44 protein-coding genes, 1 tRNA gene, 1 rRNA gene and 1 pseudogene (1 of these 47 running past the window's edge) are annotated in these 57,671 nt (G+C 50.9%); 41 read left to right on the top strand and 6 right to left on the bottom strand.

The genetic code is table 11. The features are described 5' to 3' along the window. The 8 genes from NSB25_RS07200 to NSB25_RS07165 all read left to right on the top strand — a co-directional run. Positions 1-52: the final stretch of a sensor histidine kinase gene (locus NSB25_RS07200; RefSeq protein ID WP_103238764.1), read on the top strand. Its footprint begins 1,742 nt before the window's first position; 52 of the gene's 1,794 nt are visible here — the last part of the coding sequence; the start codon falls outside the window, past its left edge; the stop codon is at positions 50-52. Positions 53-233: 181 nt separating this feature from the next. Then, positions 234-1,169, top strand: a complete 936-nt coding sequence (locus tag NSB25_RS07195; RefSeq protein ID WP_103238763.1) for an ABC transporter permease — start codon at positions 234-236, stop codon at positions 1,167-1,169. A gap of 9 nt (positions 1,170-1,178) precedes the next feature. Then, a complete protein-coding gene (locus tag NSB25_RS07190; protein ID WP_103238762.1) occupies positions 1,179-2,045 on the top strand; it encodes a carbohydrate ABC transporter permease in 867 nt (288 codons plus the stop codon). Positions 2,046-2,072: 27 nt separating this feature from the next. Next, positions 2,073-3,686 (top strand): extracellular solute-binding protein, encoded by a 1,614-nt coding sequence (locus NSB25_RS07185; RefSeq protein ID WP_103238761.1) that lies wholly within the window; start codon positions 2,073-2,075, stop codon positions 3,684-3,686. Then, a complete protein-coding gene (locus NSB25_RS07180; protein WP_103238760.1) occupies positions 3,637-5,463 on the top strand; it encodes an alpha-galactosidase in 1,827 nt (608 codons plus the stop codon). The genes NSB25_RS07185 and NSB25_RS07180 overlap by 50 nt, the downstream gene beginning before the upstream one ends. A 13-nt stretch (positions 5,464-5,476) precedes the next feature. Beyond that, on the top strand, positions 5,477-6,571 hold the full coding sequence (locus NSB25_RS07175) for a glycoside hydrolase family 88 protein (protein ID WP_103238759.1): 1,095 nt from the start codon (positions 5,477-5,479) through the stop codon (positions 6,569-6,571). Positions 6,572-6,601: 30 nt separating this feature from the next. Continuing rightward, positions 6,602-7,609 carry an aldo/keto reductase gene (locus NSB25_RS07170; protein ID WP_172454995.1) on the top strand — a complete coding sequence of 336 codons (1,008 nt, stop codon included), beginning with the start codon at positions 6,602-6,604 and terminating at the stop codon, positions 7,607-7,609. Positions 7,610-7,631: 22 nt separating this feature from the next. Then, the gene (locus tag NSB25_RS07165; protein WP_172454994.1) at positions 7,632-8,702 is read left to right on the top strand and encodes a glycoside hydrolase family 88/105 protein; all 1,071 of its coding nucleotides are present in this window, start codon (positions 7,632-7,634) and stop codon (positions 8,700-8,702) included. Between the two features lie 39 nt (positions 8,703-8,741). Here the strand turns inward: NSB25_RS07165 and NSB25_RS07160 are convergent, their stop codons facing one another. Continuing rightward, complete coding sequence (locus NSB25_RS07160) at positions 8,742-10,010, bottom strand: alpha-L-fucosidase (protein WP_172454993.1); 1,269 nt, start codon at positions 10,008-10,010, stop codon at positions 8,742-8,744. A gap of 262 nt (positions 10,011-10,272) precedes the next feature. On the opposite strand from NSB25_RS07160, the gene NSB25_RS07155 reads away from it, so the two are divergent. Together NSB25_RS07155 and NSB25_RS07150 are read left to right on the top strand one after the other, a co-directional pair. Beyond that, positions 10,273-13,332 carry a glycosyl hydrolase 2 galactose-binding domain-containing protein gene (locus NSB25_RS07155; protein ID WP_103238755.1) on the top strand — a complete coding sequence of 1,020 codons (3,060 nt, stop codon included), beginning with the start codon at positions 10,273-10,275 and terminating at the stop codon, positions 13,330-13,332. 79 nt (positions 13,333-13,411) lie between these two features. Further along, complete coding sequence (locus NSB25_RS07150) at positions 13,412-16,144, top strand: beta-N-acetylhexosaminidase family protein (RefSeq protein WP_146039989.1); 2,733 nt, start codon at positions 13,412-13,414, stop codon at positions 16,142-16,144. A 110-nt stretch (positions 16,145-16,254) separates the two neighbouring features. Here the strand turns inward: NSB25_RS07150 and NSB25_RS07145 are convergent, their stop codons facing one another. Beyond that, a complete protein-coding gene (locus NSB25_RS07145; protein ID WP_172454992.1) occupies positions 16,255-17,754 on the bottom strand; it encodes a response regulator in 1,500 nt (499 codons plus the stop codon). 201 nt (positions 17,755-17,955) lie between these two features. Here NSB25_RS07145 and NSB25_RS07140 point away from each other — a divergent pair, with 201 nt between their 5' ends. The 5 genes from NSB25_RS07140 to NSB25_RS07120 all read left to right on the top strand — a co-directional run bounded on the left by NSB25_RS07140 (position 17,956) and on the right by NSB25_RS07120 (position 24,250). Next, on the top strand, positions 17,956-19,404 hold the full coding sequence (locus tag NSB25_RS07140; RefSeq protein WP_103238752.1) for an alpha-L-fucosidase: 1,449 nt from the start codon (positions 17,956-17,958) through the stop codon (positions 19,402-19,404). A gap of 12 nt (positions 19,405-19,416) precedes the next feature. Beyond that, complete coding sequence (locus NSB25_RS07135; RefSeq protein WP_172454991.1) at positions 19,417-20,490, top strand: glucuronyl esterase domain-containing protein; 1,074 nt, start codon at positions 19,417-19,419, stop codon at positions 20,488-20,490. A gap of 118 nt (positions 20,491-20,608) precedes the next feature. Then, complete coding sequence (locus tag NSB25_RS07130; protein WP_172454990.1) at positions 20,609-21,547, top strand: ABC transporter permease; 939 nt, start codon at positions 20,609-20,611, stop codon at positions 21,545-21,547. Between the two features lie 16 nt (positions 21,548-21,563). After that, positions 21,564-22,475 (top strand): carbohydrate ABC transporter permease, encoded by a 912-nt coding sequence (locus NSB25_RS07125; protein ID WP_172454989.1) that lies wholly within the window; start codon positions 21,564-21,566, stop codon positions 22,473-22,475. Positions 22,476-22,564: 89 nt separating this feature from the next. Beyond that, entirely contained in the window at positions 22,565-24,250 is a 1,686-nt protein-coding gene (locus NSB25_RS07120; protein WP_103238749.1) for an extracellular solute-binding protein, read from the top strand. A 43-nt stretch (positions 24,251-24,293) separates the two neighbouring features. On the opposite strand, the gene NSB25_RS07115 is transcribed toward NSB25_RS07120, so the two are convergent. Continuing rightward, complete coding sequence (locus NSB25_RS07115; protein WP_172454988.1) at positions 24,294-26,105, bottom strand: sensor histidine kinase; 1,812 nt, start codon at positions 26,103-26,105, stop codon at positions 24,294-24,296. A 152-nt stretch (positions 26,106-26,257) separates the two neighbouring features. On the opposite strand from NSB25_RS07115, the gene NSB25_RS07110 reads away from it, so the two are divergent. The 12 genes from NSB25_RS07110 to NSB25_RS07055 all read left to right on the top strand — a co-directional run bounded on the left by NSB25_RS07110 (position 26,258) and on the right by NSB25_RS07055 (position 43,692). After that, a complete protein-coding gene (locus NSB25_RS07110) occupies positions 26,258-27,931 on the top strand; it encodes a type 2 periplasmic-binding domain-containing protein (protein ID WP_103238747.1) in 1,674 nt (557 codons plus the stop codon). 156 nt (positions 27,932-28,087) lie between these two features. Next, positions 28,088-29,455, top strand: a complete 1,368-nt coding sequence (locus NSB25_RS07105; RefSeq protein ID WP_103238746.1) for a hypothetical protein — start codon at positions 28,088-28,090, stop codon at positions 29,453-29,455. A 9-nt stretch (positions 29,456-29,464) separates the two neighbouring features. Then, the gene (locus tag NSB25_RS07100; protein ID WP_103238745.1) at positions 29,465-30,604 is read left to right on the top strand and encodes an aminotransferase class V-fold PLP-dependent enzyme; all 1,140 of its coding nucleotides are present in this window, start codon (positions 29,465-29,467) and stop codon (positions 30,602-30,604) included. 25 nt (positions 30,605-30,629) lie between these two features. After that, on the top strand, positions 30,630-30,905 hold the full coding sequence (locus tag NSB25_RS07095) for a hypothetical protein (RefSeq protein WP_103238744.1): 276 nt from the start codon (positions 30,630-30,632) through the stop codon (positions 30,903-30,905). A 131-nt stretch (positions 30,906-31,036) separates the two neighbouring features. Beyond that, positions 31,037-32,473, top strand: a complete 1,437-nt coding sequence (locus NSB25_RS07090; RefSeq protein ID WP_242982336.1) for an alpha-L-fucosidase — start codon at positions 31,037-31,039, stop codon at positions 32,471-32,473. 44 nt (positions 32,474-32,517) lie between these two features. Further along, positions 32,518-34,578 carry a beta-galactosidase gene (locus tag NSB25_RS07085; protein ID WP_103238743.1) on the top strand — a complete coding sequence of 687 codons (2,061 nt, stop codon included), beginning with the start codon at positions 32,518-32,520 and terminating at the stop codon, positions 34,576-34,578. Positions 34,579-34,582: 4 nt separating this feature from the next. Continuing rightward, complete coding sequence (locus NSB25_RS07080; protein WP_103238742.1) at positions 34,583-37,087, top strand: glycoside hydrolase family 31 protein; 2,505 nt, start codon at positions 34,583-34,585, stop codon at positions 37,085-37,087. Between the two features lie 168 nt (positions 37,088-37,255). Beyond that, the gene (locus NSB25_RS07075; protein WP_103238741.1) at positions 37,256-38,590 is read left to right on the top strand and encodes an MATE family efflux transporter; all 1,335 of its coding nucleotides are present in this window, start codon (positions 37,256-37,258) and stop codon (positions 38,588-38,590) included. Positions 38,591-38,711: 121 nt separating this feature from the next. Continuing rightward, complete coding sequence (locus NSB25_RS07070) at positions 38,712-40,343, top strand: glycoside hydrolase family 13 protein (RefSeq protein WP_103238894.1); 1,632 nt, start codon at positions 38,712-38,714, stop codon at positions 40,341-40,343. A 473-nt stretch (positions 40,344-40,816) separates the two neighbouring features. Continuing rightward, a complete protein-coding gene (locus NSB25_RS07065) occupies positions 40,817-41,422 on the top strand; it encodes a MerR family transcriptional regulator (protein WP_103238740.1) in 606 nt (201 codons plus the stop codon). Positions 41,423-41,671: 249 nt separating this feature from the next. Continuing rightward, positions 41,672-42,697, top strand: a complete 1,026-nt coding sequence (locus NSB25_RS07060) for a PDDEXK nuclease domain-containing protein (RefSeq protein WP_103238739.1) — start codon at positions 41,672-41,674, stop codon at positions 42,695-42,697. A gap of 653 nt (positions 42,698-43,350) precedes the next feature. Then, positions 43,351-43,692: a hypothetical protein gene (locus tag NSB25_RS07055; RefSeq protein ID WP_330406068.1), complete on the top strand. Its 342-nt coding sequence runs from the start codon at positions 43,351-43,353 to the stop codon at positions 43,690-43,692. A 45-nt stretch (positions 43,693-43,737) separates the two neighbouring features. Here NSB25_RS07055 and NSB25_RS29645 read toward each other — a convergent pair. Both NSB25_RS29645 and NSB25_RS07045 read right to left on the bottom strand, forming a co-directional pair. Continuing rightward, positions 43,738-43,881: pseudogene (locus NSB25_RS29645) on the bottom strand (IS3 family transposase); the annotation flags it as partial. Positions 43,882-43,965: 84 nt separating this feature from the next. After that, positions 43,966-44,056 (bottom strand) — tRNA-Ser (locus NSB25_RS07045). Between the two features lie 55 nt (positions 44,057-44,111). Here NSB25_RS07045 and NSB25_RS07040 point away from each other — a divergent pair. From NSB25_RS07040 to NSB25_RS06995, 10 genes are all read left to right on the top strand, one after another. Then, a complete protein-coding gene (locus tag NSB25_RS07040) occupies positions 44,112-44,294 on the top strand; it encodes a hypothetical protein (RefSeq protein WP_103238737.1) in 183 nt (60 codons plus the stop codon). A 151-nt stretch (positions 44,295-44,445) separates the two neighbouring features. Then, positions 44,446-45,519 carry a 6-phosphofructokinase gene (locus NSB25_RS07035; protein WP_103238736.1) on the top strand — a complete coding sequence of 358 codons (1,074 nt, stop codon included), beginning with the start codon at positions 44,446-44,448 and terminating at the stop codon, positions 45,517-45,519. Positions 45,520-45,549: 30 nt separating this feature from the next. Then, the gene (gene dnaX, locus NSB25_RS07030; protein WP_103238735.1) at positions 45,550-47,130 is read left to right on the top strand and encodes a DNA polymerase III subunit gamma/tau; all 1,581 of its coding nucleotides are present in this window, start codon (positions 45,550-45,552) and stop codon (positions 47,128-47,130) included. A 5-nt stretch (positions 47,131-47,135) separates the two neighbouring features. Continuing rightward, on the top strand, positions 47,136-47,357 hold the full coding sequence (locus NSB25_RS07025; protein WP_103238734.1) for a hypothetical protein: 222 nt from the start codon (positions 47,136-47,138) through the stop codon (positions 47,355-47,357). Between the two features lie 16 nt (positions 47,358-47,373). Then, a complete protein-coding gene (locus NSB25_RS07020; protein ID WP_103238893.1) occupies positions 47,374-47,718 on the top strand; it encodes a YbaB/EbfC family nucleoid-associated protein in 345 nt (114 codons plus the stop codon). Continuing rightward, on the top strand, positions 47,718-48,314 hold the full coding sequence (recR, locus tag NSB25_RS07015) for a recombination mediator RecR (protein ID WP_103238733.1): 597 nt from the start codon (positions 47,718-47,720) through the stop codon (positions 48,312-48,314). The genes NSB25_RS07020 and recR overlap by 1 nt, the downstream gene beginning before the upstream one ends. A 243-nt stretch (positions 48,315-48,557) precedes the next feature. After that, the gene (locus tag NSB25_RS07010; protein ID WP_103238732.1) at positions 48,558-49,604 is read left to right on the top strand and encodes an aldose epimerase family protein; all 1,047 of its coding nucleotides are present in this window, start codon (positions 48,558-48,560) and stop codon (positions 49,602-49,604) included. A 143-nt stretch (positions 49,605-49,747) separates the two neighbouring features. Continuing rightward, the gene (locus tag NSB25_RS07005; protein ID WP_103238731.1) at positions 49,748-50,938 is read left to right on the top strand and encodes a LysM peptidoglycan-binding domain-containing protein; all 1,191 of its coding nucleotides are present in this window, start codon (positions 49,748-49,750) and stop codon (positions 50,936-50,938) included. Positions 50,939-50,986: 48 nt separating this feature from the next. Continuing rightward, entirely contained in the window at positions 50,987-52,189 is a 1,203-nt protein-coding gene (locus tag NSB25_RS07000) for a DUF5711 family protein (RefSeq protein ID WP_103238730.1), read from the top strand. A gap of 34 nt (positions 52,190-52,223) precedes the next feature. Continuing rightward, entirely contained in the window at positions 52,224-52,751 is a 528-nt protein-coding gene (locus NSB25_RS06995) for a CvpA family protein (protein ID WP_103238729.1), read from the top strand. Here NSB25_RS06995 and NSB25_RS06990 read toward each other — a convergent pair. Further along, positions 52,720-53,565: an AraC family transcriptional regulator gene (locus NSB25_RS06990; RefSeq protein ID WP_103238728.1), complete on the bottom strand. Its 846-nt coding sequence runs from the start codon at positions 53,563-53,565 to the stop codon at positions 52,720-52,722. The two genes, NSB25_RS06995 and NSB25_RS06990, sit on opposite strands and share 32 nt — an antisense overlap. 138 nt (positions 53,566-53,703) lie before the next feature. On the opposite strand from NSB25_RS06990, the gene NSB25_RS06985 reads away from it, so the two are divergent. The 4 genes from NSB25_RS06985 to NSB25_RS06970 all read left to right on the top strand — a co-directional run. Continuing rightward, a complete protein-coding gene (locus NSB25_RS06985; RefSeq protein WP_103238727.1) occupies positions 53,704-54,528 on the top strand; it encodes a sugar phosphate isomerase/epimerase family protein in 825 nt (274 codons plus the stop codon). Positions 54,529-54,586: 58 nt separating this feature from the next. Continuing rightward, a complete protein-coding gene (locus NSB25_RS06980; RefSeq protein ID WP_103238726.1) occupies positions 54,587-55,753 on the top strand; it encodes a Gfo/Idh/MocA family protein in 1,167 nt (388 codons plus the stop codon). A 136-nt stretch (positions 55,754-55,889) separates the two neighbouring features. Beyond that, positions 55,890-56,924 carry an immunoglobulin-like domain-containing protein gene (locus tag NSB25_RS06975; protein ID WP_103238725.1) on the top strand — a complete coding sequence of 345 codons (1,035 nt, stop codon included), beginning with the start codon at positions 55,890-55,892 and terminating at the stop codon, positions 56,922-56,924. 405 nt (positions 56,925-57,329) lie between these two features. Then, positions 57,330-57,671 (top strand): 16S ribosomal RNA (locus NSB25_RS06970); the annotation flags it as partial.

Here is a 57,671-nt window from a genome sequence, read left to right as displayed (position 1 = left end):
CCGCAACGGGACAGGTGGGACGACAATACGGCTGGTACTGCCAAATATATGACAAAAAGACCAAAAAGAGAGTGCGTTGCACTCTTTTTTTGACTTTTTAACAAGAATAATATTGAAGAAATCGTAAAAAAATACAATTTCAGAGTAAAATAGTCAAGGTTTTTAGGGCGGAATTTTTATATAATTTTTTTAACAGTTATGGGAAAACAAAAAAGAAAAAAGAGGTGAAGGGTATGGCGGATGTGCAAAAAAATATGGCACGCAGAAGAAAAAAAGGGAAGCGGAAAAAATATCGAATGCTGTACATAATGGTGGTCCCAGGGATTCTGTATTTTATCCTGTTCAAGTACATTCCCCTGCTTGGCAATGTAATTGCTTTCCAGGATTACAACATCTTCAAGGGAATCTTCCATTCAGCCTGGGTGGGGTTGGAGAACTTTAAAATCCTGTTTCAGTACGGCGACTTCCTCCCGATACTGAAAAACACCATTATTATTAACCTTTATGATCTGCTTTTCGGATTCACGGCGCCTTTGATTCTGGCATTGGTGATCAACGACATTTCCAGCAGCTGGTTCCGGAAGGGGGTGCAGCAGGTCGTATACCTTCCCCACTTCCTTTCCTGGACGATTCTGGGGGGAATCGTGATCACCCAGCTTTTATCCCCATCACAGGGACTGGTAAACCTGTTGCTGAAGGGGGTGGGACTGGAGCCGATCTATTTTATGACGGAGGCATCCATGGCAAGGGCCATTGTGGTATTGGCCGGAATCTGGAAGGACATGGGATGGGGTACGGTGGTATACCTGGCCGCCATGACAGCCATAAGTCCCAGCCTCTATGAATCGGCAAGTCTGGACGGCGCGGGAAAGTTCAAGCAATTGATTTATATTACGCTGCCGGGGATTGTGCCTGTTATCATCACTCTGTTCCTGCTGCGCATCGGACATTTCCTGGACTTCGGGTTTGAGAGAATCTGGGTATTCCAGAACGCGTCCAATGTCTCTGTCCTGGAGATATTTGATACCTATATCTATAAGGCAGGATTACAGCAGGGGCGTTACAGTTACACCACGGCGGTAGGACTTTTCAAATCTGTGGTAGGGTTCCTGCTCTTATACGGCGGGAATATGCTGAGCCGGAAAACCACAGGGGAAAGTCTGTATTAGGAGGTGCGTATGAAGATCAAAGTCAATCCTGCACGGAAAACCTATATCTATATCAGTACCGCGTTATTGATCCTGCTTTCTCTTGCCATGGTGCTCCCACTGCTTAAGGTGGTGGCGGAGAGCTTCAGCGGAAAGACCTATATCGAGCAGAATAAGGTATTGTTCTGGCCAAGAGGATTTAATGTGGAAGCATATAAGAGGGTATTCAGTAATCCCAATATCTTCGTGGCATTGAAAAATTCTGTTGTGATCACGGTGCTGGGAACGCTGATCAACCTGTTTATGACTGCCATGATGGCGTATCCTTTGTCCAGGCCGGAATTTAAACACAAAAAGCCCATCCTGATGATGGTGACGCTGACCATGATATTTACTTCTCCCATGATCCCCTCTTACCTGGTCATCAAGGGTCTGGGGCTGGACAACAGCATGTGGGCGATTATCCTTCCGGGAATGATCAGCGGTTACAACTTTTTCATTATGCGATCCTTTTTTGCCGGGATTCCGGGGGAGCTGATCGACGCGGCGCGCATTGACGGCTGCGGGGAATTCAGGGTCCTCTGTCAGATTGTCATTCCGCTGTCCAAGGCGGTGATGGCCACCATGACCTTATTTTACGGGGTAAGCCATTGGAACGCCCTGCAGCAGCCGCTGATTTATCTGCGGGATCCGAAGAAGCATACGCTTCAGATCAAGCTGTATCAGATATTAATGGAGGATAACATCCCCATGGTGGATGTGGGGCAGGTGGAACTTGCGCCGGCCACTGTAAAAATGGCAACAATTGTAATTGCGACAGTTCCGATCCTGATCGTATATCCTTTTTTGCAGAAGCATTTTGCTGCGGGAGCTACATTGGGTTCGGTAAAAGAATAAAAATAAATTCATTGAAGGAGGCTATCTATGAAAAGGAAGAAATTAATGGCAATGCTGATGGCAGTGTCGGTGTTTGCAGGAGTGCTTACAGGCTGCGGGAATACTTCGGGGTCAAACAGCGGTACCAGTGAGCAGGGACAAAGTGAAGCGGCACCACAGACGGAAGAGTCTGCGGAAGAAGCCGACGCACCACAGGAAGAGACGAAAGAGCCGCTGAAATTTACCATGTCCATTTCCAACGGGCTGAATGAGTATATTGCCCAGTCACCCGACATCAATCAGGACAAATGGGTGAAAGTATTTAACGAGCGTTATAATCTGGATCTGACTTTAAAGCTTTTGGACCATAAGAGATTCGCGGAAGAAATGCAGATGATGTTCGCATCGGGGGAAATTGCGGATGTGGTGAAATGTTATGACAACTATACATCCCCCAGCATGTGCCAGTCTGTGGAAAACGGGGTATTTATGCCATTGGATGATATCCTTGCCACCGCGGAGGAGAAGTATCCCAATCTGATGAAGACCATACCGGAAAATGCATGGGACTATAATAAATATAACGGCCATATTTACGGGATTCCGGTAAGCTACTTATCCAGGGCTACCAGAAGGGCTACTTATATCAGAAAGGATCTGCTGGATCAGACAGGGCTGGGGATTCCCACCACATTGGATGAGTTTGTGGAAGTGCTGAAGGCATTCCGGGATATGGGCGTGGAATATCCGTTTGCGGGAAGAGAAAACTGGACTTACACGGACATCTTCTTCGGGGCCTATGGCGTGAACCCGCTTACCTGGAACTTAAATGAAGATGGGCAGCTGGTGCCGGATATGATCCGTCCGGAAATGAAGGAGGCGCTGGCTTTCCATAAAATGTTAAAGGATGAGGGCCTCATGGACCCGGAATCTCTGACCACCAACAGCAGCGACTGGCTGAATAAGATTTACACCGGTAAGGTGGGACTGTTTGACCACAACGGGGGCCAGTTATACGGATTTAACAGCAGCCTGCAGCAAAACGTGCCGGAAGGGGAGTTTATCCTGATTCCCAGCCCGGTGGGACCTTATGGGGACCAGGGTACCTACAAGTATTCGCCTGTGTTTGAAAGTATTTTTATCAATAAGGACTTCCCGGAGCCGGAACGCATTTTTGAGTATCTTGACCGGATGAGTACAGATGAGGAACAGGATTTCATGGCCTATGGCATCAAAGGGGAAGACTGGACGGAAGAGAACGGCCAGGTGCAGTATGAATATCCCACTGACCAGGTGGGCATTGCCGAAATCAGCTTCCGCAAGACCATGGGGCTGGTAAGGGATGATTCCTATGATTCCAGGCTGCTTCCCTTCACTCCCGGCGGAGATGATTTTATGGACTGGGTGGAAAATGTCAGCAGCAAAGAGGGAATCGACAATATTGATCCCGGTAAGCTGGAAAGTCTGACGCTTCATCCGGAATTACAGCCCGGCAATGGCTGCGACCTGTTCCACCAGATGGCCGCAAATATCTTTTACGGAAAAGAGCCCATCGATTCCTTTGATGCCTTTGTGGAAGAATATCTGAGCAGAGGCGGCCAGGAGGTGATTGATGAGGCAACCAAAGCTTACCAGGAAGGAAGAACCTTTGACAGAAAATAAGGAGTATCTTATGAGTAAGGATACGATTTTTCAGGCAGATCCCGCAGTGCGCTTAAGTAATCAAAGCCTCTGCGGGAAGGCTTTATACAGAATTGAGAAGAAAACGGACAAGAACAGGATGCAGGTCAGCATTTTGAACTGTTCTGACAGGGACTTAAAGATAAAGGAAGTGGTCCTGTATGGGGGAACGCTTCCGGTGTCCAAAGATACGCCCTTTTACGGGGAGGGGTTCCACATGCTGAGCCAGTATCGGGGAACCCTGGAGCATCCTGTGACAGTGGGGGCATACGGCGATGACGAAACGTTTTTCCGTTTTCCGGGAGAGCCGTACAGACAGGGGATGACGAGAGTCAGCAATCTGATGCTGCTGATGCCGGAGGATGGTTTCAAGCAGCTGATTGCCTTTACCTCCTGTCGTCGTTTTCATGGGTTGTTCTATTTCCGGGAGAATGAGCTGGAGATTGTTCAGGATACGGAAGACAAGGTATTGAGGCCGGGAGAGAGATGGGAGCTGGAGGAGCTGGCTGTCTATTCAGGCACGGACAGGGAGGGGCTGTTTGATGCTTTAAGCCGGGATATTGAAAGGAACCACCCCAGGAAGCTCTGGGAGGAAATCATGACCGGATGGTGTTCCTATTATGCGCTCCGCCCCATGACCGCCGGGGGGCTATACGAGAATGCCAGGGCCATGAAGGAACGGATTCCGGAGCTGAAGCGGCTTCAGATTGACGGCGGATATGAGAAGCACAACGGGGACTGGCTGGAGGCCAATCCGGAGCTGGGGGCGGATATGGAGGAGATCTGTCGGATTATCAGACAGATTGGCGTGGAACCTGTGGGGTATCTTTCCCCGTTTATTGTGGATGAAGATTCGGATTTATATCATGAGCATCCAGACTGGCTGTTGCATGATGAGAATGGCAAACCGGATAATCATACCGGCCATGTGAAGAGATGGTATTATCTGGATGTCACCCATCCGGAGGCCCTTTCCTATCTGAAGCATGTGGTGGCGGTAATGCATGACAAATGGGGAATGAGGTATTTTAAGCTGGACTTTCTCGCCTATGGCGCACTGCCGGGATATTGCCGCTATCAGAATGAAGTCACGTCCGTGGAGGCGTTCCGAAGAGGGATGGAAGCCATTGTGGGCCTGGTGGAAAAGGACAGCTTTATCCTGGGGTGCAACGCGCCGTTTTGGCCGCAGCTGGGGCTGGTGCATGCAAACCGGGCGTCCAATGACATCTATCGTTCCTGGAAGGTGGTAAAGGGCAATGGGGAGGAAGAATTTCTGCGCAACTGGCAGCATGACCGCCTCTGGATCAACGATCCGGACTGTGTGCTGTTGGAGCCCCTTGATTTCCACTATCAGGTAAAAGGGGAGCAGGTGATTAAGAAATCTACACTCACGCCGGACGAATTCCTTTTTCACCGGGCCGTTATTGTCGCCAGCGGCGGCATGGTGCTCAGCGGGGATCTGCTGTATGAGATTTCGGAGGAGAGCATCCGTGTGCTGAAGAAACTCATGGAAACCGCAGGCGAGGCGGCTGTGTTTGAGGATGATTCCCTTACGGTGGGAAGAATAGCGGGAAAGGGTCTGGTCTGTCTGTTCAACTGGCAGGAGCAGGAAAAGTGTATTGATTTCCGGGTGGAAGGCCGGGCGGAGGTCCATGACTTCTGGAGCGGGGAAAATCTGGGAGAGTTTGACGGCGTGGTCACCAGGCGTCTGCGGGCCCATTCCGCGGAGGTACTGAAGGTTACGGCGGCAGAGAAGTAGAAGAGGGAAAAAGATGAGAAATCAGGACTGGATGGGCAATGTTCAAGACAAAATGGTCTATCTGCAGGATCATTTAAACGGACGGGTTCCGTGGTATGCGGAGAAGGGGAAATATATCGGCTGCAGGGAGGATTTCTGGGTAAGCGGTTTCTGGCCGGGGATGCTCTGGATCATGTACGGGATGACGGGCCGGGAATATTTCAGGGACGCGGCCTGGGAATGGGATGCCAGACTGGAGGCCTGTTTTGTAAAGGAGAACAATCTGCACCATGATGTGGGTTTTCAGTTTCTTCCTACGGCGGTGATCAAGTATAAGCTCACGGGAGATGAGCAGGCCCGGAGAAGGGGGCTTCTGGCAGCAGGTTTTCTGGCGGGGCGGTTTAACCCGGCAGGCAATTTTATCAGGGCCTGGAATCAGGATAAGACAGGGTGGGCGATTATCGATTCCGCCATGAATCTGTCGCTGCTGTTCTGGGCGGCGGAAGAGACAGGGGATCCCAGGTTTGCCCATATTGCCGCGGCCCATGCCGGGACGGTTCTGACAGAGTTTATCCGTCCGGACGGTTCTGTCTGTCATGTGGTGTCTTTTGATCCGTTTACCGGGAAGAAGATAGAATCCCTTGGCGGACAGGGGTATGACGGAAAATCGGCGTGGAGCAGGGGGCAGGCCTGGGCGGTTTACGGCATGGCAAACACCTGGCGCTATACGAAGGACGGGAAGTTTCTGGAGGCCGCCGAAAGGGTTGCGGGATATTTTCTTGCCCATCTGGAAAAGTCCGGGCTGCCCTGTTGGGATTTCAGGGCGCCGGACAGGGAGGCGGAACCGTTGGATTCCTCTGCGGCAGCCATTGCAGTCTGCGGGCTTTTGGAACTGGCGGAGGCGGGTACGGAAAAGGCGGATTTTTACAGGGAAGCTGCCGGAAAGCTTCTGGGCAATCTGGAGCTGCGCTGCGGGGCGCCCGGGGAGGCGTCCTGGGAGGGGCTTCTGCTGCACGGCACAGGGCATAGGCCCGCAGGGGAGCAGGTGGATGTATCCCTGATTTACGGAGATTATTTTTATCTGGAGGCTCTGGCCAGACTGGAAGGCTGGGGGGTTAAGATATTTTAGGCGGATGGAAATGGGAAGGGAAGGGTGGAAATGTATATAGCCAATGAAGCGAGATATGAGGATATGGTGTACAGAAGGTGCGGGAAGAGCGGTGTGATGCTGCCGTTTTTGTCTCTGGGATTGTGGCATAATTTCGGGGAGGGGTCTTCCTATTCCAATGCCCGGGAAATGGTTCTGGGGGCCTTTGACAGGGGGATTACCTGTTTTGACATTGCCAATAACTATGGTCCGCCTCCGGGAAGCGCGGAGGAATGCTTCGGAAAGATTGTCCGGAAAGATTTGGCCGCGTACAGGGATGAGCTGTTTATCGCCACAAAGGCAGGATACCGTCACTGGCCCGGACCCTATGGGGAATGGGGGTCAAAGAAGAATCTGGTGGCTTCCTGCGATAACAGTCTGCGGAGACTGGGACTGGATTATGTGGATTTATTTTATCACCACAGACCGGACAGGAATACGCCCATTGAGGAAACCATTGAGGCCCTGGAGTATATTGTAAGGTCAGGGAAGGCGCTGTACGTGGGGATTTCCAATTATGATTCCGAGCTTACGGAGAACATATTGAAGGCCATGGAGGACAGGGGGATCCACTGTCTGGTGCATCAGGTCAATTACAGTATGTTTGACCGCAGACCGGAGGGAAAGCTGATGCCGCTGTTGGAAAAGCACGGGGTAGGAGCGGCGGCTTACATGTGTCTGGCCCAGGGTATTTTGACGGACCGGTATTTTGACGGGGTCAAAGAGGGTTCCAGGGCAGCGGGAAACAGTGTATTTTTAAAGGAGGAGCAGGTGACGGCGGAAAAGGTGGCCACGGCAAAGGAACTCAATGCGATTGCCGGGGAGCGGGGACAGACCCTGGCCCAGATGGCCCTTGCCTGGTGCTTCCGGACTGCCCCTGTGGCCACCTTGATTATCGGGGCCAGCAGGCTTTCCCAGATTGACGATAATCTAAAAGCCATGGAAAATACGGCGTTTTCCGAGGAGGAAATCCGCAGAATTGACCGGATCCTTTCTCCTTATGCAAGGGAAGCGTATTGAGGAGAGCAGGGAGGAAAAGGGCATGGACACTGGGTATGCAGTAAGGCTTGCGGATACGGTGATGAGAAGATTTCCCCGGGCGGGCGGGTACCCTTACAAGGACTGGTCCTATCCCCAGGGATATCTGCTGATGGGCTTCGCAAAGCTGTGGGAAGCCGTGAGAGATCAGCGGTATCTGGCGTACATAGAGGAATACTGCCGGTCACATGTGACGGCGGACGGGGAGGTCATCGGGTTTAAGGGGAACAGCATGGATGATATGATGGCGGGCGCCGTCCTGGTCTGGATGTACGGGCAGACCGGGGAGGCTCGTTATGGGAAAGCCTGCCGCCGTATCTATGAGGCTTTCCGGGACTATCCAAGGACCCGGGAGGGCGGCTTCCTCCATGTCAGGAATGGGCTGCCCGGGCAGATGTGGGTGGACGGCGTCTTTATGGGGCAGATGTTTTACTGCCGCTACGGAAGAATGTTCCGGGAACCGGCCTGTTTTGACGAGACAAAGCGGCAGCTTGAACTGATCTATCGGTATTGTCATGTTCATGACGGTCTGCTGGTTCATGCCTACAGTGAGGACAGTCTGGCGGCCTGGGCGGGGGAGGACGGGAAATCGCCCTGCGTCTGGAGCGAGGGCCTTGGCTGGTATGCCTTGATCCTGTCGGAGGTGCTGGATATGGTGCCAGAGGGGCATCCGGCTTTTGAGACAGCTAAAAAGCAGCTGTCGGAGCTTCTGGCAGGTCTGGTCAGGGTGCAGGACGCGTGCGGGCTGTGGTATCAGGTGGTGGACCGTCCGGGCAGACCGGACAACTGGTGTGATGTGTCGGGCAGCGCCATGTTTACCTATGCTTTCCGCCGTGCTCTCCGGCTGGGGCTGGTGCAGGGGGAAGTCTATGAAAATGCGGTGAAAAGAGGCTATGAGGGGATGAAAAGCCGGATCGTTGAAAATTCGGAAGGACTTTTGGACGTCCATGGGGCCTGTGAGGGGCTTTGTGTGCAGAAAAGCTATGAGGATTATGTGCATTATCCCCGGAAAGTCAACGGTCAGGAGGCCCTGTGCGGTTGCTTATGGGCGGCAGGAGCCATGGAACAGCAGTGACAGACAGCCGCAGGCTGTCTGTCATTGTCTGTCAGAGATTCAGAATCCATACTCATTTTTGGTGTAAAAGAATTTGACTTCCTTCAGACAATCCGGCTTTTTCTCCGCATCAAAGACAAGGATAAAACGTTTCGAGGCCACCGCCGGGAAGGTGCATACCGCCTTATGTCCTACATGATATCCTTCATGGAAAAGCAGTCGTCTTCCGGCCAGTACAGGCTGGGAATAAATCTGAAAGCTGCGGATATATTCTCCCTCTTCCAGATGCTCCGAGAGAACAATGCAGTTGATGGTGGTTTCTTCCGGCAGATCAATGATCAGTTCCTGATTTTCCGTATCCAGAAGAGGATTTTCCAGGGTAAGGACAGGCTTGCTGAAACGGGCCTTCAGCGCCTGCGCAAATTCCAGCAGTCGGTTTGTATCAACTTCGGGCAGCAGCCCGGAAGCATCGGGACCGATATTCAGCAGCAGATTACATCCCCTTCCTATTGTATAATCATAGATGCCCATCAGCTGATCCAGCGTCTTCACTGTATCCTGATCCTGCTCGCTGGCAAACCAGGTATCTCGGCGCATTCTGATATCACATTCCGCCGGAAGAAAACTGCGGTTATCCAAAATGTCTTTCCTGTCTGTGCGCACGGAAAAATCCAATGCATCCACTTCGTTGTAACTTCGAATGGGCGCAATCCCTTCTTCATTTCCAATCCATCTGGTATCGGGATCCCACATATTGAATATCAAAATCTCAGGCTGCAGGGAACGGATGACACCTATGATTCTCTCCTGGTCGTATTCATGCCCTTCTGAGCCGCAGCCGTCAAACCACAGATAGTCAATCTTGCCGTAATTGGTCAGAAGCTCCGAGATCTGGTCGATAAAGTTCTGATCATATTCCGCGGCTGTCAGATTTTTCCCGATGATATTGGCATCTGCCGGAGAAAAGTACAAGCCCACTTTCAGCCCGTATTCTCTGCAGGCTGCCACATAATCTGCCACCACATCACCTTTGCCGTCCTTCCAGGGAGTCTGAGAGATATTATAGGAGGTGTATTTGGACGGCCAGTTTGCAAAGCCGTCGTGATGCTTGCAGGTCATAATCGCGTAAGCGGCCCCCGCTTCCTTTGCGGTCCGAATCCACTGTCTGCAGTCCAGGTTCGGCGGGTTGAAGCCCTCCGGCAGCATTGCCGCCTCGTTGCCGTCCCAGTCCTTATGGCCGGGATAAAAGGTGCGGATTCCAAAATGAAAGAACAGTCCGAACTCCCATTCCATGAATTCCAGTTGCCTTTGGGTTGGTTTTGCTTTCATAACAACGCCTCCTTGTTTTGTATTAGCATAAAGCTGAAGGTGCTCTCTTATCCAGGTTCCATTATAGCAATTCATTATCTGCGTTACAATGAAACAAAACACTTATTTCGATTGGACTTTTATAATGTGTAATGGCTCAAGTGAAAGCTTTTTGCTTGCATTAAGTCAACTTTTTGAAATTATTATGATTTTGGCTCCTCCGCTGCCGTGTTACAATGGAGAAAATGCAGATTTTCTGACTGCGTAAAGGAAGGGAGGTCATATGGCTCAGAAGGATATTTTTCAGGATATAGCAGACAATCGGATTCATGTGACAGAAAAGCATTGTGAAATTCCGCCGGTGGAGAAAAACGGCAGGCTGTTTGAAAAAAGCGACAGGCCATTTCCCCGCAAGGCAGTGTGCTTCAGACAGGAGATTCCCCATGAGGAGCGGCTGAAGGCATTTGAAAAGGAGCTTGCGGCGATGCGGGAGAAGTATCGTCCGTTTATGGAAAATCATCTTCCCGTACAGGAAACAGGGACAGAAATCACGGAGCTTGCACAGTTTGAGTTCCGGTACCTGGAAAAGGGGGAAGTCTTCACGGACAGAGACAGGGCGGACGCAGCCTGGGAGAAAGTGACACTGCCGGATTACAGAGGCCCTGCGGGAGAGAAGGGCAAGTGGAGAGGATATTACAGAACCTTCTTTTCCGCAAGGGAGTCAGGGCCCCAAGAGAGAGTGGTTCTGCAGTTTCAGAGTGTGGATTATATCGCGGAAGTGTACGTGAACGGATGCTTTGTGGGAAGCCATGAAGGGCTGTTCGCTCCTTTTTCCTTTGACGTGTCGGATTATGTACATGCCGGCGGGGACAACGAACTTGTGGTAGAATGCCGGAATGACATTCCCATGATGGGCGTGGGAGACCTGCTGGATGGCGACAAGCTGTATGCTGCCACGGGACCGGGATGGGATGACCCGGAAATTGGCTGGCATCACTGCCCTGCAGGTGCTGGCATCACGGGAAGGGTGACACTGGAATATCGTCCTGTCATCTATGTGGAGGATGTCTTTGTCTGTCCGGATATTGATACACATACGGCACAGGTGAGAGTCGGGGTGAGGAATTATACAGAGGAGCTGCAGATGGGATATGAGCTGCAGCTGCGGATTCTTCCCAGAAATTTCAGGGGAGAGGCCCTGGCGGAACACACGCATCCGGTGCCATATATCGGTGTGGGGCAGAATGAGTATCGCTTTGTGGTCGAGATGAAAGACTACAGACTGTGGGAGCCGGAGACTCCCTGGCTGTATGGCGCGCTGCTGGAGCTGGCACCGGCGAAAGCGGGAGAGATCGGGGCAGAGGCAGAGAGAAATGCCAACCGAGGGCGGCAGGAAGCGCAGGTTTCCTGTGTAAGCCGTCTGACAGAGACTGTGGGAATCCGCAAGTTTGTCAGCGATGAGAACAGTGTGCCGAAGGGGAAATTCTACCTGAACAATCGGCCTGTGGTGCTGCGGGGGGCCAATGAGATGGGACATCTGCAGCAGTGTGTGATGCGGAAGGACTGGGACACACTGACAGATGATATCTTGATTGCAAAGCTCTGCAATATGAACTATTACCGCGTGACCCAAAGGCCGGTGCAGCGTGAGATTTACGATTATTTTGATATGCTGGGCATGATGCACCAGTGTGACCTGCCGCTGTTCAGCTTTATGCGCAGGCCCCAGTTTGCGGAAGGGGTCCGTCAGTGTGTGGAGCTGGAGCATCTGATCCGCAATCATCCCTCTTCCGTGATGGTGACGCTGATCAATGAGCCCATGTCCATCAGAAAGACAGAGGACCCGAAATCAAAAGGCTCTGTCAGGAGTGTGACCAAGGGACACAGGCATTTGATGAGAGATGAGCTGGAAGCCTTTTTTGTGGCGGCCAGGCAGGCTATCTACACGGAAAATCCGGGACGCGTGGTGAAGAATGTAGAGGGGGATTACGAGCCGCCCACAGTGGAAGGAATGCCGGATTTTCATTGTTATACCATGTGGTATTCCCATCATGCCATGCCCATCGGCAAGCTGCTGGCCGGGTATCTGCCCGCAGTAAAGGCGGGCTGGATGACGGGCTGCGGAGAGTACGGAGCGGAGGGGCTGGACAATCTGCATGTGATGAAGACCAGATACCCGGAGGCGTGGCTGAAAACGGATGAAAAGGGACACTGGTACCCGGATAAAATCCTGCGTTCCCAGACACATTCTCTTCAGGGAGACTGGTATCAGGAGCAGGAGACCATGGAAGACTGGGTCAGGGAGAGCCAGATTTTCCAGGCTAAGGCTACGACTCTGATGACGGATGCCTTCCGCAGAAGAGCGGATATCATCAGCCATACGGCCATTCATCTGCTGATTGATGCCTGGCCGGCCGGCTGGATGAAGACGCTGGTGGATTGCGAGCGCGTGCCGAAGAGAGCCTATTTTGCTTATCGGGACAGTCTGATTCCCGTGAGAATGAATTTCTACTGTCCCAGGACATATGTCTATGGCGGGGAGAAGATTCCCGTGGAGGTATGGCTGCTGAACGACAGCGGGGAGGACAGGTGCCTGGAAGTCCAGGCTGTCTCGGGACAGGAGAATTTCCTGCTGACAGGGTCGGTGGAGGCGGCGTCCTCAGCGTTCCTGGGTACCGTGGAAGTGACCGTTCCTTTTGTGGAGAGAGTGACCGAAGTGACGGTGGAGGGCTGTGTCAGGGACGTGACAGAGGAGGCTGCTTTCGGCGGCGACCGGCTGTACGGGGAAAAGTTAACGCTGACGGTATACCCTGCGGCGTGGAGGATTTTGCCGGAGGAACTTGAGAAGAGCGGTTCTGTGGAGGATTCCTGTACAGGTCATGTGATTCTGCCGCCGCTTGTGGAAGAGAACAGGGCAAAGCTGGAGAGGACTGCGGAGAAGCTTACAGAAGAGGGCAGGACTGTGGTGCTTCTCTGGGGAGATGACAAAAGTGTCATTTTCAGAATGCAGGGAGAAGACATTGGGCTGAAGAAATGTCAGGAAGTATTTTTCGCAGCCGCGGATGAAACATACCGCAGTTACTCCATGAACATGCTGTACAATGACAGGGAGGGGTATATCGATGTGCTGGGCGGGTATTTTGTGGACACCGCATCAGAGGGAAAGTGCAGGGTATATACCTATGCCAGAGACGGTTTCCGTGCAGACAGCGGCGCCAAGGGAAAGCTCCCCTTTGTGCTGGAGATTCCGGCAGGAAAAGGGAAGCTTCTGGCGGTGAGCCTGGAGACCACAGGACGCATGGGAGTAAACGCCAATCTGGATGCGCTGCTGCGAGGCAGATAAGGAAGGCGGCACCGCCTTGCATGGAAAGGAAAGCAATAAAGGCAAATTCGAAGATGTATACAGTAAAACGGAGGAAAGTATGGAAACAGGAAAAAAAGTAAAAATTATCAGGGAAGCGGCGGAGAACAAAAGGATTGAGACGGGGCTTGCCAGAATTGAAGAAGCACTGAACAACCGGAGATTTGACATTGAGTATGTGACAGAAGCAGCATGGGAGGCCGGAGAGCAGCGGACCGGCGTCAGCAGTATCTATGTGGGAACCAGACGGGAAGGCGGTCTGATTCGGAGGCTGGAAGAGGAGAAGCTTTTGCTGTACCATACAGAAGCGCCGGAAGGAGAAGGATTTTATCTGGCATTCCTGTCGGGGCTGAATCTGTTCGTGGCTGTGGGAGGGACGGAGACAGGCGCACTTTACGGCGCCATGGCACTGGCGGATCGGATTCGCGCAGAGGAGACGGAAGCGGTGGCGGACCATGATCTGGCATTTGCGGATGCCCCTGCATTTCGCCTGAGAGGCCCGGCGGTGGGACTGCAGCTTACAAAGGTGGAGCCTCCCAGGCTGACCTATGAGTATCCCATCACACCGGCCAGATTCCCCTGGTTTTACGACAAAGCACTGTGGGAGAAATTCCTGGAGCAGCTGCTGGAGGAACGGTGTAATGTACTGTATCTCTGGACAGGTCAGCCATTCTCCTCTCTGGTGAAGCTGGAGGACTATCCGGAAGCTCTGGAGGTGACAGAGGAAGAATATGAGAAGAACAGGGAGATGTTCGGCTGGCTTACGGAGGAATGTGACCGCAGAGGTATCTGGCTGGTGCTGAAATTTTACAGTATTCACATTCCGCTGCCGCTGGCGGAAAAGCATCATATAGATTTGCTGCAGACTTCGATCACGGAGCTGAACAGAGACTATACCTACAAATCTATTGTGAAGTTTATCACCTCGTTTCCCCATATCGGTCTCATGGTATGTCTGGGAGAAGCGCTTCGGGGCAAACAGAATAAGACGGACTGGTTCATCCAGACAATCATCCCGGCTGTGAAGGAAGGCGTCAGAGAAGCGGGATTAAAGGAGCTGCCGCCTCTGATTCTGCGCGGACATGACTGCGATCCCAACGCGGTTATGGAGCAGGCGGTACCGCTCTATGATCATCTCTATACCATGTGGAAATATAATGGAGAAGGTCTGACAACTTATCTGCCTGCGGGGAAATGGCAGGACATTCATGAGCGGCTGGCTTCTCACGGACAGACTCATATTATGAATGTGCATGTGCTGGCGGATCTGGAGCCTTTCCGCTATGGGGCTACCGAATTCATTCGGAAATGTATGCAGGCAGGAAGAAGCAGGCTGAACTGCAACGGGCTGCATCTGTATCCGCTGTTCTTCTGGGACTGGCCCTATGCGCCGGACAGAGAGCAGGAGAGGCTGCTGCAGATGGAGAGAGACTGGCTGTGGTATCGGGCATGGTTTCGATATGCGTGGAATCCGGACAGAGACCCGGATACAGAGCGGCTTTACTGGCGGGATGTATTTGCCGGACATTTTGCAGTGGATACAGATGGGGCTGACAGAATTTACCGGGCGGTAAATGCGCTGGGACAGTGCGCGCCGCGAATTCTGCGTCGCGTGGGAATCACAGAGGGGAACAGGCAGACCATGAGCCTGGGGATGACCATGAGCCAGTTTACAAATGTAAAGCGTTACAGGCCCAATTATGAACTGTGGAGATCCGTTTCCACGCCGGGAGAGCAGCCGGATGATGAAATCCGCAGAATGCTGGCAGGAGAACCTTTTTATGGGGAGACCACAGCAGATATGTGCGCAGAAGCAGTAAATTATGCCCGGACAGCCGCAGCGCTTTTCCGATCAGTCCAGGAAAATGCGGGGAAGAACCGGCAGGAGCTGGCACACTGGCTTACAGACGCGGAAGCTATGGAGGAACTTACGCTGAGTTATGCGAAGAAGCTGGAAGCGGCATTCTGCATTCTCCATTATAAATATACCATGGACGAAAATCTGCGGGGGGATCTGACGCTGCTGGAAGACGCTGTGGCCCCCTGGGAGGAGAGTCTGGAGCATTACCGCAGACTGGCAAAGCTCACAGAGCGGACGTATCTCTATGCCTGCAGTATGCAGACCAGACAGCGGAAAATTCCATTCACAGACGGTTCGGCCTATGGACACTGGACCCAGTGCCTGCCGGAGTATGAGAAGGAATTTGCCTGCTTTAAGGCGCATCTGGAGGAAATGAAGAACGGCATTTTCCCCGGGGAAGGGGAAGAAGAGCAGGAGGCGGAAGCCCTGAGCGGAGTGCCTTTTGCGCTTGAAGAATGCGCCTGCGAAACCTATACAGTGCAAAAGGGCGAGAGTATTTTTACGGATATGGCGGCTCCCATTACCATGCTGGCGCCGGAATTGAACGGGCTCACGGGGATTCGCTTTGGCCTTGGCAGTGCCATGTCCGAAGGCGCAAGAATCGTCCTGAAGGTTTCACAGGATGTAAAAGTGCTGATTGCCTATATGAATGCCGGAGGCGTGGAATGGCTGAAGCTTCCGGATCTGGAGACCAATACCCACGCGGATGACAGAGGGGGCTTAAGCGTGGTGTATGCCAATGCGCTGCAGGCGGAGAATTGCCCCAACTGCAATATCCATGCCTACTTTTATGAGAAGGGAACCCATGAGATTTATATGGGAACAGGCGGCTTTACCATTGTGGGAGTGGTGCCTGCGAATGCGGAACTTCAGGCGAGAAATGCCGGGCTTTCCGGGGAGACGCCGGAGAAGCTGGACTGGCTGTATGAGTAACGGATGCATGACTGTTCAGGCTGAGAAATGAGTGGTTGTAAATAGTCATGAGTGAAAAACGGGGCTGTCAGATGACGGCCCTGGTTTTTTCGGTGGTTTTTGATTTTCTGTCACTCAATCTGCCGCATTTTCAGATTCTTGCGGTAGGTATTGGGGGACTGATTGAAATACTTCTTGAACTGCCGGTTGAAATAGGTCTGGCTGGAGAAGCCTGCCATATCGGAGATGTCCTTCAGTCGGACGGAATTGTCTTCCATAAGTTTTGCCGCATATTTTAACCGTTCTTCGTTCAGATAGTCGTTGAAATAGTATCCCGTCTGCTGGTGGAAGATGGAACCCAGATAGGAAGGATGCATATCCAGCTGAGCCGCCAGCGTCTTCAGGGAGATATCCTTGTTGGAAAAATCATGGATGATCTCAATGATGCGGTTTACATACTGATGTGTAATCCCGGCACCGGCATTTTCCAGCATTTCCTGCACAGTGATTATCAGCTCCTTCAGATAGGAGAGAATTCCTTCCGGATTTTCTCTGTCACAGATGACTCTGCTCACAAGAGATGCGATCAGCTCTTCGTCGGAGCCCGCAGGCATCAGACTGATGCATCGATTTACCACGGCCAGCTCCAGGGAGATGCGCTTTTCCGGAGAGACCCGATTCAGGATACTCTCAATGTCGGTCAGATAGGCGTCTGTGGTAACATCGGACAAATCCTGTTCGATCAGAAGCTGATCCTTCATGGGGAAAACGAAATTGCGGCAGACGATGAAATCCACAGGCGTGTAGCGCAGACAGGCATATTTTCTGACTTCATGGTAGCTGCCGCTCACATCCGCGTAATTGTCCACAGTATTTCCCACAGATACGAAGAAAGGAAAACCAATCATGGGGCGCAGGCGGTTAATCTCGTTCTGGAACCGGAAGATATTGAAGCTTCCGGAGGAACTGCTGAGTATGCACACAAAACGGGAAGGAGTCTCGAAATAAAAGTGAGCGCTGTAATTACCCACGAACATGGAAAGCAGAGCATCGAGGAGCTCCGGCATCCGTCCGGCCGCGGAACCTGTGGCGGCAAAAAGGATGACGGTATAGTTGTCCAGATGCAGATTCACTCCCAGCATGGAAGCTCTGGTGAGAAATTCCTCCTCACTTAAATTCCCCTTACACCAGCTTTCCACAAAGTTGCTGCGGAAGGTCAGCATGGCGGGACCGAAATTCTCCGATATTTTGCTGCGGTTGTCAAGATGGCTGACAATGGTGCTCAGAGATTCCGACAGTTCTTCCGGGTCCAGAGGCTTCAGCAGATAATTTTCCGCACCCTCCTGCATGGCGGAACGCACATAGGCAAAAGTATCATAGGCGGACAGCACCAGAATGGAGATGGAGGGATTAATCCGCTTTACTTCTTTGATTAAGTCCACTCCTGACATCTGCGGCATGGAGATGTCTGTCAGCAGAAGATGGGCGGGGTGACTTTTTATATAGGAGAGCGCTTCAGAGGGGTAAGTTGTGGCCAGAGCAATCTCCATATTGAAACCAAACCAGTCAATTGCTTTCTGCAAATCATCCAGCACAAATTCTTCATCATCCACACAGATTACCTGATACATATGCTTCCTCCCGTTTGAATCCCCTTCCCTTTTCCACAATAGTTCAGACGGGGAATAACTGTTCCCTTTTTTCATCATAGCCAACAGGAAACGGAAAGTCAAGACAGGAATTCAGGTTGAATTAGTGAAAAAAAGTGGGATGTTTTCAAAAGTTTCCTGTAAAGAGGGGCTGTATAATGGACAAAAAGGAGGACGATATCCATGGATTATTATTATGAAACAGCGAAAGGAAGCTTTCAGCCAAGTTTTGAGTCTTTGTATCATTTTTCATGTCCCGAGTGGTTCCGCAACGCGAAATTCGGCATCTGGTCCCACTGGGGCCCTCAGTCTGTGCCCATGTACGGAGACTGGTATGCGCGGAATATGTATGTGGAGGGTTCGCCCCAATATCTGTACCATCTGAGGACTTACGGACACCCCTCCAAATTCGGCTACAAGGACATTGTGCAGCTTTGGAAGGCGGAAAATTTCAACCCCGGAGAGCTGATGAGCCGGTATAAAAAAGCAGGAGCCAGATATTTTGTGGCGCAGGCCATGCACCACGACCACTTTTTTAACTATCCATCCGCCAGAAACCGGTTCAACAGCGTCAATTACGGTCCCCACAGGGATATTGTGGGACTCTGGAAGGAGGCGGCCGGGAAGGAGGGGCTGGTATTCGGTCTGAGCGAGCATCATGGGGCGAGCTTTGAATGGTTCAACACCAATAAGCTCTGTGACAAAAAGGGGCCCATGGCGGGCGTTCCCTATGACGGTTATGACCCGGAATGGCGGGACTTTTACCATGACAATGCCTTTACCGTGGAACCGGGGTATGTGCGCCATCACTACACCTGGGATGAGAGATGGTATCCGGTATGGTACGAGGACATCAGAGAGGTGGTGGACCGGTATGAGCCGGAACTGCTGTACTCGGACGGGGCATTGCCCTTTTACAGAAATTACGCGGATGTCACGGATCCCACATGGCTTCCGGGGCTTTCCATGGCAGCGCATCTGTATAATTCCAGCGAGACAAAATACGGGGAGAACAAAGCGGTTTACCTGCACAAGGATAAAAGGGAAGAATATCATCGCATCGGTCTGCTGGACTTTGAACGCAGTATGGGAGACGAAATCAGAGAGAATCCCTGGCAGACGGATACCTGTCTGGGGCATTGGTTCTATGACGTGCGGGAAACCTACAAAACTGCCGTGCAGGTGACAGATCTGCTGGTGGACATCGTGTCAAAGAACGGAAATCTGCTGCTGAACCTTCCTCAGAGGCCGGACGGCACCCTGGATGAGGAATGCAGCTTTATTCTGGATGGCATTACAAAATGGATGAGTGTAAACGGGGAAGGCATCTATGATACCCGGCCTTATCAGGTAAGCGGCGAAGGCGTCACATCGGCGGAGGCAGAGAAGGAAACCGTATGGACACCTTATGATGTGCGCTACACCCAGAAAGGAAATACAGTCTATGCATTCCTGATGGGAAGACCCCGCACGGCGGCTTTGCACTGCCTGAGGGATGCATCTTCCGTGAAGTCAGTATCACTGCTGGGATACGGGGAGCTGGCATTTTCATCGGACATGGGGATTCTGACTGCGGCGCTGCCGGAAGGGTACTCGCCGGACGGGGCATGGTGCCTGAAGATTTCGTTTTGAAAGGAGCAGAATATGGAAAATCAATGGAACATGCTGCAGGCGGAACTGGAGAGACGCGGTGTGCCGAAAATCGCCCTTCCCCGGGAGTCGGAAGCCAGGGAGAAGAGGCTGGAAGAAATCAGGAATCTGCTGTGCAGGGAACTGTACGGTTATGCCCCCGGTTTCCCGCTGAAGGTGGAGGGAGCGGAGACGAAGCGGGATGATAACGGTTATGGCGGGAAAGCCGTTATTTTGCAGCTGGAGATACGGGTGACTTCTCCTTTTGCCTATACATCCTTTCCGGCCTGCGTGGCGCTGCCCAAAGGGAAGGCAAAGCCGCCGCTGTTCCTGCACTATACGTTTACCAACGCGGCAGGAGACGGTATGGGGGAGGAAATCATCGACAGAGGGTATGGCCTGGCATCTGTGTATTATGAAGCCGTGACACCGGACAAGGATGACAGTTTCCTGAACGGAGCGGGGGCGTTCTGCAGGCGGAATCCCTATGACTCCTGGGGGAAAATCGCCATATGGGCCTGGGCCGGCTCAAGGCTTCTGGATGTGTGTCTGGAAAAAGAGCTGGCGGATCCGAAACGAATCGCTGTGGTGGGACATTCCAGGCTGGGGAAGACTGCGCTGCTGGCAGGGGCCCTGGACCGGCGTTTCAGCATGGTTGTCAGCAATGACTCCGGCTGCGGCGGCATTGCGCTGTACCGGGGGAAAAAGGGAGAGCAGCTGGCGGATCTGAAGAAGAATGCGGGTTACTGGTTCTGCGGAAATATGGCAGACCTTGCGGGACAGGAAGAGGAAATGCCTTTTGACGCCCATTATCTGGCAGCACTGACAGCGCCCGGGCATCTCTATGTGGCAAGCGCGTCGGAGGATGCCTGGGCAGATCCGAAGTCGGAATTCCTGGCCTGTGTGGCTGGTTCGGAGGCATATGAAACTCTGGGATTGCGGGGACTTGTGTGTCCGGACAGATATCCGGAGCCCGGAGAAGCATTCCCGGAGGGACATATCGGTTATCACCTCAGAAAGGGGACCCATTACCTGGCCAGAGAGGACTGGCACCACTTTATGGAATATCGGGAGAAACACAACATCTGAAAAAAGTGAAAGTTTTCCGGCGATTCTTGAATTTATGAAAAAAAGTGAAATGTTTTCAATTCAAGGGATATCAGGTGAAAGCTATAATGAAGAAAAGAAAACAGGAGGGGCTGACGATATGTCGAAAAATGCTGTGTATAAGCCTGCGAAGAAACAGTTAAGCAAGAGACTGTATGAATATCGCTGGGTATATTTCCTGGGGCTTCCGGGACTGATTCTGTTGTTTACGTTTCATTATCTGCCCATGCGCGGTCTGCTCATGGCCTTTGAAGATTACAATCCTCATATGGGTATTCTGGGGAGTCCATGGGTGGGATTCAAACATTTTGCAACTTTGTTCCAGGATGCGAAATTCTACAATATGCTGCGCAATACGCTGGTCATCAGCGGTCTGAATCTCCTTACTTTTCCGGCGCCTATTATACTGGCGCTGATTCTGAACGAGGTGCGCAACAGCAAATTTAAAAAGTTTATACAGACTTCCGTGTACCTGCCGCATTTCCTGTCCTGGGCCATTGTGGTCAGTCTGACCTTCTTCCTGTTGTCCACGGAACAGGGCGTTGTGAACAAAATCGCGGCATCCTTTGGAAAGGAGCCCACTGCTTATCTGTTCAGCACCACGGCTATTTATCAGATTATCGTCATACAGTCCCTGTGGAAGGGCATTGGCTGGGGATCCATCGTCTATCTGGCGGCCATAGCCGGGGTGGACCAGTCTCTGTACGAGGCGGCGAAAATGGACGGCGCAAGCCGGCTTCAGTGTATCATGAAGATTACACTTCCCAGCATTATGCCCACGGTAGTGGTCATGCTGATTCTGAAGATGGGCTCTATCATTTCGGTAGATTTTGAGCAGGTATTCCTGATGAACAATGCCATGGTGAAGAAACAGCTGGAAGTATTTGAAATCTACATATATAACAACGGTATTGCAGGAGGAAGCACCCAGTATTCCTACACCACGGCGATTGGTATGTTCAAATCGGTAGTGAATACCTCCCTGGTGTTATTGACGAACTGGATAACCAGCCGCAAGGGCTATGAAGGAATCATGTAGAAAGGAGGGGAGAAAAATGGCACAGGCAACAACAGATATGAAAATCAAGAATAAAAAACTGGGCATGAAAGCCAAGGAGAATCTCTATCAGTCCGTTCTGTGGATTATATTGCTTCTGCTGGCGGCCACTATGCTGCTTCCCTTCTTTTACGTGATTGTGGTGTCCTTTACGGACGCTTCCGTATACAGCGCCGGGAGCTTTTATCTCTGGCCGAAGAAATGGTCCACAGAGGCCTACAAGCTGATTCTCAGTGGTTCGGGTTTCCTGAATGCGCTGAAGACCACTCTGTTCGTGACATTGGTGGGAACGCCCTTAAGCGTTATTGCCAATGCAGGAGTGGCATATATGCTCTCCAAACCAATTCCCGGAAAAGGCTTTCTGAATAAATATGTGACATTCACCATGCTGTTTGGCGCAGGCATGATGCCTTCCTTCATGAACATTCGTGACCTTGGCCTGATTAACAATTACTTTGCCATGATTCTGCCGGGTCTGTGCGGCGCCTGGAATATCATGGTAATGCGCTCCTTCTTCCAGTCCCTGCCCTATGAGCTGGAGGAGGCGGCCAAAATAGACGGCTGCGGCCAGCTGCGGACTTTCGGTGTCATCGTCCTGCCGCTGTCGAAGGCCATGCTGGCCACTATGACACTGTTCTCCTTTGTAAGCTACTGGAACACTTATTTCAGTTCCGTTATGTATATGACATCGGCGGCGAAGTCCACATTGCAGGTATATGTGCAGAAGGTGGTACTGTCCTCCAATGTGTCCGAGATGGTGGATCTGACCAATGAACTGGCCAACACGGTGCCGCAGGAAGTCATGCGTATGGCAGCTGTGGTGGTGGTCGTACTTCCTGTGCTGATTGTCTATCCTTTCCTGCAGAAGTATTTTGCAACGGGAATGATGGTAGGCGCGGTGAAGGGATAACTGACAGAGCAGTTAACGGCTGCGGTTCGGAGAGGACCACGGCGTTAGCATAAAAAGGAACAAATTATGATGAACGAGGAGGAAAAGGAATGAAAAAGAAGAAAGTACTTGCACTTGTTCTGGCAGCTGCCATGACGGCAGGCGTGCTGAGCGGCTGTGGAAATTCCGACGGGGAAACCCGGGGGGGCAGCGGTGAATCTCAGCAGGCTTCCGCACCCGCGGAGAGCAGTGCGGAATCTTCAGAAGAAAAAAGTTCGGAGGCGGAAAGCTCCGACGGAGAGAGGATGACCATCAGCGTGCTGGGCATTGACTGGGGATATGGCCCTCTGGCAGACAGTGAGATGGAGCAGTACTGGGAAGAAATGTTCGACGTAAATCTGGAAATTGAGTGGGTTAACTACAGTGATTATACCCAGAAGCTGAACACCCTGCTTGCGGCGGGAAGCCAGCCGGATGTAGTGCAGATTTACGCGGTAAACGAAAGCTTCTATTATCCCATTTTCACCCAGGCTATCGACGCGGGGAACTTCGTGGATCTGACTCCCTATATCTTTGAGGGGGACAATGCGCTGGCGAAAACCAATGCGGTAATGAAGAACTGGAGTGATGATTTCTGGGACCAGACCAGATACGGCGAGGGTATCTACATTCTGCCCAGAAGCAAAGCTGAGACAGCGAAGGGATCCGGCATCGAGGTCAGAAAAGACCTGATGGAGAAGTATGGTTTCGAGGAAGAGCCCACTACCATGGACGAGCTGAAGGACTGGCTGATTGGTCTGTCGAATGCGGCTAGCGAAGGGGAAGGACAGAAGATTTATGCGCTGGATTTCTATGGCGACAATTTCATGACAAACCGGACCAAGGCTCTGGCAGTTGCCTTTACAGGCCAGGTGGACTGGGGAATTGACGAGAACGGTGAATTCCAGTATATACAGTTCAATCCGAAGTATATTGATTTCCTGAACTGGATGAAGGATTTGTATGATGCGGGTGTGCTGGATTCTGAATTTGCTCTGGGCAATGCGGATACTTCCAAGTTCAAGGCAGGTAATTCCGTGGCCTATGTGAATGAGTGGTACAGCTGGAACCAGTCCGCAGACAAGACCAGCAACAAGATCTTCGACAAGAATACGCCGGATACCTATACCGCATGGGCATTGATGCCTGTCCAGGGACCGGAAGGGATGACAGTTGTTCCCAACACTTCGGATGTGGATTCCTGTATCGCAATCAGCGCAAACTGCTCCCAGGAGAAGATTGATAAGATTATGCAGGTGTTCAATGCTACCGAGGAAGCATATCCCGGCTATGACTTACTGATGAAGGACGGTGTGGAAGGTGTGCATTACACATTGCTGGAGGACGGCACCAGGGATACTTCGGACGAGACAATAGGTCAGAAACGTAAGGAAGGCTATGTGGGCGCATGGAACCAGATTTTCCTGAAGACGGATGCGGATCAGATTACCGATAAATTCATGAGGGACGGCGCTAAAAGAGCCAGCGATGAGGCTATCCAGAGAGTCCAGGATATGAAAGATGCCATTGTGAAATATCTGGACGAGAGCAAGCTGAAAAATGAGATTGCCAATCTGCAGTCGGCTACTTACGACAGCCAGTGGACGAATCTGACCACAGATGTAAATTCCATGTGTACACAGTATGTAATGGGACAGATTACGGAAGCGCAGTGGAAAGAATTTGTGCAGGGTATTGTGGACTCTGCGGACTATAAGGCCATTCAGGCAGAATTAAAAGAATCTGCAGGAAAATAAGATTCAGTACGGAAGGGGGAGGAACGAACGGGGTTCCTCCCTTTTAATTACTGTAAGAAGCGGCCAGATCTTCGGGAAGGACAGGGGGAATGGAGAAGGAGACAAGGAAACCTGTCCCGTCCTGTCCCAGGGAGAGGTTCAGGCAGGCGCTCTCGCCAAAGACCAGTTTCAGGCGATTGTTCACATTGGACAGAGCAAACCCATTCTCTTCATCCCGGTTCAGGACGGGCTGGAGAAGCTTCTCCCGGAGAAGCTTCAGCTCTTCGGGAGTGACGGAGCGGCCGTTGTCTTCCACTGTAAAGCAGATGGCATCTGCAGTGTCTGAAAAGGTGACAGTGATGGTGATCAGACCGTTATCCTGTTCCGGAGTAAAGCCGTGGACGAAGCTGTTCTCTACCAGCGGCTGGAGAATATTTTTGGGAATGCCGTATTTTTTGACCCCATTGTCCACATGAATATCATACTCACACTCGCTGATGCGGAAGGAGTAGAGATTGATAAGATTTTCCATCTGGGCGCATTCCTCTGCAATGGAGATAAACAGATTCCGTTTGGTCTGAAAACGATACATTTTTGATAAAAGCAGCAGCATTCGGGAGGCTTTTTCCCTGTTGCCATGTAAAATCTGGACGCGGATCTGTTCCAGAGCGTTGTATAGAAAATGAGGATTGATGCTGGTCTGCATGGCATAGAGCTCCGACTTGCGCTGGGAGATCTCAAACAGATATACATTTTCCACATTCTTCTGCAGCTCGTCGCACATGTGGTTGAAGCTGTGAGCGATATTGGCGAATTCATCGTTTCCCTTCGGGAGAGCCATGCGGTAGGAAAGGTTGTTGCGGCCGACAATCTCCATGGAGGTCAGAATATTTCTGACTTTTCTGCCCGAGGTGCGGAATACTGTGCTGTACAGAAGGATGCACACCAGAGGCAGCAGCAGACTCAGAAGCAGCAGCGTAATCTGAGCGGTGGAGACGGGGATATTCTCCGCGGGAAGACGGTAAACTGTAAAATAATTGTAATTATTCTGGGGAAGGGAAGAAAAGTAGCATTTCCCTTCCGGGGAGGAGAGCAGACGCACATTGCCCCCCACATTTTTGTAAGGCCGGGCCAGCAGCGCTTCCATGTCAGTGGATGCGTAATCCCCGGCGGAAGAATAGATGACGGAAAAGGAATCATTCATAATGGTGAATTCAGCGGTATCCTCCAGGCCGGAGGAGGCCAGGATATTGCTGAATTCTTCCGTGGAATACAGGGCGATCATGTAGCCCAGATTTTCCAGCATATTACCTTTGTATCGGAACAGGGTACCGCTTAAACCATAGACATGGGAGGCAGGCAATTCCATGTCAAGGCTCATCTCGGAAATTTTGGAATCCGGGATGAGCTGGAGCTGATAAGGGGTAAAACGGAAGGTGGTTCTGACAAGATTCAGGGGTATCAGAGATACATATTTTGTGTCATACTGATAAAGCCGTCCGGTTCTGGTCAGCAGCAGCATGCCGCAGCAATAGGAATCAGAAGCGCAGAGAGCGCTCATGGTGTCCAGAAGTATGTCGGTGGTCTCGTTTGGCAGAATGCCGTTGGGAGACAGATAGAGGTCACAGAGAGCCTTATAGGCATCCGGATTGCTGAATACCGGATGGAAAAAGTCTGAGAAGGATGCAAGCCGGGAGGAGAGTGCCGAGGACTGGGTGTTGATCAGGATATTATAGTCGCTTAAATGTTCCGATACGTTCTGACGGGAAATCAGTCCGTAACAGAGGTAAGAGAACAAACCAGTGACAAGGCTGACAATGCAGATACAGATGAATGAGATTTTCGCGTAATAGCTTTGTGTCAGTTTGCGTATCATATGCTTCACTCCCGGAAAAATTGTGTAAGACAATTCCATTGTACCAGATATGAGAACGAAGTGTTACTATATTTTGAAAAAGTTGAATGTTGCATGTGAGAAACAGTTGAAGCGCTCTTGCAGAAGTGCTTTGTTTCGGAACAGGGGAGAAGATGAACAGAAAGACAGTAGCGATACTATTGCTGTTGTGTGCAGTGCTGTCCGGCGGCTGTGCCGGCGGAGGAGAGCATCTCGCCGAAAGCCTTCAGACAGGGGAGGAGGCGAAGGGGACGATTATCACCGCGTATATTCAGGAGACTGACAGCTCGGCATCTGTGTGGAAGGGGTGGGCGGCGGCACGCCTTTATGAGGATACAGGGCTGATTCTGGAAACCTGTTCCGCGGAGGGACAGACTGCGGAAGAGCTCAGACTTCGGCTGACCTCGGGGACAGTTCCGGATATTATCGGCTTTGCTGACAGAGAACAGGCACAGCTGTATATGGATGCGGGAATATTGCTTCCTCTGAATGAATATCAGCAGGCGTTGCCCTCCCTGTTCCAGGGGGAAGCATATGGGGCGGCGCTGGAATGGTCTCTGGAAGGAAGCGGAGGGGAGGAGCTGCTGCTGGCGCCGCTGTCTGTGGGAGAGGCAGGAGAGTATGCGTATCGCTCTGTGCCCATGCTGCTGAAGAGCGCATGGGAGAGAGCCGGAAGTCCCGAAGTCTCCGATCTGGAAGATTACCTGGACGTAATTGAACAGCTGAGGAGGGCAAAGCCTCTCAGCGATATCGGAGAGAGTATGTTTGGTATCTGTCTCTGGCAGGAGGACGGAGGCGTTCTCGGACATGCCGCTTCTCTGGCTTACATGTACGGGATAGATATGCAGACGGTATCACCGCTGATGGAGGCGAATATGGTTACCGGTTCCATCAGTTCCATACTGGAGGAGGACAGTTTCTATAAAAGGGCTGTGCATTTTTATTATGAGGCTAACAGACGGGGACTGCTGGATCGGGATTCACCGAATCAGACAGCCGGGAATGTGGAACGGAAGGTGAATTCGGGCAGGGTGCTTTTTGCGGTACTGCCGGAATCTGCCGGAGAGGATTCTCCTCTGCGGGATACAGAGGGGCGAATGGCATATATACCTCTGCCTGCGGAAGACATGAAACTGTATCTGGAGCCGGACCATATTGTGGGGGGCAATCGATATCTGGCAGTGAACAGGAATTCCCCCCGGGTGGAAGATGCCCTGAGACTGTTGGACTGGTTTTACCGTGAAGAGACGATATTCTATCTTTATAATGGGCCGGAGGGCGTTGTCTGGGAGTATGGGGAGAACGGACTGCCCTGCGTGACGGAGACAGGCAGGCGGGTACTGGAACAGAAGGCAGAAGATCTTCCCGGATATCAGGGAAGCCTTCGGGAGGGAATCCGACCTTTTGGCGTATTGGGAAGGACACCGGCCTCTCTGACGGAGGAAGGGTACGCATTCAGCAACTATTACTGGCAGGAGGAAGAGGGAACGTCAGAGAAAGATGGAAGCGGGCAGACACAGTGGGAGACTGTCCGGGCCTCCGCGGCAATCTATCTGACGGATACTCTTCCCTCGGAATTGAACAGAACGGCCGACGAAATAGAGAAACTGGTATATAAGGCTTTCTGGAATATGATATACGCGGAGGACGAAGAGGAATTCCAGACGCTCTGGCAGGCGTTGAAGGAGGAGGCAAAACGGCTGGGAATGGACCGCTTGACTTCTTTTTATGAGAAATCCTGGGAGAGGGCACTTGAACGGGCTGCGGAATCTTCCGGGGGAGGACCCCTGAGCCGGGAGGCGAAATAAAGCGGGAAGTTTGAAATAGTACCCTTTTTTGCAATTTATTCAATTTACCGGCGCATGAGCCCCCGATATAATGAAATCATGGAAACTGTGGCCGGAAGGCCGAAAACGCCGCCGCGTCGCGGCATCCAATTTCGAAGTCAAATGGAGGAAACAAAAATGGTTGAATCAGCTATGAAAAAGAAGTTAAATATCCGTCCCTTGGTGGGATTTCTGCAGCATTCCGCTTTCTGGGAGGGACCCTGCCGCGCCGGTAAGTTTGAGAATCTGCAGCCGGAGGCGGAGAAGGAATGGGCTGCTAATTATATGAAGGACATTGCCGAGAAGATAAAGGAGATTATTCCTCAGGTAAATGTGCTGGAGCCCATTCCGGTTCCTTACATAGAGAATCTGACTGTACCTCAGGAGACCTGGGATAAAATTGAAGAAGGACTGGACCAGGTGGATGCATTTGTGATATTCTGCTATCGTATTCCGAAGCTGGAGAAATACCGCAAGACTACCATTGTATTCTCCAACGGCAACGAGGGTGCAGATCTGTGCGCATACAACAGAAGCATCGGTGTGGAAGCTTACAATGCCATTGATATGGAAGATTTAAACGATATTCTTCACAGTCTGTGGGTGAGAAAGTGCATCGCCAATACGAAGGCGCTGATTCTGACTTCCGGCCAGGTACCTACCTATGGAATTCAGTCCAATATCAGAGACGTTGAATACCTGAGAAAACAGTATGGCTTTGAAGTGCTGAAGCTGCCGTTCAAGGATATTTTCCCTTATATGGACAAGGTAGACGAGGCGGAGGCAAAGGAGATTGCGGAGAAGCTGCTGGCGAATTCCAAGGATACGAAGGTGAATCCGGAGTGGCTTGTGAACGACGCCAGATACTATCTGGCAGCCAAGGCCATGATGGAATTTTATGGCTGTAATGCCTTTTCCACGGCCTGCATTGAGCTGTGTGCCTCCAGGATTCCCCAGGAGAGGAAGTTTACCCCCTGCGTGTGCCATTCTCTGCTGAAGTCAGAGGGAATTCCCAGCGCCTGCGAGGAAGATCTGAATGCCATGATGGCCATGATGGTGCTGATGTACGGCAGTCACAGGGCCGCATTTATGGGCAATCCGTTCCTGCAGTCCCCTGAGATTCTGTCCATTCATCACGCGGTTCCCGCGCTGAAGATGAACGGTTTTGACAAGCCGGACCTGGACTACAGCATGTGGGCCTTTACGGGACAGGGCTTCGGCGGCAAGATGCAGATTGCCTTTGAACAGAACGAGGAGCAGTATATTACCTTCGGCCGCTTCAATCCCATGGGCAACAAGATGGTGGTAAAGGTGGGCGAGGTAGTGCGTTCCGAATTCAGACAGTATTATTGCAGTCCTCATTATTTCATTAAGCTGGAGAACGGCAGAGATTATATGCATACGCTGGCAGATTTCGGACATCATCAGGTGCTGGTATTCGGAGACCAGCTGGCGCTGGTGAAGAAGATCGCGCGTTATATGGGCTTTGAAGTGGTGGAAGGATAGTAAGTATTTATGATATACTTAAATCATGCGGCTACAACCTGGCCGAAGCCACAGCAGGTGCTGGATGCGGCGGCGCGCGCTCTGACTGAGCTGCCGGCGTCTCAGTACCGCGGTGCGGCATACAGGGAAGATACGCAGGAAACAGGGAAGCTGTGCCGGGGGAACCTGGCACGGCTCTTTCAAATAGGAGAACCGGAGAGAATTTTCTTCACGGGAGGCTCTACCCAGGCGCTGAATATGGCTATCCTGGGCTTTTGCAGTACCAGAAAGCGGATTGTGTACACTGCCGGGGAACACAATGCGGTGCTTCGCACCATTTATGACGGATTGAGGGAAGAAATTGCCGCAGGGAGAATTCTTCCGGTGGAGGTGGGCTGTGACGGCGGCGGTTATGTGGATATGGAAGCCATGGAGCAGGCCATCGACGAGGACACCGGGCTGGTTATTGTGAACCACAGCTCCAATGTGACCGGAGCAGTGCAGGATATCCGACAGATTGGCAGATGGGCCAGGGAAAAAGGAGCCTGCTTTCTGGCGGATGTGTCCCAGTCTGCGGGAGCGCTGCCCATAGCGGTGGAGGATATGTGTATTGATATGCTGGCTTTTACCGGCCACAAGGGACTGTACGGAATCCAGGGGACAGGCGGTCTGTATGTGGGGAAGGGCATTCCCCTGCGTCCTCTGCTCTATGGGGGAACGGGAAGAGACAGCCGCACGCTGGTGCCAGAGGAGCCTTTTTATGAGGTGGGCACCATGAATATGCCGGGCATCGCCGCATTGAACGCCGGGGTGGAGTATGTGCTGGATATGGGGCTGGAGAAAATCGCGGCGCATGAGAATGGGCTGATGAAGATACTGTATGAAGGTCTTCGGGAGAATCGGAAGGTGGTTCTCTGCGGGGAGAAACAGCCGGAGGGGACCGCGCTGAGCTTTACCGTTCCGGGACTTTCCCCCGGGGATATCGGGTACATTCTGGCCGGGACCTACGGTATCCAGGTACGGACGGGACTTCACTGTGCGCCTCTGATTCATAAGTACCTGGGGACGGAGAAGGAGGGCACTGTGCGGGTGAGCGTATCTCTGATGACGAAAACGGAGGAAGCGGAGGCGCTGGTGCGGGCCATGGAAGAGCTGACAGCCGGGCTGTGAGACAGGCGGGAAGAGGGAGACAGGCATGAAAGTGATATCTGTGAAGGAATCTGTGGAATTATGTACGGAGTCCGGATGGTCGGCCTATGATATGGCGCTGGACGTAGAAATGGACAGAGATACCATTATCAGACTGGGAAGTCTGGGGGATCTGACTTATCTGGAGATGTTGAAGCAGCCCTTTTACCGGATTGAGCAGCCTTATTATATGATTAAGGGGCTGGAGGGAAGCAATACGCTGAGGGTGGCCATGCTGGGAGGTCATGAGGCGATACTGGAACGGGTGAGGGAGCTGCTGTGAGGGCGCCTTATGCGGAAACGGGCGGGCCGGGAAAAAATAGACAGAACCGGAAGACGAAAAGCAGGAAAGGAAGGCTCAGGCAGGGATAGAGCCGGGGGCGGAAAAAGAGAGGCGAAAACCGGAAAATCAGAATGAGAGAGCAGGAAACCGGAGAGAAAGAAACAAAATCAGGGAAAGAAAACGGACGGATTCAAGACGGAGGAAAAATGATGGAGAAAAAAATGCCGCGCAAAATGACGGGAGCAGAATTGAAGTCCATGCTGAAGAGCAGCATCAACTTCAAAAGCCTGGGAGGGTTGAAATGTGAGGAGCTGACACTTTCGCCTGAGGAGAAGCAATGGTGGCGGGATGCCAAAATCGGCATGTTCATACACTGGGGGCTTTATTCCATTCTGGGAAGGGGAGAGTGGGCCAGATTTAACGAGAAAATCCCAAAGGAAGAATATGAAGCGCTGGCGGATGAATTTATCCCCCGGGATTTTAAGATGAAGGAATGGATGGATATTGCGAAAGATTTCGGCGCCAGATATGCCGTCATGGTAACCAGACATCATGACGGATTTTCCCTGTGGAACAGTGAGGGAAGCTATGAGCATTTCACTTCTTACCACAGAGGGGCAAAGCGGGACTTCGTTCAGGAGTATGCGGATGCCTGCAGGGAGGCCGGATTGAAGGTGGGCGTCTACTATTCTCCCATGGACTGGCGTTTCCCCGGATATTTTGACCCGGAGGGGCTGCCGGAGAATGCGGCGCTGATGAAGAAGCAGTGCTATGCTCAGGTGGAAGAACTGTGCAGCAGGTACCAGCCTGACATTCTGTGGTATGACGGGGGCTGGCTGGCCCATAAGGGCAGCGATACCTCCAGCGCCTGGTTCTGGGAGCCGGTGAAGCTGAACAAAATAGCCAGAAGCTATAATCCGAAGCTGTTGATTAATCCCCGGTCCGGTTGGGAGGGAGATTTCTACTGTGACGAGGGCTCCCATGAGATTACAGGGAAGATCATTCCCGTGCCCTGGGAGAAAAATATGTGCGTCTGTTCCGGCAGTTCCTGGGGCTGGATGGCGGATGACCCGGTGTCCGACTTCGACTGGCTGATTCGAATGATGGTGAATGTGGTGTGCAGAGGCGGCAACTGGCTGGTAAATATCGGCCCTGACCGAAACGGCAGGATATCGGAGGAAATCAGGCAGCGGATGCGCCAGGTGGGCGACTGGCTGCAGGTATACGGGGAAAGCATTTACGCCACGGCGGCAGGGCCTTACGAGCCGGTGGACAACGTGTACGGCGCTACCTGGCGTGACGAAAAGGTGTATCTGCACATTCTGGACAGGGAAGAATTCCGTGCAGAAAAGCTTCCCATTACAGAAAACCATATCGAAAGTGCCGTTTTGTTTGACGGCGGGGCGGTGGAAGTGGTGGAGGAGCAGGACGGAATCAGGCTGATACTGCCGGAGAGAGCGTATGCCGGGGACAGCGGGGAAGTGCCGGATACCATTGTGGTGCTGACCATGGCGGAACCTGTGAAGGCAGGTGGGGACGCAGATATTTACTTTACCGGGAAGGAATAAAATTACTTAAAATCAGGGCGCAGGGCGCCGGAAAAGAGGACAGGATGAGATATGGCGTATCGTATTATCCGGAACATAAAAAGGAGGAAGAGCTGCGGCATGATCTGGAGCTTTTGAAGCAATCCGGCATCAACACGGTGCGGATGGGAGAATTTGCCTGGTGTCGGATGGAGCCGGAAGAGGGGAAGTATGAATTCGGATGGCTGGAAGCAGTGGTGAAGGAACTGGGAGAGTCAGGTATTCAGACCATATTGTGTACGCCCACGGCCTGCCCTCCCGCCTGGCTGGTGAAAAAATATCCGGATATTCTGTACATGGACAACCGCAGAATCCGCCGGCCTTTCGGCGGAAGGCGGCATTATTGCTATAACAACGAAATTTACAGGGCCTATTCCGTCAAAATTGCGGAGAAGCTGGGAGAAGCATTCGCGGGAAACATTTATGTGGCGGGGGTGCAGATTGACAACGAGCCGGCCCAGGAGGGGACGGGACGCTGCTGCTGCCCGGTGTGCACAGAGAAATTTCATGCTTACCTGCGGCAGGAATATGGCAGTATCGAAGCATTCAACAAAAGGAGCGGAAGTATCTTCTGGTCTCAGGAATATGATGATTTTGACGAGATTCCCGTCCCTGTGAATACCATTGAGGTGGGGGCGCGGAATCAGATAGACGCCTATTATGAGAATCCAACGGTGCGGCTGCAGTTTGAGCGGTTCAGCTCCGGGAGCCAGAAGGAATATCAGGATCTGCAGGCGGCGGCTTTGCGGAAATACCTGCAGGTTCCCATTACCACCAATGCCACCGGCCTTGCCACCAACAGCATTGACTATTACGACAGCACGGAGAAGCTGGACAGATATGCCTTTGACTTTTATCCGGGCCTTCGGGACGCGAAGGTGGATTCTTTCCCCTATGCATTTGCCAGAGGTGTGAAGGACGGGGCGCCCTTCTGGGTGCTGGAATTTATGTCCGGAGGCGGTCACAGGCTGGGAGGAAGCGGCAGGGTACAGCCCAACCCTGGGGCGTTAAAACAGGCGGTGGTGCAGTCCATGGCCCACGGCGGGGAAATGATGCTGCATTTTCAGTTCCGCACATATCCCTTTGGGGCGGAGCAGCTGAATTATGCCATTGTGGACATGGACGGCGTGCCCCGGAGAAGGTATCGGGAAATGCAGGAGACGGCGCTACTGCTGAAAAAGCTGGAGCCCCTGGAGACGGCGGCATTTCCGCGGGAGGCAGCCGTGTGCTTTGATTATGATTCTCACTGGGCCCTGAGGATAAAACCGGTAAATGATCCGGCGTTTCATTATGTGGATTATTGCGGCAGGCTTTATAATTACCTGGAAAATATCGGCGTGACGGCAGATGTGACATCTCTGAAGGCGGACTGGAGCTCGTACAGGGTGGTGATTCTGCCGGCTGTCATGGTCATGTCTCCCGGGGAGCAGGCAAAGGTGAAGCGCTTCGTGGAAGCGGGAGGCACTGTGATTGCCACATTTCTGACTTCCGTGAAAAATGAGGATAATGTGGGCTATACGGAATCCCTTCCCGCAGGGCTGACAGAGGTCTTCGGCAGTGTGGTGGAAGAGGTGGAGCCTGTGTTTGACGGCAATCATACAAGGTTGAGACTTTGCGTGGAGAGTTATGAGGCACTCTGCCATATGGAGGAGACAGAGGATAATGTGACGGAGACTTCCGACGGCATGTGGAGCGAGCTGCTGGGCGGCGTGTCGGAGACACTGGGAAGCTATCTGGAGGACTATAAAGAAGGGGCAAAGGTGGTATCCGCTTTTACCCATGGAAAGGGAAGAGCCTATTATGTGGGAACAGATCTGGAGCCGGAGGTCTACCGTATTTTTCTGAAGGGTGTCATGAAGGAGGCAGGTGTGCACAGGAGCTTCGTGGAGCGGGAAGCGGGCGTGGAGCTGGTGACCAGATTTACGGAGGATAAGGAGTATCTGTTCCTTTTCAACTTTACGGCCCGGGAGACGGAAGTGGTGCTGCCGGCAGGATTCCAGAATTACCTGACAGGGGAGAAGCTGGAAACAAAATGCAGGATTGCAAGGAACGGAATGTTGATTGCGGCCGGAAGGAGAGGCAGGTAGGAAGATGAGAATTATCAGAGTGGTGTGTACGCCGGACGGGATATGCAGAGAGCCGGGAGATATCATTGAGAAAGATTTTACACCGGATGAGTGCGTGGTGCTGACAGCGGAGCCGAAGGAGCATTACGTGACGCAGGGGGCCGGAGGCGTCAGGGAGGATACCGTCGCCGGAGGAGTTACTGCTGACGTAAGAGCTGTTAATGCGGGGGGAAGCACTGTCGTCGGGGGAGCAGCTGCCGATGGGGATGCTGTCTCCGGCAGTACTGTCGTTCCTGGAAACGGGGCAGCGGAAAATGATGAGCGCAAAGTCCAGGGCAGAAGGATTGCAGGCAGGCTGGAGACGGGAGCGGGAACTGAATATGCCTTCCCGGTGCAGGAGGCCTGTGTCATGACGCCGAAGAAGATTACACGGTACGCCATAGAGGGGAAAGCCCGGGTGGCAGTGAAGAAAACTGTGGACGGAGAGCGGACTGTGGTGGAAAATGCCAGGGAGATCCCGGTGGGAGAGGCCTGGGAGGGAAAGCTGACTTTTTCCATAGGAGAAAAGGAACATATTCTCGGGTTGGGACAGCACGAGGACGGCGTGGCAAATTACCGGGGCTGCAGGCAGTATCTCTATCAGAACAATATGCAGATTCCCATGCCGGTATTTCTCTCCACGGCAGGGTGGGCAATTCTGCTGGACGCAGACTGTCTGATGATTTATGAGGAGAGGGACAATCGGATTACCGTTACACTTGACGCTGTGGAACAAGTGGCATATTATGTAATTCAGGGAGATACCATGGCGGAACTGGTGGCGGGAATCCGTAAGATTACGGGGAAAGCGGCTATGCTGCCAAAATGGGCTTACGGCTATATCCAGTCCAGGGAGCGTTACTGCACCCAGGAAGAAATCAGGGAGGTGGCGGAGGAATTCGGCAAAAGGAAGATCCCTGTATCCTGCCTGGTACAGGACTGGCAGTATTGGGGTGAGGGAAAATGGGGAGACAAGCATCCGGATAAAGTGCGTTACCCTGATCTGAAAGCGTTGACCAACACGCTGCACGACCGGGGAATCAGCCTGATGGTTTCTGTATGGCCCAATATGAACAAGGGCGGTCAGGACAATCAGGAGATGATGGAGGCGGGCAAGCTGTATGCCAATCTGTCTACCTATGATGCCTTTGACGAGGAAGCCAGAGAGCTTTACTGGAAGCAGTGTGAGAGCGAGTTCTTCTCCGGAGGGACGGACGCCTGGTGGTGTGATTCCACGGAGCCCTTTACACCCGACTGGAACGGGGCGCAGAAGCGGACAGACCGGGAGAGGTATCAGATTTCAGCGGCAGAGCTGACCCGGTATATGGATGCCAGAAAGGCCAATGTCTATGCCCTCTACCATGCGAAGGGCATTCATGACAATCAGCGGAAGGCTGCCCCGGAAACGAGAGTGGTGAATCTGACCCGTTCCGGCTATCTGTCCTCTCAGAAGTACGGGACCATTCTCTGGTCCGGAGATATCGCCGCCACCTGGGACGTGCTGAAGCGGCAGATCGTGGAGGGCCTGCAGATGGCGGCCAGCGGGATTCCCTATTGGAATCTGGATATCGGAGCCTTTTTCGTGGGTAATCTGGAGTCCTGGAAGAGGTGGAGCAGTGCAAAGGAAGGCACCCAACCCTGGTTCTGGCATGGTGATTTCGAAGAGGGTGTGAAGGATAAGGGATACTGTGAGCTTTATGTGAGATGGCTGCAGTACGGCACTTTTCTGCCGGTGATGCGCTCTCATGGAACGGATACGCCCAGAGAACCCTGGCAGTTCGGGGAGGAAGGGGGACTGTATTATGACACAATTGTCAGATATATCCGCCTTCGCTATTATCTGCTGCCCTATTTCTACAGCCTGGCTTATCAGGTGTGGAGAGAGGACGCCATGACCATGCGGAGTCTGCTGTTCGACTACAGAGAAGAGGAAAAGGCCGCGGAGGCGGAGGATGAATTCCTCTTTGGTGATTTCCTGGTGTGTCCTGTCACTTTCCCGATGGAGTATGGGCCGGGAAGCGTGCCGCTCAGCGAGGAAAAGAAAAGGCCGGTGTATCTGCCTGCCGGCGATGGCTGGTATGATTACGAGACAAAGGAATATCTGGTCGGCGGCCGTGAGATTTCAGCCGCTGCGCCGGTGGAAAGGATGCCTCTGTATGTGAAAGCGGGCAGTATCCTTCCTGTGGACAGCAGGGAAACGGCAGATTTGTATCATGAGCAGCAGGGGGAAGAAGTGGAGCTTGAGATATACGCGGGAAAGGACGGGAGCTTTACCTGCTATCTGGACAGCGGCAATGGTTACGGCTATCAGCAGGGAGAATACGCCGCAGTCGGGCTGCAGTGGAAGGAGGAAAGCAGAGAGCTGACGCTGGGAGCCGCGGAAGGAGAGTACGCTTATCCCGTCAGGTGGAAGTATACTTTGTATACAGAGACAGGCAGCAGTAGTGGAGAGCTTGCGTATGCGGGGCAGGAGCTGACGGCAAAGCTGTAAACCGGAAGGAATGAGCCGGCCGGATATCTGGTTTGGCTTTGTGTTTATCATAAAAAAGGATTTTAAGAGTAACCCTTCATGCATTGGGGCGGCTTTACCCCCATGCATGGAGGGTTGCTGGGCATATCAGAGCAAAGGGAGGAATACGCATAAAGCGTATAGATTATTATGTTTACGAATAAACAGTTAAGGCGGCTGGTGATACCGCTGGTATTGGAACAGCTGCTCTCGGTGACTATAGGAATGGCGGATACCATGATGGTTGCCTCCTGCGGGGAGGCGGCGGTATCCGGCATCTCTCTGGTGGATACTATCAGTGTGCTTCTCATCGGAATGTTCGGTGCCATGGCTTCGGGAGGCGCCGTGACGGTGGCGCAGTATATCGGGAAAAAGGACAGGGAGAAGGTGGCAAGGGCTTCTAATCAGCTGTTCCTGTCAGTGGGGGCGCTGGCGCTTGTATTTATGGCGCTGGCGCTTATTGCAAATCGGCAGATTCTGAGTCTGATTTACGGAGACATTGACGGGGAAGTGATGGGCAATGCCAGGATTTATTTCTATTTTAATGCGGTCTCATTTCCGTTTCTGGGAATTTACAACAGTGGGGCGGCATTGTTCCGGGCAGTGGGAAATTCTAAGGTATCCATGCAGGTGTCTCTGTTTTCCAATCTGCTGAATGTGGCGGGAAACGCCCTGTTCATCTATGGATTTCAGATGGGTGTGTCGGGAGCGGCACTTTCCACTCTCATTTCCCGTTCCCTTTCGGCACTGGTGATCTGCTTTCTGCTCCTGCACAAAGGCGATGTGCCGGTAAGCCGGAAAATCGGGATTGACAAACCCATTCTGCACAAAATTTTATATATCGGAGTTCCCAACGGACTGGAGAACAGTATCTTCCAGGTGGGTAAGATTCTGGTATCCAGTCTCACAGCCAGCTTCGGGACAGCGGCCATCACCGCCAATGCCGTTACGGGAAATGTGGGGAATTTTCAGCTGATTCCGGCGGGAGCCGTGGGAGCCGCCATTATTACCGTTGTGGGACAATGTGTGGGCGCAGGAGAGTACAGGCAGGCGCGCCGGTATCTGTTCAGGCTGCTGCGGACAGCCTATTTCTTTGTGGCGGGTATCGGCGTCTTTCTGATTATTTTCAGAGAGCCAATCTGCGGCCTGTACCAACTCAGCCCGGAGACCACACAGCTGACGGGACTGCTGCTGGTTTATAATTGTATCTGCTGTATGCTGGTGCATCCCCTTTCTTTCGCGCTGCCCAACGGACTGCGGGCAGCCGGGGACGTGCGGTATACCATGGTCGTGGCGATTGCTTCCATGTGGGTCTGCAGAATCGGTCTGGCCTATCTGCTGGCAAAGGGACTGAATCTGGGGGTACTGGGTGTATATATCGCAATGACCGTGGACTGGCTGGTGAGAGGCATCTGCTTTGTGACGCGGGTTCTCACAGGAAAGTGGGAGAAATATATGGGGGTGCTGACGAAGGAAGAGACTTGACGATAAGGCTCTCTATGGATACAATAAGTCCTGTAAGCAGAAGGCATTCAGACAGGTCAGCGGTTCCTGTCTATGAGATATAATCGGCGGAAGGGAGAATGAGGCAGTGGAGGAAAGAAACATAAAAAGTCAGAATAAATGGTGGAAGAGCGCCGTGATTTATCAGATTTATCCCCGCAGTTTTGCGGACAGCAACGGGGATGGCATCGGCGATTTGCAGGGGATTATCTCGAAACTGGACTATCTGGAGAATCTGGGGATAGACGCTGTCTGGCTGTCACCGGTGTGCAGGTCTCCGCAGGATGACAATGGTTATGACATTTCTGATTATCAGGATATTGATCCCATGTTCGGGACCCTGGCAGATATGGAGACACTGATTGAGGAAGCGGGAAAGCATCATATCCGCATTATTATGGATTTGGTTCTGAACCATTCCTCGGACGAGCACCGTTGGTTTCAGGAGGCGAAAAAGAGCAGGGATAATCCATATCATGATTATTACGTCTGGAGAGACGGAACGGAAGGGACCTTTCCCAATGATATGCGCGCCGCATTCGGAGGACCGGCCTGGGAATGGGTGCCGGAGCTGGGGCAGTATTATTTTCATCAGTTTTCTGTAAAGCAGCCGGATTTAAACTGGGAGAATCCGAAGCTCCGCCGGGAAATCTATGACATGATCAACTGGTGGATAGGAAAAGGTGTGGGCGGCTTCCGGCTGGATGTAATCGACCAGATTGCGAAGGAACCGGATAAGCGGATTACGGGCAACGGTCCCAGGCTTCATGAATTCCTGCGGGAGCTGAGCAGAGAAACCTTTCAGAAGGCGGATCTGGTTACTGTGGGAGAGGCATGGGGGGCAGACACGGAGCTTGCAAAGCTGTACAGCAATCCGGACAACAGTGAACTGTCCATGGTATTCCAGTTTGAGCATATCTGTCTGGACCAGGAGGCGGGAAAGGAGAAATGGGATTTGGCGCCGTTGCCTTTTCTGAAGCTGAAGGAGGTGTTCGAGCGCTGGCAGACACAGCTGTATGGAAAGGGATGGAACAGCCTCTTCTGGAACAATCATGATCTGCCCAGAATTGTCTCCCGGTGGGGGAATGACAGAAAATACAGGGTGGAGTCTGCGAAAATGCTGGCGATTCTGCTGCATGGGCTGCAGGGGACACCATATATCTACCAGGGCGAAGAACTGGGGATGACCAATGTCCGCTATGAGATGGAAGACTATCGGGATATTGAAACCCTGAATCTATATCGGGAGCGACTGGAAAAGGGATATACAGAAGCGGAAATCATGCGTTCTATTTATGCGAAGAGCCGGGATAACGCCAGGACTCCCATGCAATGGAATGATGGAGAAAACGCGGGATTTACTGTGGGAAAACCCTGGATAAAAGTGAATCCCAATTACAGGGAAATCAATGCGGCCGGACAGATTTCAGATGCGAATTCTGTCTTTGGCTGTTACCGGGAACTGATTCGTCTCCGGAAGAAGTATCCCGTATATGCAGAAGGGGAATTCCGGATGCTGTGCAGGGAAGATGAAAACGTATTCGCCTATCTCAGAGAGGATGAGGAGTATCAGCTTCTTGTCATCTGCAATTTCCATGACGGCACAGTGCAGAACCCTCTGGGAGAGCCGGACGCAGGGATGAAGCTGCTGGTGGGGAATTATCCGGAAGCCTGCCGGGGAGCTGTTTTGCGCCCTTATGAAGCCGGAATGTACCTGCTGGACAAAAGGCGATGAAAGACGAGAAGATGAGACAGTACAATCATCTGATAGAGAAGAACTTTCAGAAGATGCTGTTTACAGTGGATGGACAGTGAGAGAAAGCCAGATTATCATATAAAAGCTGCCATACCGTGAGTATCCAATCACCGGTACGGCAGCTTTTTAAGCGGAGTCGGCGGGATTCGAACCCGCGTGCCCCGGAGGGCTAACGCATTTCGAGTGCGTTACTGTCAATGGACTTTACTGGAATTTATTTGATTTTAGCGGGTTTTGATGGAAGTTAATAATGGCTGAAAATATAGGTAAATCAAGGGCTTGCGGCGTGAAAGCCGCATAAATACGGGAAATATTCGAACCCATTGAAATCTGCCCGAAAAGGACTCAAAAATCGGAAAAAAGAGAGAACTTGGGGAGAACGGAGAACTGGGGAGAGAACTACTGCACCAATCTTATGCTGTTGACCAGAATACTGCGAAGAGGTGCATGGAATGATTACAGAGAAATATTGCAGGGAGATTTTGGAACAATATCCCGAATACATAACCAAAGACCAGATGTACCGCATCTGTCATATCAGCAAAAAGACCTGCCTGTTCCTTTTGGAGAGCGGGCTTGTGCCAAACATAGACAGCGGGAAAAAGACACGGCGGTTTAAAATCAAGACAAAGGATGTCATTCAATATTTGCATGACAGGGACGATTACCCAGAGCTGTATAAAGCTCCAGATGGATTCTATATGAGGGATGGATGCAAGAAAGCTCCGTCTCTTGAAGATGTATTTACAAAAGAGGATTTAACCAGTATGTGGCAATATTATGAGATGCTGCTGAAAGACTATCCCGATGTGCTGAATGTCAGGCAGGTGGCGCAATTTACGGGCTATGGAGAAAGCTCTGTTACCAAATGGTGCAGCAAACAGGACTTAAAGAACTTTTTTATACGGCAAAAATTTCAGATTCCCAAAGAGTATCTTTTAGATTTTCTTGTGAGCAGATATTTTATTGGGATTGCTGTCAAATCGGAAAAGCACAAGATGTTCAATGAGCAGCTTAAAAAACTGCATGGGGAATTGCCCGAAAGTCGAATTCTATAAAAACGAGGGCTTCAGCCCTGCTTATCTCTGGAGGATGAGCGGGGCTGTTGTTTTTTGAAGTTTGTGCTGCTTTTGCATTGTGAGATGGGGAAAAATGAACTATAATAGTATTCAGATAACGAAAATTGAAAGGCAGTGTCTGCTAGGGCATATGTGGATAATTCTACCATTGCAAGAGTGGTTAAAGGGCTGACCGAAAAGAACTATAAGTGGATTTTCATAAATGTGTTGTGAAAGGGGAATTTGTAGGTGAATCAGAACTTTTATAATGAAATAAGGAATATATTGCTTGCTGCAAGAAGCAAGGTCTACCAAACTGCTAATTTTGCAATGGTGGAAGCATATTGGAATATTGGTAAATCCATTATAGAAGAGCAGGGCGGTAATGAAAAGGCAGAATATGGCGCAGGACTGCTGAAAGAACTTTCCAAGCAGATGACGCATGATTTTGGGAAAGGTTTTACGGTTACTAATTTAAAATATATGCGGCAATTTTATTTAACTTTTCCAAATGGTCACGCACTGCGTGACGAATTGAGTTGGACGCATTATAGGCTTTTGATGAAAGTAGAAAACGATAATGCGAGGGAATTTTATATGCAGGAAGCAGTAAAATCCGGGTGGAGTACCAGACAACTTGAACGTCAGATAAATACTTTTTTCTATGAAAGGCTGTTATCCAGTAAAAATAAAGAAAAGGTTGCTGCTGAGATTCAGACATCAGAAGCGGCGAAAACACCCGAAGATATTATACGTGACCCTTATGTACTTGAATTTCTTGGGCTGAATCCGAATGATGATTTTTATGAGAGTGATTTGGAACAGGCTTTAATTACCCATTTGCAGAAGTTTCTGTTAGAACTTGGCAGAGGATTTTCCTTTGTCGCCAGACAGAAGAGAATCACCTTTGATGGACGCCATTTCTGGATTGACCTTGTATTCTATAACTATATCTTGAAGTGTTTTGTACTGATTGATTTAAAAGTCGGAGACTTAACCCATCAAGATTTAGGACAGATGCAGATGTATGTTCATTATTATGAGCGGGAGCTGATGAATGAGGGAGATAATCCGCCGATTGGCATTGTGTTATGTGCAGACAAGAGCGAATCGGTGGTTAAATATACTTTGCCAGAGAATGAGACACAGATTTTTGCATCAAAGTATAAATTGTATTTGCCGAGTGAGGAAGAATTGCTGCAAGAGTTAAGACGGGAGTATCGGGCGTTGGAGGATGAGAAGTTTGAGAAAACAGAAAGTACGAAATTAGAATAACCCAATAAATAAATGGTTAAAAAGTTTTTGTGTGTTAAGGGAGAGGAATGTTCGTATGCTAAATATGCCGATTACAGTGCAATTTATATGTTCGGTAGCATCTTTAAATTTTGCTCGGTACTTTGTATACTGAATTTTTTCCTACAGAAGCCCCAAATTAAAACTTATTTAAGAACAATATTTTTACTTTTTTTTTCTTTACTTGCAATAATGCTTTCTTTTTATTTTCAATTTCAAACGCACGCAAAAGTATTAGAACAAAAGGCTTATTACGTTGAAAAGGAGTTAGTTTTAGATGACCCTTCAGTAACGACTGATTTTAATGCATATCAAACAGCTATAAAAAAAGTAGAAAATGAATTAAGGTATATTGATAACAAAATTTTTTATGATTCATTTCATATCCATATTGAATTTTTAGAATGAAATTCAGTTTATAGAGAGTTAAAATGTCTAAGGCACATCTTTATAGAGCCGCTTATTCTTAATCCCCTTTAAGAGTAAGTGGCTTTTTTGCGTCCTGCATTCTCTGGTACGGTTACATAGCCGCCTTGACAAAGCGGCTAAATCTATGCGAAAGGAGGACGCACCTTACGGTTTTCCCTACCGAAAGCCCCTCGGCTAAATCTATTTCTGGAGGTGATTTTATTTGAATGGGAAGTAACCGCTACGTTCAGTTTGACCCCGCCGTGATTGAGCAGGCATGGCAAATCGACCTGCTCTCCTACCTGCAACTGTATGAGCCGAGCAACCTAAAGCGTGTGGCAGACAATGTCTACTGCACAAGGGAACACGACAGCTTGAAGATTTCCAACGGCAAATGGTACTGGTGGTCACGGGGCTTCGGCGGCTTCTCCGTCCTCGACTATCTGATGAAAGTGCGTGAGCTTGGCTTTGTGGAAGCCGTGCAGACCCTTACGGGGGACATGGGCGACTGGAAGCCGCCGCCCCCTGCCGTGAAAAAGGACGAGCCGAAAGTGATTTTGTCAAGATGATTTTGTCAAGATTAGTTGACACATTTTTCTCAAGGATTTTGTACCCTATGCTGCCTCTTTCAAGGAATCATAGTATTGCTGTCGTTTGACCATCGGAGGAAGCCCGTCATTAGCAGAGCATATTCTCCGGTTATTCCAGTAGCTGATAAAATATCTCCAGATGATAGTCCTGAGTTCATCCGTGGTCAGGAGAGAACTGAGGATATACTCCCCAAAAAACGGCGGAATGAAAAAAGCCCACAAGCGGCAAACCCGCTTGTGGACGTAAGCGTCTGGCGGAGAGTGTGGGATTCGAACCCACGTGCCCAGTAAAGGACAACTGCATTTCGAGTGCAGCTCGTTATGACCGCTTCGATAACTCTCCGTGTCATATCTGCAACATCAGCCCCAAAAAGACCTCTGGAAAAAGGAGAGAACTGATGGAGAGAACTAAAGTAATTTCAGTTGTAAATAATACCGCAAAAGCCCCGAAAAATCAAGGGCTTCTGGAGAAGTACTTCCAAAGCGGTCACTCGTTTTCGAGTGCAGCTCGTTATGACCGCTTCGATACGACTCCTTTTTGGTACGGCATTTCTGCCACTTCCCTATTTTATAGCATCTGAAATTTTTTTGCAAGAGTCAGAGACGATTTTTTCCAGAAAGGTTGCAAATTTATCCGGAAAAGGGTAATATTTTAGATGAAGTGTGAAAAAGTAAATATGTGATACAGATATCGGCAGGCACATAATTAAGAAGAAAAAGGAGGATCAGTACATGAAAAGAATCGGAATGCTCACCAGCGGAGGAGACTGTCAGGCCCTGAACGCAGCCATGAGAGGCGTGGTAAAAACGCTGTACAACAGCAAAGAGCAGGTGGAAATCTACGGATTCCTGAACGGCTATAAAGGTTTGATTTACAGCAAGTTTCAGATGCTCACAGGCAAGGATTTCTCAGGTATCCTGACCAAAGGCGGCACAATTCTCGGAACTTCCCGTACTCCGTTCAAGACCATTCAGGATCCCGATGAGAACGGCCTGAATAAGGTGGAGGCCATGAAGCAGAACTATTACAAGCTGCAGCTGGACTGCCTTGTGATTCTGGGGGGCAACGGCACACACAAGACGGCGAACCTGCTGAGCAAGGAGGGACTGAACGTCATTACGCTGCCCAAGACCATTGACAATGATCTCTGGGGCACGGATATGACCTTCGGCTTCCAGAGTGCTGTGGATATCGCAACAGACGCCATTGACTATATTCATACCACCGCGGCTTCCCACCGGAGAGTGTTCATTGTGGAAGTGATGGGGCACAAGGTGGGCTGGCTGACCCTGAATGCAGGTATGGCCAGCGGAGCGGACATCATACTGATTCCTGAAATCCCCTATGATCTGGATAAGGTGATTGACAAAATTGAGGAGAGGGATCAGAGGGGAAGCGGCTTTACCATCATTGCTGTGGCAGAGGGCGCAATCTCCAAAAAGGACGCAAAGCTTTCCAAGAAAGAATATAAGAAGAAACTGGAGAAAATGCCGCATCCTTCCGTTTCCTATGAACTGGCAGCCGCCATTCAGGAGAAGACAGGCAGAGAAGTGCGTGTCACTGTGCCCGGGCACATGCAGAGAGGCGGAAGTCCCTGCCCTTATGACCGTGTATTTGCCAGCCGTCTGGGGGCAGAGGCAGGCAAGCTGATTCTGGACAATCAGTATGGTTTTATGGTAGGCTATAAAAACCGTGAAATGGTCCGCGTGCCGCTGGAGGATGTGGCGGGCAAGCTGAAATCTATTTCTCCGGACGCAAGTATCGTGAAGGAGGCGAAGCTGCTGGGGATTAGCTTCGGAGATTAAAGAGACAGATTTCAGAGAGAGGAAAAGAAAATGTCATACACGGCGTTGTACCGGAAGTTTCGTCCGGACACCTTCGCAGATGTGAAGGGGCAGGATCATATTGTTACTACTTTGAAAAATCAGCTCCGGGCGAATCGTATCGGTCATGCCTATCTGTTTACCGGAACCAGAGGAACGGGCAAAACCACTGTGGCGAAAATTTTTGCCAGGACAGTGAACTGTGAGAATCCGGAGCCGGAGGGACCCTGCGGGGAGTGCCGTATCTGCCGGGCTATTGCCGCAGGGGCCAGTATGAATGTGATTGAGATTGACGCTGCATCCAATAACGGCGTGGATAATATCCGTGAGATTGTGGAAGAGGTTTCCTATTCTCCGGCGGAAGGCAAATATAAGGTTTATATTATAGACGAGGTGCATATGCTTTCCACAGGAGCGTTCAACGCGCTGCTGAAGACGCTGGAGGAGCCGCCCTCCTATGTGATATTTATCCTGGCTACCACAGAGGTACACAGACTTCCCATCACCATACTCTCCCGCTGCCAGAGATATGATTTCAAGCGAATTTCCATAGAGACAATCACAGGCCGTCTGCAGGATCTGACGGAGCAGGAAGAGGTTCAGGCGGAAGAAAAGGCTCTGAGGTATATCGCCAAAACTGCGGATGGTTCCATGAGAGATGCGCTGAGCCTGCTGGACCAGTGTATTGCCTTTCACCTGGGACATGAGCTGACCTACGATAAGGTTCTGGATGTGCTGGGAGCGGTGGATACGGAGGTGTTCAGCCGTCTTCTGCGGAACGTGCTGGAGCGGGATGTGAAAGGCTGTGTGCAGCTGCTGGAAGAGATCGTGATGCAGGGCCGGGAACTGACACAATTTGTGACGGATTTCACCTGGTATCTGCGCAATCTGATGCTGGTGCAGACTTCCGATAATCTGGAGGAAGTCATTGATATGTCCACGGAGAATCTGGCCCGGCTGAAGGAAGAATCCGGAATGGCGGATATAGACAGAATTATCCGTTTCATCAGAATCTTCTCGGAGCTGTCGGGACAGATCCGCCTGTCGGCTCAGAAGCGGATTCTGGTGGAAATCGCACTGATCAAGCTCTGCAGGCCGGAGATGGAAGTGAATCAGGATGCGGTTCTCGACCGTATCCGCCAGGTGGAGGAGAAGCTGGAGAACGGTGTTGTGACTGTGACGGCGGATGGAGGTGGCTCCGGAGCCGCCGGAAATGCCGGTACAGCGGGCGCTGGACCGAAACCGAAACCGGAGCTTCCGAAGGCCATTCCCGACGACATAAAGCAGATTGTGGCCAGGTGGCCGGCCATTGTGGGAAGCGCGGCGAATCCCATGCGGATTTATATGAAGTCTGCCAACTTAAGCCTGGGCGGTGACAATAAACTGATGATGGTACTGGAAGACGGCATGGCGTCGGATTATTTTATGCAGCATCCGGAAAATAAGGTACAGCTGGAGGCACTGCTGTCCGACTTTTCCGGAAAGGAGATAGAAGTAAATATTCAGACAGTCAGCGGCCAGCGGGAATTTGAGGAGAATTACGTGGACATCTCCAAAGTGGTCCGGATGGAAATTGAGGAAGAAGACAGTTAATTATATTGCGGAACTGGAATCAGCAGTCTGCGCCGAAGATGCACAGATACGCTTACGGACGCAAGGGTTTGCGGCCGGAATCGTATCTGTACAGGTGCATCGAGAAGCAGCTGCGGAACTGGAATCAGCAGTCTGCGTCGAAGATGCACAGATACGCTTACGGACGCAAGGGTTTGCGGCCGGAATCGTATCTGCACAGGTGCATCGAGAGGCAGCTGCGGAACTGAGATGGAGGATTTTAACATGGCAAAACGAGGAGGCTTTCCCGGCGGTGCTATGCCCGGAAATATGGCCAATCTGATGAAGCAGGCACAGAGAATGCAGCGTCAGATGGAGGAAGGGCAGAAGGAGCTGGAGATCAAAGAATTTACCGCGGCGGCCGGCGGTGGTGCGGTGGAAGCGACGGTGAGCGGGAAAAAGGAGATTCTCAAACTGACGCTGTCGGAGGAAGTTGTGGACCCGGAAGATATCGAGATGCTTCAGGATTTGATTGTGGCAGCTGTCAATGAAGCGCTGCGCAAGGCGGATGAAGCCAGCACTGCTCTCATGGGCAAGATGACAGGCGGACTGGGAGGCATGCCCTTCTGATGGAGCTGTACAGCGGATATATTAATAAATTGATAGAGGAGCTGGCGGCTCTTCCGGGAATCGGCAGCAAATCGGCGCAGAGACTTGCGTTTCATCTGATTAATATGCCCCGGGACAAGGTGCAGCGGCTGGCGGATGCCATTGTGACGGCAAAGGAAAATGTCCGTTACTGCCGGGAGTGTTATACCCTCACCGACAGAGAGGTATGTCCCGTGTGTGCCAGCCAGAAGCGCAATCATGGGCAGATTATGGTGGTGGAAAATACCAGAGACCTGGCAGCTTATGAGAAAACAGGCAGATACGAAGGTGTATACCATGTGCTGCACGGGGCAATTTCTCCTATGCTGGGAATCGGTCCTGGTGACATCCGGCTGAAGGAGCTGATGGAACGGCTCCAGGGAGAGGTGGAGGAAGTCATCATTGCCACCAATTCCAGCCTGGAAGGGGAGACCACAGCCATGTACATCGCAAAGCTCATCAAGCCGACGGGTATCCGTGTGACAAGAATTGCCAGCGGCGTCCCGGTGGGCGGCGATCTGGAATACATTGATGAAGTGACGCTTCTTCGTGCACTGGAAGGACGCGTGGAACTATAAAAAATGCTGCGGAACTAAAAACAGCAATATTCCGAAAGATGCACAGATACAATTACGGACGCGTGCTCTTGCGGCCGGAAGTGTATCTATACAGGTGCATCGAGAGGCAGCTGCGGAACTAAAACAGCAGTCTGCCACGAAGATGCACAGATACAATTACGGACGCGTGCCTTTGCGGCCGGAAGTGTATCTATACAGGTGCATCGAGAGGCAGCTGCGGAACTATAATAAGGAGAAAATATTATGGCAATTTCAACAATCTCTTTCGGAAGGCATCCGGAAGGAAAAGAAGTCCTGTTGTACACCATTTCCAACAAAAACGGTATGCAGGTGTCGCTGGCAAATGTGGGCGCGGCTATCGTCAGCGTGCGCGTCCCGGACAGGCAGGGAGTCATGGCTGATGTGGTATTGGGATATGACAGAGCGGAAGACTATATGAAGAACGGCAGTTTCTTCGGGGTGGTAATCGGCCCCAGCGCCAATAGAATAGGAAATGCGACTTTCTGTCTGGACGGCACCACTTATAAAGTAGATGCCAATGCAGGTGTGAATAATCTTCACAGCCATAAGGATAAGGGATGGCATAAGCGTTTCTGGGAGGCGCAGACCGGGGAGGACAGTGTCACATTTACGCTGGAAGACACCGCAGGTAATATGGGTTTCCCCGGGAATAAGAAAGTCAGTGTAACTTATTCGCTGGACGAGGAAAATGCACTGAAGATTCATTATCACGGCGTAAGTGATACAAGGACTATCCTGAATCTGACCAATCATTCCTACTTCAATCTGGAGGGACATGACAGCGGCAAAATTGTGGGGCATGAACTGCAGCTGGCGGCTTCCCGGTTTACGCCTGCAGATGCGGCTTCCATCCCCACAGGAGAGCTTGCGGAGGTTAAGGGAACGCCCATGGACTTTACCGTCTCTAAGAAGGTGGGAGAGGAAATCGGCGCCGATTTCGAGCAGTTAAAATTTGCAGGCGGATACGACCATAACTGGGTCATTGACGGATGGGATGGAACACTTCGCCATTTTGCCACATTGAAAGCACCCGAATCCGGAAGAGTGATGGAGGCCTACACGACTCTGCCCGGCGTGCAGTTCTATGCCGGCAATTCCATCACAGAGCAGACGGGTAAGAACGGAGCGGTTTATGGCCTGCGCCACGGACTGTGTCTGGAGACACAGTATTTTCCGGATTCAGTGAATAAGCCGCAGTTTCCGGACTGTATCTTCGGCGGAGACAGAGAATATGATTCCGTGACAGTGTATCGCTTCAGTACGATTTGAGAAGTACGGTTTAAAAGGTATGGCTGATTTTTAAGTTCCGCAAAGTTTGTCGAAGAGTTCTTTTCGGACCCCGACAAAGAATGCTAAAATGCCTCGCATACCGATGCTATTATTATTAAAAACGGTATGGGAGGTGTTTTTATATGGAATTACCAAAAAATGTTACACAAATCGGAGAGACAAATCCTCATTGTAAAATATATGTGGAAGATTATGTCATCTCATACATAAAACAGCTGAACCGGCATGCCGGTGACAAGAAGCTGGCGGTAGCATTATATGGTGTACGAAAGGAAGAGAGCGGAGTCGCTTACCTGTTTTTATATGGAGCATGCAAACTGAACTTTCTTCAGAGAGAATGCCGTCATCTGTCCCAGGCGGTTCAGCAGGAAGTGGAGAAGCAGCGGAAAAGATACTTTTCGGATTATGATTTTCTGGGCTATCGCCTGCTGGACGGAGAGATGGTGGAAGGCTTTCACATCTGTGAGCAGAGCGTGTGCAGATATATAGAAGGATATGCACAGTTCTATGAGAAAAATGACAGCATGCTTTCGTTTATGCTGGACGAGCGTCAGGGGGAAGCGCCGCCGGAAGAATTCGATAGAGCAAAATATGATGTAGTGAAAAAGCGTCAGGAAGAGAGACGGGCTTCCACGGAGAATAAGGGTGGACAGGTTGTCAGATACAGGAAACGGGAAGAACGAAGGAACACAGAGGGAGTTCCGAAGGCAAAACTGCGGAATATGCAGCTGACGGCGGCTGTTTCCTTTGTACTTCTGGGAGCGGTGGGACTTGCAATTATGACAAACGGCGAAAAAGCAGGTGAATGGCAGATGGCGGCCAGACAGTTCCTGGAGGGGATGACCGAAAAGCAATTGCCGGATGCGGTGGAGGTGGTCAACAATTCCGTACAGCCCGGTGTCATTGTGGCGGAGGACAAGCTCACAGATGCTATTCTGAAGGAAAATGCCGCGGCTGCTTCCGGGGAGTCGGAAGAGCAGCAGGGCGGAACACAGCCGTCGGGAACGGCGCCGGACGCGCAGACTCCTGCAGAAAATCAGCAGACTGCAGTGCCGGAAACGACTCCGCAGCCCACGGCGACACTGGAGCCGACACCCACTCCGACACCGGAGCCCGATAAACCTGCCGAACCCGAACCTACAAAAGCGCCGGTCCCGGAACCCACATCCTATACTGTGCAGAAGGGGGATACACTTATCGGTATCTGTATCAGAACGTACGGCAGTGATGCGAGGGTAGCTGAAATATGCTCTCTGAATAACATTAACAATCCGGATGATATTAAGGAGGGTGCGAGAATTTTACTACCGTAATTAACGGGAAGGCTTCAGGCATACTCTTCACTTTTACGGAGGAAGTACATGGCGGATATCAGAAGTTTCATAAAGGAAAAAGAAAAAAGGGAAAGAAACAGAGAAGAGTATAAGAAGAAAATAGCATTGCATAAGCTGGCATCTTTCTATAGAATTCTGGCAGTGATTTTTGTCCTGGTGGCTGTGGCTGTCTTTTTTATAGTACGATATAAGAGGCATGTCTATACAGATTACGACATTATTGCCTCCGTGCCAAGGGAAAATGTAAGCGGGGCCACAGATATTCGCCTGAACGACGCTTTCCTGACTTACAGCAAGGATGGCGTGCACTGTACGGATACAAGAGGAAATGTAAAGTGGAACCAGACCTATGAAATTCAGGATGTGAAGCTGTCTGTCAGCGGTAATACCGTTGCCATAGGGGATTATAACGGAAGAAGCATATACATAGCAGACTCGGAAAAACTTCTGGGAGAGATTACCACCACAATGCCAATCCGGGATGTGGCTGTCGCCGCCAACGGGGATGTGGCCGCAGTTCTTGCCGACGTGGATCTTACATGGCTGAACGTTTACGACAGTAATGGTAAACAGAAGAAAGAGGGAAGAACACATATGGATGATTCCGGGTATCCCATGTCACTGAGCTTTTCTCCGAACGGAGAGCTTCTCTGTGTAGCCTATGTGTATGTGGACGCAGGCGTGTTGAAAACGAATGTGGCTTTCTATGATTTCAGCCCGGTAGGAGATAATATCAGCGATTTTCTGGCCAGTACCTGGTCCTACACTGACCTTCTGGTGCCTTATGTACAATTTGTGAATGACACCACTGCGTTTGCGGTGGGGGACAGCAGACTGATGATATACGGCGGAGCTCATAAGCCGGCCCCGCTGGTGGAGCATCTGTTTGACAGGGAGGTGCGCTCCGTATTTCACAGCGACAGATATGTCGGACTTGTATTCAATGCGGATAACAATGAAAATCGATACCAGATAGATGTCTATGATACCCAGGATGCCACAGCCGGGGCGAAAAGCTTTTACTTTGACGTGGACTATACAGACATTTTCTTCAGCAGGGATACACTGACGATTTATAATGAGACAGAATGTCAGATATTTACCATGGACGGAACGGAGAAATACCATGGAAATTTCGCGAAGACAGTCCGGCTGATGCTTCCGGTGGGAAATGCCTATAAATATCTGCTGGTGACGGATGATACCATAGATACCATACAATTAAAATAGGAAAAGAAGGCGAAGGAGAAAGGAAGAAAACGAAATGGACGGAATAAGGATAAATATATTGCTTGTAATCGTTGTTGTTGCAGGTATCTTTAAACTGGTTGACGGCTATAAGAAAGGGATTGTGAAGGAAGTTGTCTCTCTGATTGCCATGCTGGTGCTTTGCCTGATCGCAGCACTGGCCGCTTACGGTGTGCACAGCTATCATGACGGGAAGGCCTTTAACGTCATTGTGGCAATCATCCTGTTCTGCCTGATTGTGGCTGCTCACCATCTGCTGGGACTGGTGCTTTTTCCTGCGAAACTTCTCTCAAAGCTGCCGGTCTTCCATCTGCTGGATAAGCTGCTGGGAGTAGTGTTCGGAGCATTTGAGGTGGTACTGGTGATCTGGACGCTTTACGCTTTTATTATGATGATGAATATGGGAGCCATCGGACAGCTGATTCTGTCATACACAGAAGAAAGCTCTGTCCTGCTGTGGCTTTACAGGCATAACTATCTGGCATATGGGATAGAACTCCTGCTGGAACAGTTCAGCTTTGTGCCGCTGGAACTGCTGATGTGAGGAATGGGTATGAAACGGGGACAGCAGCCCCGTTTTCTTTATATCTGATATAGTCTCTGGGAGCCATGTTCATATTCTGTGCAAAGACTCTGTTAAAGGTGCGAATGGAGGAAAAGCCGGAGGAGAAGGCGATCTCCGTAATATTACATCCCTGTTCCAGGAGAGTGCAGGCATGCTCGACGCGCAGACAGTTGATAAAATCTACAAAGCTGATTTTGATTCGCTCGTTAAATATATGGGAGATATAATATTTGTTCAAGTGCAGTTCTCTTGCAGCCTGTTCCAGGGTCAGGGGCTTCGTATAGTTCTCCGAACAATAGGCCAGCACATTCTTGACGCTGTCATGGTTCGCAGGACTGCCGGTCAGGTTCATCAGAGGAAGAAGCTCAGCCAAAAGAGCCAGCAGATATCCTTTTGCGGCAATTTTGTCGTAATAAGTGTCGGACTCATTCCGACTTCGGATGATCTCCAGATGGTCGTGCAGGGCCAACGGCAGCAGAGAACTCCTGATGATGGGGGAACACGGTATCTTCTTCTGAAAGATTTCTTTCAGATCCCTGCATACATCGGGGCTGAAAATGAACAGGTATCCCTTTACGGCAGAGCGGTCATGATAGGAATGAACCTGGTTGGGAAAGGACAGAAACAGATCCCCCTTTTCCATTAAGAAATTCTGATAGTCCACTGTTGCCAAGCAGGAGCCTTCTTCCATATAAATCAGCTCCAGATGGGAATGAATATGCGGGATGGGAGACAGCTTGCTGAATATTCCCGTTGCGAGAGGGATACTTCGATTTTCGATCTGATATAACATAGCACACCTTTCAAGACAGCAATAATTGGCCAGTTTTTTTCGCTCTGAGACTTTTATTATATTTTGGATTCGCTAAAATGTAAATAGAAGAATAGAAAAAGAATACGACAAAATAATAAGAGAAAGGATGTGCGGGAAATGAAAAAAGAAAAAATTGCATTGCAGGCGTATTCCGTCAGAGACCAGCTTCAGGAGGATTTTTTTGGCACCTTAAAGAAAATCAAAGAATATGGGTACAGCGGTGTTGAGTTTGCCGGACTCTATGGAAATGATCCTCTGGAAGTGAAAAAGGCCTGTGAGGAAATGGGGCTCATTCCTCTTTCGGCGCATGTGCCCTTTGCAGAGTTGATGGACAGGATGGAAGAGACCATTGACTGCTATAAAAAGCTGGGCGTGAAATATGTGGTGATTCCTTATCTGACACCGGAGTACCGGCCGGGTACTCCCGGCTTCCAGACTGTGATTGACGGTGCAAGGAAGATTGGGGAAGCCCTGGCCAGGGAAGGCATGGTGCTTCAATATCACAACCATGATTTTGAATTTGCCAGAATTGACGGAGAGTATGCGCTGGATATCCTGTACAGAGAGGTTGGACCGGAGCTTCTCCAGACGCAGCTTGACACCTGCTGGGTAAATGTGGGTGGAGTGAACCCTGCGGAATATGTGAAAAAATATGCGGGAAGAATTCCCACTGTGCATTTAAAAGATTTTGCAGGCAGCAAGTCCGAGAACATGTATGCACTGATAGGCATTGACGAGGATAAGAAGAAAGAGACGGAAGGGGACTTTGAGTTCAGACCTCTGGGCAAGGGGGTTCAGAATTTCCCGGCTATCGTGAAGGCTGCCGACGAAGGCGGCGCGGAATGGTTTATTGTGGAGCAGGATGCGCCCAGCATGGGATATACTTCTCTGGAATGCGCACAGATCAGCGCAAAGTATCTGCTGGAAAATATTGCGGAGTAACTTCCCGGCGAAAGGAAGCGGGGAAAGCCAGGAATAAAATTTAAGAAAGGACAGAAAAATGGCAGAAAATATACTGGATCGTTTTAAAGAGGTAACAAAGGAAACCGTAATCGATACTTCCAGGAAAGTCCGCGTCGGGATTATCGGAACCGGCTGGATTGCGGAAGCTCATATGAACAGTTACTTAAAGCAGCCGGATGTGGAAGTGGTCGCAGGCGCGGACCTGGTGGAAGGCAAGGCGGAGGCTTTCTTTGCGGGGTATGATGTGGATGTAAAGTGCTACAGAAGCCACAGAGAAATGCTGGATGACGAGTCTCTGCAGCTGGATGCAGTCAGTATCTGTACTTATAACAGAACCCATGCAGAGTGTGCCATTTATGCGCTGAATAAGGGCATCAGCGTATTGATTGAGAAGCCCATGTGTGTAACTCTGGAAGAAGCAATCGAAATCAGAAAAGCGGAAAAGGCCAGCGGAAAGGTTGTCTCAATCGGATTTCAGCCCAGATTTGATGAAAACATGAAAATGATCAAGAAAATCGTGGAATCCGGCGTGCTTGGCAAGATATACTACATTCAGACCGGCGGCGGGAGGAGACGCGGGATTCCCACACCTTTCGGCACCACCTTTATCGAAGACAGGACAGCGGGCATCGGCGCACTGGGAGATATCGGATGCTATTCCCTGGATATGGTATTGAATGCAATTGGATACCCGAAGCCGCTTACCGTCTCCGGATATAAATCAAATTTCTTCGGAACGCGTCCGGATTACTGTGATTATGCAGCCAAAGGCAAACCGGAATATGCGCAGAAGTTCCAGGTGGATGATTTTGCGGCAGCGTTTGTACGCCTGGAAGGAGATATCATTCTCGACTTCCGGATTGCGTGGGCCATGAATATGGACACACCGGGAGATACCATTATTCTGGGTACGGAAGCCGGTCTCAGAATTCCTTCTACCGAGTGCTGGAACGGAAGCGTGGGCGGCGCCATGAAGCTGTATCATGAAGTGTGCGGGCAGCAGACGGAGACCGAGATTCCCATCATTAAGACAAAAGAGGATCCCTTTGATCTGAAGGTACGCTCTTTCCTGGATGCCGTAAAGAACGGCACGGAAGCACCGGTGCCTACCTCTCAGATTATTTATAACCAGGCAATCCTGGACGGAATTTTTAAATCAGCGGAGGCGGGAAGAGAAATCGAAATTCAGATTCCGGAGTGCTGATTCTGACAGAATGGATTTGAAATTTTAGAAGGCACAGAGAATGTCCTCCTTTAGATAAATCCCGGGAACTTTTCCGGGATTTTTTCGTCTATAAAACTAAAGATGCAGAAAAAGGAAATATTCGGAGGGAAGGGACATGAGAAAATGGACGATTATATCAGTACTGCTGGCGGGAGTGATGCTGTGCGGGTGTGCAGATACAGGAAATTCTGAGCAATCTGCCGGGAGCGGTCAAGGGACGAAGTCTGTGGAGTCACAGGAGGACAATGGGCCGGAGGCGGGAGCCATATCCGGGGCAGAAAGCGGGGGAGGACAGTCAGGGGATGTGTCGGAGCCGGATTCCCCTGAAAAGCAGAATGAAAATTCCACCAGAGAAGCAGTACAGGGAGGACCTTACGGCAGGCTTTCACTGTCTCTGCCGGAGGGATGGTGCTATGAAGAGTATCCCATGGACAGTGAGGAGCTGAGAGGCGGCAAATATGGAATCCTGTTTTATCCGGAGGGAGCCGGCGAAGGCTTCATAGAGGTATGCTATGCGGGACGGTTCGGCGTCTGCGGAACAGGATTACAGTCGGAGAACAGAACGATTGCAGGCAAAAGTGCCAATGTCGGAACCTATGACAATAAGAATCATTGGGATTTTATTATTTTTCAGGAGGAATACGAGGGAGTCGTCGCGCTGAATTCCTCAGAGGATGGCTGGTGGAAAGAATACGGTGCCCAGGTTTACGATATCCTGGACACATTATCTTTTGAGCCGGAGGTGAGAGAGGGCGGCGCCTGTGTGGACAGCGAGCAGTCGGAACTGACGGAGATCGGGTTGCATCTTTCCTTGAAAAATGTATCCGCAACCGGTGCAACTCTTGTGTGGAACCATTATGACCCGGAAGCTGCCACAGGAGAATTGCAGTGTGGGGATGATTTTGTCCTGCAGCAAATGGAGAATGGGCAGTGGGAGGAAGTTCCTGTTGTGGTGGAAGGCAATTATGGCTTCCATGCCATTGCGTACCCGATTTCGGCAGGAGAGACAAAAGAACAGCAGCTGAACTGGGAATGGCTGTATGGACAGCTGGCTCCGGGGGAGTACCGGATAGGAAAGGGCGTAGGTGACTTCCGGGCAAGCGGAGACTTCGATGAATACACGATTTATGCGCAGTTTATTTTGAATTAAGGATGATGAAATAATTTTGGAAAATTTTTTGGAAATTTTTGAAAAAAATCGTTGACAAGGCATGAAACATGTGATATCCTATCAAAGTTGCCGATGACGACAACGGTGAGACAGGAAGGAGGAAAGCTCCTGAATGTCAGAGATGAACCTTGACAAATAAACAGTAATGCGACCCTGAAAATTCCACGAAAAAGGCAGAGGAGACTCAGCCTGAAGCGACCAAAGCAGAGCGGGAATCAAAGCGGAACCAACCCGGGAAGTCCTGGGGAGAGGAGGCTTAGAGGAAAGCAAAGCGGAGGGAGAGGAATTTCAGAGAAGAACAAAGAACTCAACCAAAAACAGTAAACCAGAAAACAAAACTGGAAGCCAGAAGGAACTGGCAGGAAGAACTTGAAGTGAGAGATAAAACATGAGAGTTTGATCCTGGCTCAGGATGAACGCTGGCGGCGTGCCTAACACATGCAAGTCGAACGGGCACGGTTTGAAACCTAGTGATAACCGTGCTAGTGGCGGACGGGTGAGTAACGCGTGGGCAACCTGCCCCATACCGGGGGATACCAGCCGGAAACGGCTGCTAATACCGCATAAGCGCACAGTAACGCATGATACAGTGTGAAAAACTCCGGTGGTATGGGATGGACCCGCGTCCGATTAGCCAGTTGGCGGGGTAGAGGCCCACCAAAGCGACGATCGGTAGCCGGCCTGAGAGGGCGGACGGCCACATTGGGACTGAGACACGGCCCAAAC

It is taken from the genome of Acetatifactor muris (genome assembly GCF_024623325.1).
Classification (GTDB): Bacteria; Bacillota; Clostridia; order Lachnospirales; family Lachnospiraceae; genus Acetatifactor; species Acetatifactor muris.
Note: the sequence above shows the minus strand (reverse complement) of the source record. Positions and strands in the feature narration are given on the sequence as shown.

What these genes read in the sequence shown, in the direction of transcription:
- NSB25_RS07195 (WP_103238763.1), top strand. Translation starts at nt 234, where the DNA reads ATGGCGGATGTGCAAAAAAATATGGCACGCAGAAGAAAAAAAGGGAAG.
- NSB25_RS07190 (WP_103238762.1), top strand. Translation starts at nt 1,179, where the DNA reads ATGAAGATCAAAGTCAATCCTGCACGGAAAACCTATATCTATATCAGT.
- NSB25_RS07185 (WP_103238761.1), top strand. Translation starts at nt 2,073, where the DNA reads ATGAAAAGGAAGAAATTAATGGCAATGCTGATGGCAGTGTCGGTGTTT.
- NSB25_RS07180 (WP_103238760.1), top strand. Translation starts at nt 3,637, where the DNA reads ATGAGGCAACCAAAGCTTACCAGGAAGGAAGAACCTTTGACAGAAAAT.
- NSB25_RS07175 (WP_103238759.1), top strand. Translation starts at nt 5,477, where the DNA reads ATGAGAAATCAGGACTGGATGGGCAATGTTCAAGACAAAATGGTCTAT.
- NSB25_RS07170 (WP_172454995.1), top strand. Translation starts at nt 6,602, where the DNA reads ATGTATATAGCCAATGAAGCGAGATATGAGGATATGGTGTACAGAAGG.
- NSB25_RS07165 (WP_172454994.1), top strand. Translation starts at nt 7,632, where the DNA reads ATGGACACTGGGTATGCAGTAAGGCTTGCGGATACGGTGATGAGAAGA.
- NSB25_RS07160 (WP_172454993.1), bottom strand. Translation starts at nt 10,010, where the DNA reads ATGAAAGCAAAACCAACCCAAAGGCAACTGGAATTCATGGAATGGGAG.
- NSB25_RS07155 (WP_103238755.1), top strand. Translation starts at nt 10,273, where the DNA reads ATGGCTCAGAAGGATATTTTTCAGGATATAGCAGACAATCGGATTCAT.
- NSB25_RS07150 (WP_146039989.1), top strand. Translation starts at nt 13,412, where the DNA reads ATGGAAACAGGAAAAAAAGTAAAAATTATCAGGGAAGCGGCGGAGAAC.
- NSB25_RS07145 (WP_172454992.1), bottom strand. Translation starts at nt 17,754, where the DNA reads ATGTATCAGGTAATCTGTGTGGATGATGAAGAATTTGTGCTGGATGAT.
- NSB25_RS07140 (WP_103238752.1), top strand. Translation starts at nt 17,956, where the DNA reads ATGGATTATTATTATGAAACAGCGAAAGGAAGCTTTCAGCCAAGTTTT.
- NSB25_RS07135 (WP_172454991.1), top strand. Translation starts at nt 19,417, where the DNA reads ATGGAAAATCAATGGAACATGCTGCAGGCGGAACTGGAGAGACGCGGT.
- NSB25_RS07130 (WP_172454990.1), top strand. Translation starts at nt 20,609, where the DNA reads ATGTCGAAAAATGCTGTGTATAAGCCTGCGAAGAAACAGTTAAGCAAG.
- NSB25_RS07125 (WP_172454989.1), top strand. Translation starts at nt 21,564, where the DNA reads ATGGCACAGGCAACAACAGATATGAAAATCAAGAATAAAAAACTGGGC.
- NSB25_RS07120 (WP_103238749.1), top strand. Translation starts at nt 22,565, where the DNA reads ATGAAAAAGAAGAAAGTACTTGCACTTGTTCTGGCAGCTGCCATGACG.
- NSB25_RS07115 (WP_172454988.1), bottom strand. Translation starts at nt 26,105, where the DNA reads ATGATACGCAAACTGACACAAAGCTATTACGCGAAAATCTCATTCATC.
- NSB25_RS07110 (WP_103238747.1), top strand. Translation starts at nt 26,258, where the DNA reads ATGAACAGAAAGACAGTAGCGATACTATTGCTGTTGTGTGCAGTGCTG.
- NSB25_RS07105 (WP_103238746.1), top strand. Translation starts at nt 28,088, where the DNA reads ATGGTTGAATCAGCTATGAAAAAGAAGTTAAATATCCGTCCCTTGGTG.
- NSB25_RS07100 (WP_103238745.1), top strand. Translation starts at nt 29,465, where the DNA reads ATGATATACTTAAATCATGCGGCTACAACCTGGCCGAAGCCACAGCAG.
- NSB25_RS07095 (WP_103238744.1), top strand. Translation starts at nt 30,630, where the DNA reads ATGAAAGTGATATCTGTGAAGGAATCTGTGGAATTATGTACGGAGTCC.
- NSB25_RS07090 (WP_242982336.1), top strand. Translation starts at nt 31,037, where the DNA reads ATGAGAGAGCAGGAAACCGGAGAGAAAGAAACAAAATCAGGGAAAGAA.
- NSB25_RS07085 (WP_103238743.1), top strand. Translation starts at nt 32,518, where the DNA reads ATGAGATATGGCGTATCGTATTATCCGGAACATAAAAAGGAGGAAGAG.
- NSB25_RS07080 (WP_103238742.1), top strand. Translation starts at nt 34,583, where the DNA reads ATGAGAATTATCAGAGTGGTGTGTACGCCGGACGGGATATGCAGAGAG.
- NSB25_RS07075 (WP_103238741.1), top strand. Translation starts at nt 37,256, where the DNA reads ATGTTTACGAATAAACAGTTAAGGCGGCTGGTGATACCGCTGGTATTG.
- NSB25_RS07065 (WP_103238740.1), top strand. Translation starts at nt 40,817, where the DNA reads ATGATTACAGAGAAATATTGCAGGGAGATTTTGGAACAATATCCCGAA.
- NSB25_RS07055 (WP_330406068.1), top strand. Translation starts at nt 43,351, where the DNA reads ATGGGAAGTAACCGCTACGTTCAGTTTGACCCCGCCGTGATTGAGCAG.
- NSB25_RS07040 (WP_103238737.1), top strand. Translation starts at nt 44,112, where the DNA reads ATGGAGAGAACTAAAGTAATTTCAGTTGTAAATAATACCGCAAAAGCC.
- NSB25_RS07035 (WP_103238736.1), top strand. Translation starts at nt 44,446, where the DNA reads ATGAAAAGAATCGGAATGCTCACCAGCGGAGGAGACTGTCAGGCCCTG.
- dnaX (WP_103238735.1), top strand. Translation starts at nt 45,550, where the DNA reads ATGTCATACACGGCGTTGTACCGGAAGTTTCGTCCGGACACCTTCGCA.
- NSB25_RS07020 (WP_103238893.1), top strand. Translation starts at nt 47,374, where the DNA reads ATGGCAAAACGAGGAGGCTTTCCCGGCGGTGCTATGCCCGGAAATATG.
- recR (WP_103238733.1), top strand. Translation starts at nt 47,718, where the DNA reads ATGGAGCTGTACAGCGGATATATTAATAAATTGATAGAGGAGCTGGCG.
- NSB25_RS07010 (WP_103238732.1), top strand. Translation starts at nt 48,558, where the DNA reads ATGGCAATTTCAACAATCTCTTTCGGAAGGCATCCGGAAGGAAAAGAA.
- NSB25_RS07005 (WP_103238731.1), top strand. Translation starts at nt 49,748, where the DNA reads ATGGAATTACCAAAAAATGTTACACAAATCGGAGAGACAAATCCTCAT.
- NSB25_RS07000 (WP_103238730.1), top strand. Translation starts at nt 50,987, where the DNA reads ATGGCGGATATCAGAAGTTTCATAAAGGAAAAAGAAAAAAGGGAAAGA.
- NSB25_RS06995 (WP_103238729.1), top strand. Translation starts at nt 52,224, where the DNA reads ATGGACGGAATAAGGATAAATATATTGCTTGTAATCGTTGTTGTTGCA.
- NSB25_RS06990 (WP_103238728.1), bottom strand. Translation starts at nt 53,565, where the DNA reads ATGTTATATCAGATCGAAAATCGAAGTATCCCTCTCGCAACGGGAATA.
- NSB25_RS06985 (WP_103238727.1), top strand. Translation starts at nt 53,704, where the DNA reads ATGAAAAAAGAAAAAATTGCATTGCAGGCGTATTCCGTCAGAGACCAG.
- NSB25_RS06980 (WP_103238726.1), top strand. Translation starts at nt 54,587, where the DNA reads ATGGCAGAAAATATACTGGATCGTTTTAAAGAGGTAACAAAGGAAACC.
- NSB25_RS06975 (WP_103238725.1), top strand. Translation starts at nt 55,890, where the DNA reads ATGAGAAAATGGACGATTATATCAGTACTGCTGGCGGGAGTGATGCTG.